General features: G+C 72.7%; 46 protein-coding genes. 28 read left to right on the plus strand and 18 right to left on the minus strand.

Features of this window, described 5'->3' with window-relative positions:
* The 3 genes from ACZ7GX_RS07145 to ACZ7GX_RS07155 form a co-directional block, all read right to left on the minus strand.
* The coding region (locus tag ACZ7GX_RS07145) for a hypothetical protein (RefSeq protein ID WP_498773790.1) at positions 1–1,126 on the minus strand (1,126 nt) is incomplete at its 3' end.
* Between the two features lie 4 nt (positions 1,127–1,130).
* Positions 1,131–2,576, minus strand: coding sequence for a GTPase HflX (gene hflX, locus ACZ7GX_RS07150; RefSeq protein ID WP_498773792.1), 1,446 nt, complete (start codon positions 2,574–2,576; stop codon positions 1,131–1,133).
* Between the two features lie 42 nt (positions 2,577–2,618).
* Positions 2,619–3,113, minus strand: a complete 495-nt coding sequence (locus ACZ7GX_RS07155; RefSeq protein WP_372470452.1) for an ArsR/SmtB family transcription factor — start codon at positions 3,111–3,113, stop codon at positions 2,619–2,621.
* A gap of 68 nt (positions 3,114–3,181) precedes the next feature.
* Here ACZ7GX_RS07155 and ACZ7GX_RS07160 point away from each other — a divergent pair, with 68 nt between their 5' ends.
* The 3 genes from ACZ7GX_RS07160 to ACZ7GX_RS07170 are packed head-to-tail and all read left to right on the plus strand — an operon-like array spanning position 3,182 to position 6,459.
* Positions 3,182–4,399 carry an MFS transporter gene (locus tag ACZ7GX_RS07160; protein ID WP_498773795.1) on the plus strand — a complete coding sequence of 406 codons (1,218 nt, stop codon included), beginning with the start codon at positions 3,182–3,184 and terminating at the stop codon, positions 4,397–4,399.
* Positions 4,383–5,609, plus strand: coding sequence for an MFS transporter (locus ACZ7GX_RS07165; RefSeq protein WP_498773797.1), 1,227 nt, complete (start codon positions 4,383–4,385; stop codon positions 5,607–5,609). The genes ACZ7GX_RS07160 and ACZ7GX_RS07165 overlap by 17 nt, the downstream gene beginning before the upstream one ends.
* A complete protein-coding gene (locus ACZ7GX_RS07170; protein WP_498773799.1) occupies positions 5,602–6,459 on the plus strand; it encodes an SMP-30/gluconolactonase/LRE family protein in 858 nt (285 codons plus the stop codon). The genes ACZ7GX_RS07165 and ACZ7GX_RS07170 overlap by 8 nt, the downstream gene beginning before the upstream one ends.
* Here the strand turns inward: ACZ7GX_RS07170 and ACZ7GX_RS07175 are convergent.
* On the minus strand, positions 6,456–7,811 hold the full coding sequence (locus ACZ7GX_RS07175; RefSeq protein ID WP_498773801.1) for an FAD-dependent monooxygenase: 1,356 nt from the start codon (positions 7,809–7,811) through the stop codon (positions 6,456–6,458). The two genes, ACZ7GX_RS07170 and ACZ7GX_RS07175, sit on opposite strands and share 4 nt — an antisense overlap.
* Positions 7,812–7,863: 52 nt before the next feature.
* Between ACZ7GX_RS07175 and ACZ7GX_RS07180 the strand changes: the two genes are divergently transcribed.
* Positions 7,864–8,466: a TetR/AcrR family transcriptional regulator C-terminal domain-containing protein gene (locus ACZ7GX_RS07180; protein WP_498773803.1), complete on the plus strand. Its 603-nt coding sequence runs from the start codon at positions 7,864–7,866 to the stop codon at positions 8,464–8,466.
* Positions 8,467–8,470: 4 nt separating this feature from the next.
* Here the strand turns inward: ACZ7GX_RS07180 and dapF are convergent, their stop codons facing one another.
* Genes dapF through ACZ7GX_RS07195 form a run of 3 tightly spaced genes read right to left on the minus strand, consistent with a single transcriptional unit; the run spans position 8,471 to position 10,872 of the window.
* A complete protein-coding gene (dapF, locus tag ACZ7GX_RS07185) occupies positions 8,471–9,271 on the minus strand; it encodes a diaminopimelate epimerase (RefSeq protein ID WP_498773805.1) in 801 nt (266 codons plus the stop codon).
* Positions 9,272–9,281: 10 nt separating this feature from the next.
* On the minus strand, positions 9,282–10,184 hold the full coding sequence (gene miaA / locus ACZ7GX_RS07190; RefSeq protein ID WP_498773807.1) for a tRNA (adenosine(37)-N6)-dimethylallyltransferase MiaA: 903 nt from the start codon (positions 10,182–10,184) through the stop codon (positions 9,282–9,284).
* Between the two features lie 4 nt (positions 10,185–10,188).
* Positions 10,189–10,872: a class III extradiol ring-cleavage dioxygenase family protein gene (locus ACZ7GX_RS07195; RefSeq protein ID WP_498773809.1), complete on the minus strand. Its 684-nt coding sequence runs from the start codon at positions 10,870–10,872 to the stop codon at positions 10,189–10,191.
* 185 nt (positions 10,873–11,057) lie between these two features.
* Here ACZ7GX_RS07195 and ACZ7GX_RS07200 point away from each other — a divergent pair, with 185 nt between their 5' ends.
* Both ACZ7GX_RS07200 and ACZ7GX_RS07205 read left to right on the plus strand, forming a co-directional pair.
* Positions 11,058–12,392, plus strand: coding sequence for a DUF349 domain-containing protein (locus ACZ7GX_RS07200; protein WP_498773811.1), 1,335 nt, complete (start codon positions 11,058–11,060; stop codon positions 12,390–12,392).
* A 210-nt stretch (positions 12,393–12,602) separates the two neighbouring features.
* The gene (locus ACZ7GX_RS07205; RefSeq protein ID WP_498773813.1) at positions 12,603–13,070 is read left to right on the plus strand and encodes a hypothetical protein; all 468 of its coding nucleotides are present in this window, start codon (positions 12,603–12,605) and stop codon (positions 13,068–13,070) included.
* Between the two features lie 28 nt (positions 13,071–13,098).
* Here ACZ7GX_RS07205 and ACZ7GX_RS07210 read toward each other — a convergent pair whose 3' ends face one another.
* From ACZ7GX_RS07210 to miaB, 3 genes are read right to left on the minus strand one after another with little or no spacing between them, the layout of a single operon-like run.
* Positions 13,099–13,722, minus strand: coding sequence for a GNAT family N-acetyltransferase (locus ACZ7GX_RS07210; RefSeq protein ID WP_498773815.1), 624 nt, complete (start codon positions 13,720–13,722; stop codon positions 13,099–13,101).
* Entirely contained in the window at positions 13,683–14,159 is a 477-nt protein-coding gene (locus tag ACZ7GX_RS07215; RefSeq protein ID WP_498773817.1) for an Rv2732c family membrane protein, read from the minus strand. The genes ACZ7GX_RS07210 and ACZ7GX_RS07215 overlap by 40 nt, the downstream gene beginning before the upstream one ends.
* 10 nt (positions 14,160–14,169) lie before the next feature.
* On the minus strand, positions 14,170–15,639 hold the full coding sequence (gene miaB, locus ACZ7GX_RS07220) for a tRNA (N6-isopentenyl adenosine(37)-C2)-methylthiotransferase MiaB (RefSeq protein ID WP_498773819.1): 1,470 nt from the start codon (positions 15,637–15,639) through the stop codon (positions 14,170–14,172).
* Positions 15,640–15,696: 57 nt separating this feature from the next.
* On the opposite strand from miaB, the gene ACZ7GX_RS07225 reads away from it, so the two are divergent.
* A complete protein-coding gene (locus ACZ7GX_RS07225; RefSeq protein ID WP_498773821.1) occupies positions 15,697–16,647 on the plus strand; it encodes a TAXI family TRAP transporter solute-binding subunit in 951 nt (316 codons plus the stop codon).
* Positions 16,648–16,897: 250 nt separating this feature from the next.
* Complete coding sequence (locus ACZ7GX_RS07230) at positions 16,898–17,833, plus strand: beta-propeller fold lactonase family protein (RefSeq protein ID WP_498774090.1); 936 nt, start codon at positions 16,898–16,900, stop codon at positions 17,831–17,833.
* 6 nt (positions 17,834–17,839) lie between these two features.
* On the opposite strand, the gene ACZ7GX_RS07235 is transcribed toward ACZ7GX_RS07230, so the two are convergent.
* On the minus strand, positions 17,840–19,219 hold the full coding sequence (locus ACZ7GX_RS07235) for a sensor histidine kinase (RefSeq protein ID WP_498773823.1): 1,380 nt from the start codon (positions 19,217–19,219) through the stop codon (positions 17,840–17,842).
* Positions 19,220–19,891 carry a response regulator transcription factor gene (locus ACZ7GX_RS07240; protein WP_073886595.1) on the minus strand — a complete coding sequence of 224 codons (672 nt, stop codon included), beginning with the start codon at positions 19,889–19,891 and terminating at the stop codon, positions 19,220–19,222. It abuts the gene before it with no gap.
* Positions 19,892–20,052: 161 nt separating this feature from the next.
* Between ACZ7GX_RS07240 and ACZ7GX_RS07245 the strand changes: the two genes are divergently transcribed.
* The 5 genes from ACZ7GX_RS07245 (at position 20,053) to ACZ7GX_RS07265 (ending at position 23,756) form a co-directional block, all read left to right on the plus strand.
* The gene (locus tag ACZ7GX_RS07245) at positions 20,053–20,781 is read left to right on the plus strand and encodes an amino acid ABC transporter ATP-binding protein (RefSeq protein ID WP_498774092.1); all 729 of its coding nucleotides are present in this window, start codon (positions 20,053–20,055) and stop codon (positions 20,779–20,781) included.
* Positions 20,782–20,843: 62 nt separating this feature from the next.
* On the plus strand, positions 20,844–21,731 hold the full coding sequence (locus tag ACZ7GX_RS07250) for a glutamate ABC transporter substrate-binding protein (RefSeq protein WP_498773825.1): 888 nt from the start codon (positions 20,844–20,846) through the stop codon (positions 21,729–21,731).
* Between the two features lie 71 nt (positions 21,732–21,802).
* On the plus strand, positions 21,803–22,477 hold the full coding sequence (locus ACZ7GX_RS07255) for an amino acid ABC transporter permease (RefSeq protein WP_498773827.1): 675 nt from the start codon (positions 21,803–21,805) through the stop codon (positions 22,475–22,477).
* On the plus strand, positions 22,474–23,322 hold the full coding sequence (locus tag ACZ7GX_RS07260) for an amino acid ABC transporter permease (protein ID WP_498773829.1): 849 nt from the start codon (positions 22,474–22,476) through the stop codon (positions 23,320–23,322). The genes ACZ7GX_RS07255 and ACZ7GX_RS07260 overlap by 4 nt, the downstream gene beginning before the upstream one ends.
* A gap of 2 nt (positions 23,323–23,324) precedes the next feature.
* On the plus strand, positions 23,325–23,756 hold the full coding sequence (locus ACZ7GX_RS07265; RefSeq protein ID WP_498773831.1) for an NUDIX domain-containing protein: 432 nt from the start codon (positions 23,325–23,327) through the stop codon (positions 23,754–23,756).
* Here the strand turns inward: ACZ7GX_RS07265 and ACZ7GX_RS07270 are convergent.
* Positions 23,742–24,833, minus strand: a complete 1,092-nt coding sequence (locus tag ACZ7GX_RS07270; protein WP_498773833.1) for an Rv2629 family ribosome hibernation factor — start codon at positions 24,831–24,833, stop codon at positions 23,742–23,744. The genes ACZ7GX_RS07265 and ACZ7GX_RS07270 overlap by 15 nt on opposite strands.
* A gap of 48 nt (positions 24,834–24,881) precedes the next feature.
* On the opposite strand from ACZ7GX_RS07270, the gene ACZ7GX_RS07275 reads away from it, so the two are divergent.
* The 8 genes from ACZ7GX_RS07275 to ACZ7GX_RS07310 all read left to right on the plus strand — a co-directional run bounded on the left by ACZ7GX_RS07275 (position 24,882) and on the right by ACZ7GX_RS07310 (position 32,403).
* Positions 24,882–25,589 (plus strand): EcsC family protein, encoded by a 708-nt coding sequence (locus tag ACZ7GX_RS07275; RefSeq protein WP_498773835.1) that lies wholly within the window; start codon positions 24,882–24,884, stop codon positions 25,587–25,589.
* Between the two features lie 92 nt (positions 25,590–25,681).
* On the plus strand, positions 25,682–26,869 hold the full coding sequence (locus tag ACZ7GX_RS07280) for an MFS transporter (RefSeq protein ID WP_498773837.1): 1,188 nt from the start codon (positions 25,682–25,684) through the stop codon (positions 26,867–26,869).
* A gap of 183 nt (positions 26,870–27,052) precedes the next feature.
* Entirely contained in the window at positions 27,053–27,205 is a 153-nt protein-coding gene (locus ACZ7GX_RS07285) for a hypothetical protein (RefSeq protein ID WP_498773839.1), read from the plus strand.
* A 31-nt stretch (positions 27,206–27,236) separates the two neighbouring features.
* Positions 27,237–27,428: a hypothetical protein gene (locus tag ACZ7GX_RS07290; protein ID WP_498773841.1), complete on the plus strand. Its 192-nt coding sequence runs from the start codon at positions 27,237–27,239 to the stop codon at positions 27,426–27,428.
* Positions 27,429–27,477: 49 nt separating this feature from the next.
* Entirely contained in the window at positions 27,478–30,117 is a 2,640-nt protein-coding gene (locus ACZ7GX_RS07295) for an ATP-binding protein (RefSeq protein ID WP_498773843.1), read from the plus strand.
* 49 nt (positions 30,118–30,166) lie between these two features.
* Complete coding sequence (locus ACZ7GX_RS07300; protein WP_498773845.1) at positions 30,167–30,706, plus strand: NADPH-dependent FMN reductase; 540 nt, start codon at positions 30,167–30,169, stop codon at positions 30,704–30,706.
* Complete coding sequence (locus ACZ7GX_RS07305; RefSeq protein ID WP_498773847.1) at positions 30,703–31,872, plus strand: MFS transporter; 1,170 nt, start codon at positions 30,703–30,705, stop codon at positions 31,870–31,872. Before ACZ7GX_RS07300 ends, ACZ7GX_RS07305 begins: the two co-directional genes overlap by 4 nt.
* Before the next feature lie 102 nt (positions 31,873–31,974).
* Positions 31,975–32,403, plus strand: coding sequence for a CBS domain-containing protein (locus ACZ7GX_RS07310; RefSeq protein WP_498773849.1), 429 nt, complete (start codon positions 31,975–31,977; stop codon positions 32,401–32,403).
* Positions 32,404–32,448: 45 nt separating this feature from the next.
* Here ACZ7GX_RS07310 and ACZ7GX_RS07315 read toward each other — a convergent pair whose 3' ends face one another.
* Positions 32,449–32,979, minus strand: a complete 531-nt coding sequence (locus ACZ7GX_RS07315) for a CGNR zinc finger domain-containing protein (protein ID WP_498773851.1) — start codon at positions 32,977–32,979, stop codon at positions 32,449–32,451.
* Between the two features lie 63 nt (positions 32,980–33,042).
* Between ACZ7GX_RS07315 and ACZ7GX_RS07320 the strand changes: the two genes are divergently transcribed.
* Complete coding sequence (locus ACZ7GX_RS07320) at positions 33,043–33,693, plus strand: maleylpyruvate isomerase family mycothiol-dependent enzyme (RefSeq protein WP_498773853.1); 651 nt, start codon at positions 33,043–33,045, stop codon at positions 33,691–33,693.
* Here the strand turns inward: ACZ7GX_RS07320 and ACZ7GX_RS07325 are convergent.
* Positions 33,677–34,462 carry an arylamine N-acetyltransferase family protein gene (locus ACZ7GX_RS07325; protein WP_498773855.1) on the minus strand — a complete coding sequence of 262 codons (786 nt, stop codon included), beginning with the start codon at positions 34,460–34,462 and terminating at the stop codon, positions 33,677–33,679. The genes ACZ7GX_RS07320 and ACZ7GX_RS07325 overlap by 17 nt on opposite strands.
* A gap of 66 nt (positions 34,463–34,528) precedes the next feature.
* Between ACZ7GX_RS07325 and ACZ7GX_RS07330 the strand changes: the two genes are divergently transcribed.
* The 3 genes from ACZ7GX_RS07330 to ACZ7GX_RS07340 are packed head-to-tail and all read left to right on the plus strand — an operon-like array spanning position 34,529 to position 36,540.
* Positions 34,529–34,951, plus strand: a complete 423-nt coding sequence (locus ACZ7GX_RS07330; protein ID WP_498773857.1) for a hypothetical protein — start codon at positions 34,529–34,531, stop codon at positions 34,949–34,951.
* Between the two features lie 9 nt (positions 34,952–34,960).
* Positions 34,961–35,896 carry a DUF3500 domain-containing protein gene (locus tag ACZ7GX_RS07335; RefSeq protein ID WP_498773859.1) on the plus strand — a complete coding sequence of 312 codons (936 nt, stop codon included), beginning with the start codon at positions 34,961–34,963 and terminating at the stop codon, positions 35,894–35,896.
* A gap of 11 nt (positions 35,897–35,907) precedes the next feature.
* Complete coding sequence (locus tag ACZ7GX_RS07340) at positions 35,908–36,540, plus strand: endonuclease V (protein ID WP_498773861.1); 633 nt, start codon at positions 35,908–35,910, stop codon at positions 36,538–36,540.
* On the opposite strand, the gene ACZ7GX_RS07345 is transcribed toward ACZ7GX_RS07340, so the two are convergent.
* The gene (locus ACZ7GX_RS07345) at positions 36,528–37,748 is read right to left on the minus strand and encodes a family 4 glycosyl hydrolase (protein ID WP_498773863.1); all 1,221 of its coding nucleotides are present in this window, start codon (positions 37,746–37,748) and stop codon (positions 36,528–36,530) included. The genes ACZ7GX_RS07340 and ACZ7GX_RS07345 overlap by 13 nt on opposite strands.
* On the minus strand, positions 37,745–38,611 hold the full coding sequence (locus ACZ7GX_RS07350) for a LysR family transcriptional regulator (RefSeq protein WP_498773865.1): 867 nt from the start codon (positions 38,609–38,611) through the stop codon (positions 37,745–37,747). The genes ACZ7GX_RS07345 and ACZ7GX_RS07350 overlap by 4 nt, the downstream gene beginning before the upstream one ends.
* 71 nt (positions 38,612–38,682) lie before the next feature.
* On the opposite strand from ACZ7GX_RS07350, the gene ACZ7GX_RS07355 reads away from it, so the two are divergent.
* Together ACZ7GX_RS07355 and ACZ7GX_RS07360 are read left to right on the plus strand one after the other, a co-directional pair.
* Entirely contained in the window at positions 38,683–39,585 is a 903-nt protein-coding gene (locus ACZ7GX_RS07355) for an alpha/beta hydrolase (RefSeq protein WP_498773867.1), read from the plus strand.
* Complete coding sequence (locus ACZ7GX_RS07360; protein ID WP_498773869.1) at positions 39,585–40,748, plus strand: MFS transporter; 1,164 nt, start codon at positions 39,585–39,587, stop codon at positions 40,746–40,748. Before ACZ7GX_RS07355 ends, ACZ7GX_RS07360 begins: the two co-directional genes overlap by 1 nt.
* Here the strand turns inward: ACZ7GX_RS07360 and add are convergent.
* Positions 40,705–41,706 (minus strand): adenosine deaminase, encoded by a 1,002-nt coding sequence (gene add, locus ACZ7GX_RS07365; RefSeq protein ID WP_498773871.1) that lies wholly within the window; start codon positions 41,704–41,706, stop codon positions 40,705–40,707. The two genes, ACZ7GX_RS07360 and add, sit on opposite strands and share 44 nt — an antisense overlap.
* Before the next feature lie 159 nt (positions 41,707–41,865).
* Here add and ACZ7GX_RS07370 point away from each other — a divergent pair, with 159 nt between their 5' ends.
* Positions 41,866–43,713, plus strand: a complete 1,848-nt coding sequence (locus ACZ7GX_RS07370) for a Xaa-Pro dipeptidyl-peptidase (protein WP_498773873.1) — start codon at positions 41,866–41,868, stop codon at positions 43,711–43,713.
* Positions 43,714–43,944: the final 231 nt, after the last annotated feature.

Raw genomic sequence — 43,944 nt, forward strand, 5'->3', positions numbered from 1 at the left:
CCACAACATGGCCCCTCCCCCCCCCCTTTGGTGGGGGCTTTGTGTGTTTGGGAGGGGTTCTTCCTCTTGTCGCCACTTCTAGGGGGGTTCTCCCCCCCCCCCCCCCCGGGGGGGGGGGGGGGGGCCCCCCCACCAGCGCGCCCACCAGCACCAACGCCACCGCGCCGCCGCCCACCACCGGCCACGGCGAACGCGGTCCGGTGGCCGGGGGAGTGGTGGTCCCCTCGCCCGTCGACGGCGTGGTTTCCGTCGTGGTCGTCGGCGCGGGCGGCACGGCCAGCGCCGCCGCACCCGCCACCGCGCGCACGGTCGACGAAGCGCCCGCGTTGCCGAACTCCGACGCCGACAGCAGCGTGCCGTCCGGGTCGAACGCGAGGGCCTCGCCCTGCGGCTCACCGGCCAGCGGCACCCGCACGGGGTCCGACTCCAGCGCCTTGGCCAGGTCGCCGTCCGGCACCGGGAACAGGTACGCGTCGGTGTAGGTCCGCAACGCCGCCACCCGGCCGTCCCGGGACATCGCGCCGCCCGTGACCAGGCGCGTCACCACGGAGTTCTGCAACGGCCCGCCCGCGGTGTCCGTGGTGCCGATCGACACCCGCGCCACCTGCTCCAGCGGCGTCGGCGCGCCCTCGCTCAGCCCGGACGCCGGCCGGTACACCAACGCCGACCCGATCGTTTCCTTCGTGATGATGTGCGGAATGCCGGAACCGTCGAGCAACAATGCCTCGGCGTCGTGCTTTCCGTCAGGATACGTAAGTCGGTACAAACGTGCGCTGCCGTCCGGTGAAACGGCGTGCAATGCCACGGTTTCACGCGACTTGCCGTTGTCGCCGGTATCCGCCGCCCACAGGGTTCCGTCAGGAGCCAAAGCGAGATCTTCGACGTCGAACGGGTTCGTCGGCGCGGAGATGGTGCGCGTGATCACGCAGGTGCGGTCGAGCACCTGGACCCGCAACCGGCCGTCGTCGCTGTCGTTCACCGCGAACCACTGCCCGCCGTCGGACGCCAGCCCGGACAGCTCCTCCAGCCGCTGGTCGGTCACCGCGCACACGTCGGCGACGGCCGGCTCCGCCGAAGCGGAACCGGCCGTCATCACCACTCCCAGGACTACCAGCAGCGCGCGCAAGGGCTCAGGCGCGGCTTCCGTTCACGGCGAACTTCTCCAGCACGCCGGCCAGGTCCGGTCGAACCCGGGCGGACAGCTCGGTGCCCTCCTCGGTGTGCCGCTCCTTGAGCACTTCACCCTCGCGGTGCACGCGTGCGACCAGCTCGCCCCGCGCGTACGGCACGAGCGCCTCGACCACGACCTCCGGCCGCGGCGTCATGGCCGCGATGCGCTCGCGCAGCTCGGCGATGCCCTCGCCGGTGTGCGCGGACACGAACACCGCCGTGGGGAACAGGTGCCGCAGCCGGGCCATGCCCAGCTCGCCCACCGCGTCGACCTTGTTCACCACGAGCAGCTCGGTCGGCATCGGGTCGTCCCGCCGCGACGAGATCTCGGTGATCACCTCGCGCACGGCCTTGACCTGCATCTCCGGCATCGCGTCGGAGCCGTCGACCACGTGGACCAGCAGGTCCGCGTCGGCGACCTCCTCCAACGTCGACCGGAACGCCTCGACCAGCTGGTGCGGCAGGTGCCGCACGAAGCCGACCGTGTCGGTCAACGTGTAGGGCAGGCCCTCGGGCGTCTCGGTGCGCCGCGTGGTCGGGTCGAGGGTCGCGAACAGGGCGTCCTGCACCAGCACCCCCGCGCCGGTCAGCGCGTTGAGCAGGCTGGACTTGCCCGCGTTCGTGTACCCCGCGATGGCGACGTTCGGCACCGAGTTGGCCACGCGGCGGTGCCGCTTGGTCTCCCGGATGACGCTCATCGCGGCGATCTCGCGGCGCAGCTTGGAGATGCGCGCGCGGATGCGCCTGCGGTCGGTCTCGAGCTTGGTCTCACCGGGACCGCGCAGGCCCACGCCGCCGTTGCCGCCGCCGGCACGACCACCGGCCTGCCGGGACAGCGACTCGCCCCAACCGCGCAGGCGCGGCAGCAGGTACTGGAGCTGGGCCATCTCGACCTGGGCCTTGCCCTCGCGCGTGGACGCGTGCTGGGCGAAGATGTCGAGGATCAGCGCCGTGCGGTCGACGACCTTGACCTTGAGCTTCTCCTCCAGCTGCCGGAGCTGGCCGGGTGAGAGCTCGCCGTCGCAGATCACCGTGTCCGCGCCGGTGGCGATCACGATGTCGCGCAGCTCGTGGACCTTGCCGGAACCGATGTAGGTGGCCGGGTCGGGCCGGTCGCGCCGCTGCACGAGGCCTTCCAGCACCTCGGAGCCCGCGGTCTCGGCGAGCAGGGCCAGTTCCGCCAGGGACGCGTCCGAATCGGCCGCCGTGCCCTCGGTCCACACGCCGACCAGCACGACCCGCTCCAGCCGGAGCTGGCGGTACTCGACCTCGGTGACGTCCTCGAGCTCGGTGGACAACCCGGCTACGCGGCGTAGCGCGGCACGCTCCTCGAGCGCCATGTCGCCGGTGGACAGCTCGTCCTCGTGGTCGAGCCAGTCGTTGCTGCTGTACGTGTTTTCCGTCATTTGCCCTTCATCGTCCCACGGCACCCCTGCCGGGACGAGTGGTTAATCGCCTGGGTAGAGCGCCAGGTAGATCGCCACGCGTTCCCCGTCGGGGTGGGCCGGCTCGGCTGCCAGCTCATCCAACAACGTCTGGAGGCGCCGTTTTAGTTCCGCGCGGTCGACCCGGGCGACCAGTCGGAACTGGTTCATCGCGGCCGGGCCCACCTCGGCGACCTCGCTCAGGAACGCCTGGAACACCGCCTCGCTGGTCTCCTCGGGGTACGGGCTGCTGCCCTTGTGGAGCTGCCAGGACAGCCCCGTCGACCGGTACGGGATCTCCCGCGCGCCCCGGTTGCCCGTCCGCTCCTCCTGCGCTTCCAGGAAGCCCGCGGCGACGAGTTTGCGCACGTGGTGGAGGGTGGTGGCGGGGTCCTTGCCGAGCCGTTCGGCGATCTCCTTGTTGGTCATCGCGCGGTCGTAGGTGAGGCGGATGATGCGCAGCCGCACGGCCGAGGCCAGGGCGGCGGCCTCGGCGTCGGTCGCCGGACGTCGTTGCACCCGCACAGCCTAGACCGCCGCCGCCCAAGTGATTGACAGTTTCCAATCACTCCCGCGACACTTCCGCCGTGTCCCTCTGGTCTCATCGCGACTTCCGCCTGCTGTGGGCAGGCGACACCGTCAGCCAGTTCGGCTCCACGATCGGCCGCACGGTGTTGCCGCTGCTCGCGGTGGGCGCGCTGGCCGCCACGCCGTTCGAGATGGGCGTGCTCTCGGCGGCGGGCACGGCCGCGTTCCTGCTGATCGGGCTGCCCGCCGGGGTCTGGGTGGACCGGTTGAGCCGCCGGCCGGTGATGCTCGTGGCCGACTTCACCCGCGCGTTGTTGCTGCTCTCGGTGCCGGTGGCGTGGTGGCTCGGCGCGCTCACGCTGGCCCACCTCGTCGTGGTCGCCCTGCTGGTCGGTGCGGCCACGGTCATGTTCGACATCGCCTACCAGTCCTACCTGCCCGCGCTGGTCGGCCGGGAGCAGCTGGTGGAGGGCAACTCGAAGCTGGAGGCCAGCCGGGCCGTGGCGGAGGTGTCGGGCCCGGCCGCCGCCGGCGGGGTGGCGCAGGCGGTCGGCGCGGCCGTCGGCGTGCTGGCCACCGCGGTCGGCTACCTGGTCTCGGCGTCGTTCCTGCTGCGCATCCGCACGGTGGAACCGCCGCCCCGGCGGGCGGACCGGCCCGGCCTGGTCCACGAGGTCGCCGAAGGGCTGCGGTTCGTCTTCGGGCACCGGTCGCTGCGCGCGATCGTGGGCTGCACGGGCACCGCCAACTTCTTCGGCGGCATGGCGGCGGCGGTGCTGGTGCTGTTCCTGGTGCGCGAGCTGGGCCTGTCCGAGGGCGTGGTCGGCCTGGTGCTCAGCGCGGCGGGCATCGGCGGCGTGCTGGGCGCGCTGACCGTGAACCGGTGGCACGCCCGCTTCGGCCAGACCAAGGTCATCTGGCTGTCCGGCCTGGTCACGTGGCCGTTCGGGGCACTCGTCCCGCTCGGCGCGGCGGACTGGCGCATCGTGTTCGTGGTCCTCGGCGAGGCGGCGGTGGCCTACGGGGCGACGGTCTACAACATCGCCCAGGTCAGCTACCGGCAGTCGATCTGCCCCGACCACCTGCTGGGCCGGATGAACGCCAGCATCCGGTTCGTGGTGTGGGGCTCGATGCCCTTGGGCGGCCTGGTGGGCGGCGCGCTCGGCGGCGGCATCGGGGTGACGGCGACGTTGGCGGTGGGCATGGGGTGCCAGGCCCTGTCGGTGCTGTGGGTGGTGCTGTCGCCGCTGCGGAGCCGTGATGCCGTTACCGCGTGATTTCCGGCTGTTCTGGGGCAGCGACGCGGTCAACCAGTTCGGCACGGCCATGTACACGTTCCTGCTGCCGGTCGTGGCGATCGAGGTCCTGGACGCCTCGGGGTTCCTGATCGGTGCGCTGACCGCCGCCGGCACGGCCGCGTTCCTGCTCATCGGGCTGCCCGTGGGCGTCTACGTGGACCGGGTGCGCAAACGGCCCGTGCTGGCCTGGAGCACGGCCGGGCGCGCGCTGGTGCTCGCGACGGTGCCGGTGGCGGCGTGGCTGGACCGCCTCACGTTCACCCACCTGCTGCTCGCGGCGCTGGCCGCGGGCGTGCTGACGGTGTTCTTCGAGGTGGCGTCCCAGGCGTACCTGCCGACGCTGGTGCCGCGCGACGAGTTGGCGGTCGCGAACGGCAGGCTGGTGTCGACGCAGCAGGTCGCCCGCCTGTCCGGCCGGCCGCTGAGCGGGCTGCTGGTGCTGCTGGGCAGCGCGAACGCCGTGCTCGCCATCACGTGCTCGTTCCTGACCTCGGCGGCGCTGCTGGGCGGCATCCGCACGGCCGAGCCGTCGGTGCAGCGGCGCAAGCGCGCCCTTCGAGCGGACATGGCCGAAGGGCTGCGGTTCGTGTTCGGGCACCCGTTGCTGAGGCCGATCGCGCTGTGCACGACGTGGTTCAACCTGACCAACGGCATGTGGGGCGCGGTCAACGTGCTCTTCCTGGTGCGCGACCTCGGGCTGTCCGCCTCGGCCGCCGCGGTGCTGCTGGGGGTGGGCAGCGCGGGCGGAGCGCTCGCGGGCCTGGTCACGGGGCGGTTGACGCGGTTGGGGCGGGTGCGGCTGGTGTGGTTGTCGATGGTGGTCACGCAGCCCGCGTGGTTGCTGGTCCCGCTGGCGGAGCCGGGGTGGCGGCTGGCGTTGTTCGGGGTCGGCACCCTGGTCACGTCCGCCGGCGTGATCGTCTACAACGTCTCGCAGGTCAGCCTGCGGCAGGCGTTGTGCCCGGACCGGCTGCTCGGCCGGATGAACGCCAGCGTGCGGTTCCTGAGCTGGGGCGTGATGCCGGTGGGTGCGCTGGCGGGCGGCGCGCTGGCCGAGTGGGTCGGCACGCGGAGCACGCTGTGGGCCGCGTCGGCCGGGATGATCCTGTCCGTCCTTTGGGTGCTCCTGTCACCGCTGCGGTCGATGCGCGACCTCCCGGTGATCACTAGCGTCGAACGGCATGGCTGACACCACCGTGCTGCGCGAAGGTCTCAGGTTCGGCGAAGGTCCGCGGCAAGGGCCGGACGGCCGGCTCTTCTACTCGGACTTCTACGACCACCAGGTCCGCGCCCTCGACCTGGCCTCGGGCGAGGAGGAGGTCGTCTGCGAGGTGCCGGAGCAGCCGTCGGGGCTCGGCTGGCTGCCGGACGGGCGGCTGCTCGTGGTGTCGATGCGGGACCGCAAGGTGCTGCGGCTGGATCCCGACGGCCTGGTGGAGCACGCGGACCTGGGCGGGATCGCCACCTTCCACGCCAACGACATGCTGGTCGACGCGAAGGGTCGCGCGTACGTCGGCAACTTCGGCTTCGACCTGCACGCCGTCCTCGCGTGGGGCGGTGACGCGCCGCTGCTCGAGCCGGACTGGGTCGCGCCCGGCACGCCGCTGGCGCTCGTCGAGCCCGACGGCAAGGTCAGCGTGGCCGTCGAGGACCTGAAGTTCCCCAACGGCACCGGGTTGCTGCCCGACGGCAGGCTCGTCGTCGCCGAGACGCTGGCGTTCGGCCTGACCGCGTTCACCGTGGCCGACGACGGCTCGCTGTCCGACCGGCACGTCTTCGCGTCGCTGCGCGAGCACTACATCGCGCCGGACGGCATCGCGGTGGACGCCGACGGCGGCGTGTGGGTCGCGCCCGCGATCCAGCCGTTCGTGTTCCGGGTCGAGGAGGGCGGCGAGATCACCCGGAAGCTGGAGACCAGCCAGCTCTGCTTCGCCGTGGCGATCGTCGAGGACAAGCTGGTCTGCTGCACCGCGCCCAGCTCGCAGCCCGAGGTGGTCTCCGAGGCGCGGCTGGGCAAGCTCGAGGTGTTCGACCTCTAGGCGGCCCACGCCACGTGGCCGTCCGGCCGGATCAGGGCGGTCCGCACCGCCGCCCACGCGGGTCGGTCGCCGGTCAGCGCCACCGGGCGCCCGGCGAGGTCGCCGCCGGTGAAGTCGAGAAGCACCGGCCGGCCGGGGTGCAGCAGGGTGAACAGGTCGCCGTCGGCGAACTCCAGGTTCGGCGCGCGGGTACCGGTCAACGGGTGCTCGTCGGGGCCCGCCGGGTAGGCCACGGCCAGCGCGGACAGCGACTCGGCCAACGCGCGCCCGAACTCGGGCACGTCGGCGATCCGGGCGCTGATCACCTCCCGCAGCGCCTGTCCCTCGACCGTGTGCGCGGTCATCAGGGCGGTCTGCGCCCGCGTGCTGCGCAGCAGTTCGACGCCGACGGGGTGGCGCTCGGCGTGGTAGGTGTCCAGCAGCCCGTCGGGCGCGGTGCCGTGGACGGTCGCGGCGAGCTTCCAGCCCAGGTTGGCCGCGTCCTGGACGCCGACGTTCAGCCCGACGCCGCCGGTGGGGAAGTGCTGGTGGGCCGCGTCGCCCGCGAGCAGCACGCGGCCGCGGCGGTAGGCGGTGGCCTGCCGGGTGGCGTTGCCGAACCGCGACAGCCACCGCGCCTCCCGCACGCCGAGGTCGGAGCCGGTGATGCGGATGACCGCGCTCACCACCTCCGCGAGGGTCGGGGTCCCGGGCCGGTTCGCCGGGTCGACGCCGACGAGCCGGCAGGCGCCGCCGGGCAGCGGCACGGCCATCAGCAGCCCGTCCGGCCCGCTCGCGGTCAACGGCGCGGTGAGCGGCTCGTCCAGCACCACGTCGGCCAGCCACCCCCAGGTCGTGCTGTCCGTGCCGGGGAACCCGATGCCGGCCGCCTCGCGCACGGTGCTGCGCGTGCCGTCGCACCCGACCACGTACGCCGCCCGCAGCGGCTCGGCGAGACCGGTCGCCGTCACCGTCACGCCGTCCGCGTCCTGCGCCACGCCGGTCACCCGGTGCCCGCGCAGCACCCGCGCGCCGACCGCGAGCGCGTGCTCCTCCAGCAGCTCCTCCGTGCGGGCCTGCGGCAGGAACAGCGTGTACGGGAACGGCGTGTCCAGCCCGCGGAAGTCCAGCCGCTCGTCCAGCGCGCCGAAGTGGCCGCTCGGGATCGGCACGCCCGACCGCACGAACCGCTCGGCCACGCCGCGGCAGGCGAACACCTCCAGCGTGCGCGGGTGCACCGTCAACGCCTTGGAGTTCGGGTCGCGCCCGGTCCGCGCCTCCAGCACCACCACCTCGACACCCGCCAGCCGGAGCTCGCTCGCCAGCCACAACCCCGTCGGTCCCGCGCCGACCACGACAACCCGACCCTCCACGGACCCTCCCTTGGTCACTGACCAATTTTGCCGGGTCCAGTAAAATAGGTCAGTGACCAAGACGCAAGGGGGTCGGCCGAGTCCGGCCAGGCTGGACCGCGACGCCGTCGTGCGCGCCGCCCTCGACCTGCTCGACGAGGAAGGGCTGGACGCGGTGTCCACCCGCGCCATCGCCACCCGGCTGGGCGTGCGGATGAACACCGTGCTCTGGCACGTCAAGAGCAAGGCCCGGCTGCGGGAGCTGATGGCCGACGCGATCGTCGGCGAGGTCGACCTGGCCGGGCTGCCCGAGGACTGGCGGTCACGCGCCGCCGAGCTGGCCAGGAGGCTGCGGCGGGCGATGCTGGCGCACCGGGACGGCGCGAACGTCGTCGTGGGCGTCTACGCGGCCGAGCCCGGCACGCTGCGGTTCGCCGAAGCGCTGGCGGCGGCGCTGGTCGCGGGCGGCGACCCCAGGGCGGGCTGGACGCTGTGGACGCTCGTCCACCTCACCGTCGGCCTGGTCCAGGAGGAGCAGGCCGCGCCGGGTGACGGCACGTTGGCCGGCGCGCTGGGCGACTACCCGGCGTTGCGGGCGGTCGCGGCCGACCTGGCGCCGACCGCGTTCGCCGAGCGGCTGGACCACGGCGTGGCCCTCGTGCTGCGGTCGGTCTGACCGGCTAGAGCGCGTCCCACCAGGCCTGGTCCAGCTCGCCGCGCGCCAGCAGCACGGCCGGGCCGGTGAGCGTGGAGGACTCCTCCTCGATCACCACGGACACCTGTCCACCCGGGATGTCCACAGTGGCCTTGCCGGTGCGCCGACCGGCGCCGTACAGCCAGGACGCCACCGAGGCCACCGTGCCCGTGCCGCACGAGCGGGTCTCGCCGACGCCGCGCTCGTGCACGCGCATCCGGAGGACGCCCTCGTCGAGCACGTTGACGAACTCGACGTTCACCCCGTGCGGGAACTGGACCGGGTCGTGGCCGGGCGGCACCTCGAGGTCGAGCTCCGCCACCGGCATCTCGGTCACGCACGCCAGGTGCGGGTTGCCGACGTCCACCGCGACACCGCCGAACGCGCTGCCGCCCACGGTGGCCGTGCCCGTGCCGGTGACCAGCACGCGGCCCATGTCCACGGTCACCGCGCCGTCGTCGTGCACGACGACGTGCCGCTCGCCGGCCCGCGTGCCGATGGTGAACTCGCCCGCGGGCACCAGCTCGGCCTCGACCAGGTACCGCGAGAACACGCGCACCCCGTTGCCGCACATCTCGGCGATCGAGCCGTCGGCGTTGCGGTAGTCCATGAACCACGGGCCGAAGTCGGGCCGCACGACCCGCAGCACGCCGTCCGCGCCCAGGCCCCGCCGCCGGTCGCACAGCGCGCGCACGCGTGACTCGGTCAGGTCCAGCACGCCGTCCGGATCGGGCAGCACCACGAAGTCGTTCTCGGTGCCGTGGCCCTTCAGAAACTCGACTCCCACGCCCACCAGGCTACGGTGCGACCAGCTTGAGCACGTCCTCGGCCAGCCCCGGCCCGCCCGCGTCGAACCACGTCACCCGCCGGTCGCGGCGGAACCAGGACCGCTGCTTGCGGACGAACCGCCGGGTGGCCTGCGCGGTGGCGGCCGCGGCCTCCTCGACCGAGCACTCGCCGTCGAACGCGGCCAGCACCTGCTGGTAGCCCAGCGCGCGCGACGCCGTGCGGCCCTCGCGCAGACCGCGGGCCTCCAGCGCGCGCACCTCGTCCACCAGGCCCGACTCGAACATCCGCGCCACCCGCGCGTCGACCCGCTGGTCCAGTTCGGACACCTCGCGGTCCAGCCCCACGACCACCGTGCCGTAGCGGGCCGGTCCGGGCTTGGGCAGGGTGGCGGAGAACGGCTGCCCGGTCAGCTCGATGACCTCCAGCGCGCGCACCACCCGGCGGCCGTTGCTCGGCAGGATGGCCAGCGCGGCGGCCGGGTCCAGCTGCGCCAGCCGGCCGTGCAGCGTCTCCGGCCCGAACACGGCCAGCTCCTGCTCCAGCTGGGTGCGGATCTTCTCGTCCGTGCCGGGGAACACCAGGTCGTCCAGCACCGCCTGCACGTACAGGCCCGAGCCGCCGACCAGCACCGGCGTGCGGCCGTCGGCGAGCAGCCGTTCCACCACGGCCCGCGCCTCGCGCTGGTAGGCGGCGACGGAGGCGGTCTCGGTCACGTCGAGCACGTCGAGCAGGTGGTGCGGCACGCCCTGCCGCTCGGCGTCGGTGATCTTGGCCGTGCCGATGTCCATGCCCCGGTAGAGCTGCATCGCGTCGGCGTTGACCACCTCGCCGCCCAGCTCGACGGCCAGCCGCACGGCCAGGTCCGACTTACCGGTGGCGGTGGGCCCGACGACGGCGATGGGGGTGTTCACGCGCTCAAGCCTCCCAGACCGCCACGTGGTAGCCGACGCCGAAGGGCGCCAGGAACTCCGACCGGGCGCACCGCCAGGCGCCCGGCACGCCCGCGGCCACCTGCCACGCGGCCCGGCCGAACGCGCCCAACTCGGCCGCCAGCGCCGGGTCGAGCGCGCGCAACGCCGCGGTGTCCGCCGTGGCCAGCGCCTTGCGCACCTCCTCGTCGAACGGCTCGGCCCGCTCGTCCGGCCGCCCGACGGCCAGCTCGCCGTGCCGGTGCGACCCGTCGCCGAGCACCAGCAGCGCGCGCGAGCCCGCCAGCCGCTCGCCCACGGCGACGCACTCGGCGGTGGACAGGTCCGGCGGCACGAGGTGCACGCGCACGGACCGGGCGCCGACGCGTTCCCGCAGCCAGGCCGCGACCAGCGCGGGCAGGGGCAGCTCCTCATCCACAGAGGACGCGTCGTCGGACAGCGACACCGGCACGTCCACCCCGAAGCCGCGGAACGTCCCCGTCACGCCCTCGACCACCCGCGGCCCGGACGGGTCGACGCCGACGGCCACCCAGTCGGGCGCGTGCGCGGCCAGGTCCCGTGCGGCGGCCAGGCACGCCGAGCGCACCGGTTCGGTGTCCCGCGCGGCGTCGGAGACCAGTTCGGGCACCAGCAGCGGGGGGTGCGGCACGACCACGAGGCGCGAGATCATGGCAGTCCACGCTACTCATCGGCCACCACCGGTACCGATGCGAGCCTTGACCTGTTTGAATGCGCGCGAGGTACCGGGCACTCTTGAGGGGCGTCGCGGTACTCGGGTGCTGGGCCCCGTCGTAGGCGGGGCGCCCGTGGTCGGCACGGGCACCACGAAGTGGGCAGGCGAGGAGGAAGCCGGCGATGACGGAGCACGAGACGACACCGGGAACCACTGGCGACAGTGGTGCGGGGGCGGTGGTCGAGGAGACCAGGGTGGAAGCGACGCCGGTCGCGGCGGCACCGCCGGTCCCCGTGGCGTCGGACCACCCTGACCGCTGGGGGCGCGTGGACGCGGACGGCACCGTCTACGTCAAGACGGCCGACGGCGAGCGGGTCGTCGGTTCCTGGCAGGCGGGCGAGCCCGCCGAGGGCCTGGCGCACTTCGCGCGCCGGTTCGACGACATCCGCACCGAGGTCGAGCTGCTGGTGACGCGGCTGTCCTCCGGCGCGGGCGACCCCAAGCACGCGCTGACCAGCGCGAAGCACGTCCAGGAGAGCCTGGCCGACGCGGCGGTGGTCGGTGACCTCGCCGCCCTGGCCGCACGGGTCGAGCACGTGCTGGTCCTGGCCGAGAAGGGCCTGGAGGCCGCGAAGGCGGCCAAGGACGAGGCACGGGCCGCTGCGGGCGCGCGCAAGCAGGAGCTGGTCGAGGAGGCCGAGGCGCTGGCCAACGAGTCCACGCAGTGGAAGGCGGCGGGCGACCGGCTGCGGCAGATCCTGGACGAGTGGAAGACGATCCGGGGCGTCGACCGCAAGACCGACGAGCAGCTGTGGCGGCGCTTCTCCAAGGCGCGTGACGCGTTCAACCGCCGGCGCGGGTCGCACTTCGCCGACCTCGACCGGCAGCGCGGCGTGGCCAAGAACCGCAAGCAGGAGCTGGTCGAGGAGGCCGAGAAGCTCGTCGAGTCCGACGACTGGGGCCCCACGGCCGGTCGCTACAAGGACCTGATGGTCGAGTGGAAGGCCGCCGGGCGTGCGCCCAAGGAGGCCGACGACGCGTTGTGGCAGCGGTTCCGGGCCGCGCAGGACGCGTTCTTCGCCCGGCGCTCCGAGGCGTTCAGCGAGCGTGACGCCGAGTTCGCGGCCAACGCGAAGCTGAAGGAGGAGCTGCTCGCCGAGGCCGAGCGGATCGACCCGTCGCTCGACCTGGAGGCAGCGCGGCAGCAGCTGTACAAGATCCAGGAGCGGTGGGACGCGATCGGCAAGGTGCCGCGCGAGCGGGTCCGCGAGCTGGAGGGCAAGCTCCGCACGATCGAGGAGCGGGTCCGCGGTGCGGTCGACGCGCAGTGGCGCAAGTCCGACCCGGAGGCCGAGGCCCGCGTCGCGCAGTTCCGCGAGCGCGTGGAGCAGTTCGAGGCGCAGGCCGCCAAGGCCCGCACGGCAGGCGACAAGCGCCGTGCCGAGCAGGCCGAGGCGCAGGCCAAGCAGTGGCGCGAGTGGCTGGCCGCCGCCGAGCAGGCGGTCGCGAGCCGCTAGTCGGCCGGGCACGGGCCCCGTGCCGCTCCCCGGTGGGAGCGGTGCGGGGCCCGTTCGCGTATTGCCTGTGCCATTCCGCAAAAAACGGGAGGGGCGCCGCCGTCGTGCCGTTAGCTTGTGCGGGTGATCCTTTCGGCGGACGCGGTGAATCGGACGGGCTGAGTGGCGGCGAAATCGACCGGGGACGCGTCCCCGGGCGTGCACAACGACATGAGCGGCGACTTCCACGGCACGGTGATCGGGGCCCGGGACATCGGTCGGGTCACGGTCGCCTCGTCGCCCAACCGGTTCACGACAGCCGTCGCGATGGTGCTCGCGGGCGCGGCGGGTGCGGTGGTGGCAGCGTTGGTGATGTCGGTCGCCCTGGGAGACGTGGGGAGCGGGCCCCAGGTCACCGTGGTCACCGTCGTCCCTGCTCCCGATGGGTCCACCACGTCGTCCTCGGCTGAGACCTCGGCTCCGACGACCCAGCCCGCGGCGCCGACCGCACCGGCCACGTCAGGGGTCCGCGAGGTGGTGGCGCCACCTGTCGTGACGACCGTCCGCACGACCGCGAACCCGGATGTCCCGACCGCCACCTCGACGACGACCGCGGTCCCGACCACCACCACCGCGCACCAGTGCACCTCCGAGCAAGGCGGGAACGGCGTGGTCTGGCCGCGGCGCATGCCGTGCTGACGGAATTCGCCCAACCGTCACGACGAGATCAGCGGTCCGCGGATTCGCCCGGTCGTCGCGCGGTGAATGCGGAAAAGTGCTCGGATTCCCAGCCCGCGGCGAACAACAGGTCGGGTCCGTCCTCGCCGGGGCGGTCCAGGTGCTCGGCGCGGGTCAGCCCGGCTTTGAGCGCCACCCGCTGCGACGCGGTGTTGGCGGGCCGGACCCGGGCCACGACCGGGAACGCGGGCAGGGCCGCGCGCGCCCACCGCACGACCTCGCGGGCCGCCTCGGAGGCGATGCCCCGACCCCAGGCGGCCGGGTCGAACCGGTAGAACAGGTTGAGCGCGCGCCGGTCGTCGACGTCGGTGAGCTTCACGCCGCAGAACCCGAGCGGCCGCCCGGCGTCGAGCGGGCGGACCACCCAGTAGCCGAAGCCGAAGCCGCGCCAGTGCTCCAGCCACCGCTCCAGCAGGCCGGCGGCCTCCTCGGCGGTGCGCAGGGCGTCGGACGGGTTGTGCGCGCAGGCCAGCGGGTCGCGGTGGATCTCGTGCACCGCGACCACGTCGTCCGCCACCGGCCGCCGCAACGTGAGCCGCTCGGTGCGCAGCTCCGCGTTGTCGAACCCGGCCGTCACTGCATCGGCGGCCGGGACGCGGCCAGCTTCAGCCACTTCACCAGCAGCACGACCACCGCCACCACGGCCAGGATCAGGCCGAAGCCCGGCCCCGGACCGGGGTGGTGGCCGGTCGTCGTCTGCGTGGTCCAGATCGACAGCACGCCCGCCACCGACGCGGCGAACGACGCCAGCGCGCACACCCAGGCCAACGCCCACCGCCGCAACGCCAGCGCCAGCGCGGGCAGCAGCACGCCGACGACCACCGCCAGGTAGGCGAACACCTCCGGCAGCCCGTCGGCCGAGCCGAACAGGACGCTCAGACCCTGCACGCCGTCCACCCACGGCAGCGCGAGCGACACCAGGATCGCCAGCGCCGCGACGGCGATCGTCAACGCGCCGGCGCCGGGGTCGAAGCGCCTGGCCGCCGAACGGCCGACGCTGTCGATCTCCTCGCGCAGACCTGCCAGGTCGTCCCGGTCGTTCTCGCTCATCGGCAGTTCCTCACGGGGTCGCGCACCCGCCGACCGCTGCGGGCAGCGGGGCGGGCTTGCCGAACGACGGCAGACCGAGCGTCACGCCCGGCGTCTTCGGCTTCACCCCCGCCTCGGAGCGGTCACCCGCCTTGGTCCGGCGGTGCGACAGCAGGGGGCCGTCCGCGATCAGGTTGTGCGGCGCGCCGTAGGTCACCACGGTCTCCACCACGTCGCCGGGCCGCACGTGCGCGTCGCCGGGCGTGAAGTGCACCAGGCGGCCGTCGCGGGCCCGACCGGTCATCCGGTGCGTCTCGGCGTCCTTGCGGCCCTCGCCGGACGCGACCAGCAGCTCGACCCTGCGGCCGACCTGCTCGCGGTTCAGCTCGTGCGCGACGTCGTTGACCAGCGTGACCAGCCGGTCGTACCGCTCCTGCACGACCTGCTTGGGCAGCTGGTCGGGCAGGTCGGCGGCGGGCGTGCCGGGCCGCTTGGAGTACTGGAACGTGAAGGCCGACGAGAACCGGGCCTCGCGGACGACGTCCAGGGTGGCCTGGAAGTCCTCCTCGGTCTCACCGGGGAAGCCGACGATGATGTCGGTGGTGATGGCCGCGTCCGGCATGGCCGCGCGCACGTCGTCCAGGATGGACAGGTACTTCGCGGTCCGGTACGAGCGGCGCATCTCCTTGAGCACGCGGTCCGAGCCCGACTGCAGCGGCATGTGCAGCGAGTGGCACACCGCGGGCGTCTCGGCCATCGCGGCGATGACGTCCTGGGTGAAGTCCTTCGGGTGCGGCGAGGTGAAGCGGACGCGCTCCAGGCCCTCGATGCCGCCGGTGGCGCGCAGGAGCTTGCCGAACGCGTACCGGTCGCCGAACTCGACGCCGTAGGAGTTGACGTTCTGCCCGAGCAGCGTCACCTCCAGCACGCCCTCGTCGACCAGCGCCTGGACCTCGGCCAGCACCTCGCCGGGACGGCGGTCCTTCTCCTTGCCGCGCAGCGACGGGACGATGCAGAACGTGCACGTGTTGTTGCAGCCGACGGACACCGACACCCAGCCGGAGTAGGCCGAGTCGCGGCGGGCGGGCAGCGTCGAGGGGAAGGTCTCCAGCGAGTCCAGGATCTCGACCTGGGCCTCGCGGTTGTGCCGGGCGCGTTCGAGCAGCACGGGCAGCGAGCCGATGTTGTGCGTGCCGAAGACCACGTCGACCCACGGCGCGCGCTTGACGATCTCGCCCTGGTCCTTCTGCGCGAGGCAGCCACCGACGGCGATCTGCATGTCGGGGTTCGCGGACTTGGCGGGCGCGAGGTGGCCGAGCGTGCCGTAGAGCTTGTTGTCGGCGTTCTCCCGCACGGCGCAGGTGTTGAACACCACGACGTCGGGCGCGACGTCGCCTTCGGCGGGCGTGTAGCCCGCGTCCTCCAACATGCCGGCCAGGCGCTCGGAGTCGTGCACGTTCATCTGGCAGCCGAACGTGCGGATCTGGTAACTGCGAGTCACTGCACCTAGTCCTTCCGTCGGGTCCAGCGTAGAGCGTGGACGTGCGACGATGCGCGGGTGTCGGGAACGCTCCTGCGGTTGCACGCGGTCGGGGCCGCATTGGCCCTGGCCACCCTGTCGTTGACGGCGTGCGGCGACGACCTGGACCAGGTCAAGCTCACCATGGCGGCCGGCAGCCCCGGCGGGGTCTACCACGCGCTGGGCACGGCGCTGGCCGACGCGTGGACCCGCGACCCCGGCATCCCCCGCCCGCAGGTGGCGACCACGGCCGGCTCGGTGGACAACCTCGACCGGCTGCGGGCCAACCAGGCGCAGGTCGGGTTCTCGGCGGCCGACGCGGCGGAGCAGAAGCAGCAGGCCGACGCGGGGCACAAGCTGTACGCGCTGGCCCGGATGCACGACGACTACCTCCAGCTGATCGTGCGCGACGACCTGCCGGCGACCAAGCTCGCCGACCTGAAGGGCCTGCGGGTCAGCGTGGGCGCCCGCGACTCGGGCGTGTGGCTCATCGCGCAGCGGCTGCTGGAGTCGGCGGGCATCTCGCCGGAGGTCGACCTCAAGGTCCAGTACATGGACCTGCCGACCAGCGCGGACGCCATGCGGGACAACGCGCTGGACGCGTTCTTCTGGTCCGGCGGCGTCCCCACCGAGCGCGTCACCACGCTGTCGTCGGCGGTGAAGCTGCGGATGCTCGACCTGGGCGACGTGCTGCCGAAGCTGCGCCAGGCCTACCCGGTGTACGGCTCGGCGACGCTGCCCGCGTCGGCGTACGAGCAGATCGGGGGCGGCCCGGTCGTCACCCTGGTGGTCCGCAACTTCCTCCTGGTCAACGACACGATGTCCGACGACGTGGCGGAAGCGCTGGTCAGAGGCCTGTTCCAGGCCCAGCCGGCCCTGGTCGCGGCCAGTCCGGTGGCGAGGTCCATAGAGGTCCGCTCCGCGATCGAGACGACGCCGATCGAATTGCACCCCGGCGCGATGAGGTACTACCGCGACGTAAAAGTTTAGTTCTCATTTCATCATTCCTACGGTGTAAAGCCATGCGTGGGGACTCGCCCAAGTCGGGGTCAAGAAGGCGTTGGAGCGGCACCGGCCACCGCTAGGCCGTTAGCGTGATGGCAAGCCCGGGACCTGCGATGGTCCGGGTTCTTCCAGGAACCGATGCGGAAAGCTCATGTCCGTTTATTCGGTACGCGCGCGCATTCGCGCGGCGTCTTCTCAGCCTATTACCCGAAAGAGTCGGCTGCCCCGGTTGGGGGTGTCCTTCGCGGTGCTCGCCGTGCTGGCCGGCACCGGTTTCGACGCCCCACCGCGGTGGCCGACCCGAATTCAGGTGTTCGTGGCCAACAGCGGCTCCGACAACGTCACCGTGTACGACACCCGGCTGGGCAAGGTCACGGCCACCGTGGGTGTCGGCGACTACCCCGCGGGTGTCGGCGCACACCCGGCCGGTCACCGCGTCTACGTCACGAACGAGTCCTCGAACACCGTCTCGGTGATCGACACCCGGACCCTCGCGGTCGTCGCGACCGTGCCCGTGGGGCCCAACCCGTTCGGCGTCGCCGCCACACCCACCCACGCCTACGTCACCAACTTCGGCCGCGACGACGTCACGGTCATCGACACCGCGACGAACGCGCCGGTGAAGACCATCCCGGTCGGCCGGTTCCCGCACAGCGCGGTGGCCAGCCCCGACGGCTCGCGGGTGTACGTGACCAACAACGGCGGCGACAGCGTCACGGTCATCGACACCGCCTCGCAGACGGCCGTCGGCACCATCCCGGTCGGGGTCTTCCCGTCGGGCATCGCCATCAGCCGGGACGGCGAGCGCCTGTACGTGGCCAACACCGGCAGCGACACGGTCACCGTCATCGAGACCGACGACAACCGACCGACCGAGACCACCAAGGTCGGCGACGCGCCCCTCGGCGTCTCGGTCACGCCGGGCGGCCGGGTGCACGTCGCGAACACCGGCTCGGACACGGTCAGCGTCCTGGGGCCCACCGGCAAGCCCATCGAGGTCGTCAAGGTCCAGCGGATGCCCGAGGGCTCCGCGGCAGCGCCCGACGACAGCTTCGTGTACACCACCAACACGGGGTCCGACACCGTGTCGGTGATCAACGCCGAGACCGGCGAGCCCGCCGCCCGGTTCGCCGTCGGCGACGCGCCCGAAGGCGTCGCGGTCACGTCCTGACCGGGGTCAGGCCGCGGGGAACTCCACGGTCACCCGCAGGCCTCCGCCCTCCGGCGACTCCAACCGCACCGAGCCGTCCACCCGTTCCACGATCTGCCGCACCAGCGCCAGGCCCAGGCCGGAGCCCTGCACGTTCTGGTGCGCCGGGCTGCGCCAGAACCGGTCCGTGGCGCGGTCCAGCTCCTCCGGCGCGAGGCCGGGGCCCTCGTCCTGCACCGACAACCGCACCACGCCGTCGCGCCGCCGGACGTCGACGCGCACCAAGGTGCCATCGGAGGTGAACTTCAGCGCGTTGTCCAGCAGCGCGTCCAGCACGGTCTCCACGCCGCGCGGCGGCACCAGGGCCCGGCCGCCCGGCTCGCCGTCCAGCACCAGGTGCACCTCGCGCGCCGCCGCGGCGGGCTGCCACGCCGACAGCCGGCCGGCCACCGCCCGGTCCACGTCCACCGGCACGGGGTCGACCGACTGCGCGCCCGCGCGCGCCATGGACAGCAGCTCGTCCAGGATCCGGTTGAGCCGGTTCGCCTCGTCCAACGCCGCCGCCTGGTGCGCGGCCCCTTCGCCGGCCACGTGGTCCTCCAAATTGGACAGACGCAGCTTCAACGCGGTCAACGGGTTGCGCAGCTGGTGCGAGGCGTCCGCGACGAACGCGCGCTGCGCGGCCAGCACGTCGCTCACGTTCGCCGCCATCTGGTCGAACGACCGCGACAGCTGCCGCAGCTCCGGCGGGCCGTCCGACGAGCCGACCGGCTGCACGGGCTGCCCGGACACCACCGCCGCGAGCAGCCGCCCGGTCGCGTCGTCCAACCGCCGCACGGGCCGCAACGTCCACCGGACCAGCGGCAACGCCACGAACACGCCGAGCACGAGGACCAGGGTGCTCCCGCCGAGCAGCACCGACCACCACAGCAGGACCTCGGCCCGCGTCTTCGACGTCGGCGAGAACGTCACCACCGCGCCGCGGACCTCGCCCGCCTCCAGCACCGGCTCGGCCAGCACCAATTCGGTCGACTCCCACGGCATGACCAGCTCCGGCGCGCCCGGCTGGCGGCCGGCCAGCGCGGCGTGCACCAGGTCCGCCACCTCGGGCGCGGACACGTCCACGTCGTCCGAGGACGCCGCCACCACCTGCCCGTCCCGCCCGAGCAGGGCCACCCGGATGCCGTACAGCTCGTAGTAGCGGCGCAGCTCCGGCTTGAGCACCTCGGGCTGGTCGTCGATGAACGGCCGCTGCGCCACGGACGCGAACCGGGTGGTGTCGGTGAGCCGGTCCAGGAACATCTCCTGCTGCTCGGCCTGCGCCATGCCGCGGCCGAGGGGGACGCCCAGGCCGAGGAGCACCAGCACGACCAGCGTCAACACGATGCCCAGCAGCCGCGACCGCACTCAGCCCCCGCTCAACCGGTACCCGACACCGCGCACCGTCTCCAACAACGAAGGACGCCCGAGCTTGGTCCGCAGCGTCGCCACGTGCACGTCCAGGGTCCGGTTGGCCCCCGCCCAGGTGCGTCCCCACACCTCGGCCAGGATGCGCTCCCGGGTGCACACCGCGCCACCCGCCGCCACCACCAGCGCCAACACCTGGAACTCCTTGCGCGAGAGCGCCACGGGTTCACCCGCCACGGTGACCTCGTGCCGACCGAGGTCGACCCGCACGTCGGCGACCTCGAACACCTCGGTGCCGGTGCCGCCGACGCCGACCGGGTCGCCGCGCCGCCGCCGCACCGCGTGCACGCGGGCCACCAGCTCGCCCACGTCGTAGGGCTTGACCAGGTAGTCGTCCGCCCCGGCGTGCAGGCCGAGGATCCGGTCGTCGATCTCGCCGCGGGCCGACACGACGATGATCGCGACGTCACTCGCCGCACGGATGTGCCGGCAGAGCGTGACACCGTCCACATCGGGCAGGCCCAGGTCGAGCAGCACCACGTCGACCCCGGTCAGCCGATCGAGCGTCCCCCGACCGGTGGCCTGCCGGTCCACCGTGAAACCACGTCGGGTCAGCGCCGGTACCAGCGCTTCCGCCACGCGGTCGTCGTCCTCGACCAACAGCACCCGCACCGTGGAGCCTCCCCGATAAGTGTCGCCACCCTGTGACAGAGTTGAGACCCTAAGTCTTGCTCAACCGCCTGGACTGGTGTGGTGATTCACACCTAGGTTTCCGCCATCGCTCAGGAACCCCTACTGGAGGACTGATGACCGCCGCCACTCCTGCACCGCCGATGATCCGGATGGCGGGCGTGGACAAGTTCTTCGGACCTCTGCACGTCCTCAAGGACGTCACGCTGGAGGTGCCGAAGGGGCAGGTCGTCGTCGTGCTCGGGCCGTCCGGTTCGGGCAAGTCCACGCTGTGCCGCACGATCAACCGGCTCGAGCCGATCGAGTCCGGCGTCATCGAGGTGGACGGCCAGGCGCTGCCCGCCGAGGGCAAGGAACTCGCCCGGTTGCGCGCCGACGTCGGCATGGTGTTCCAGTCGTTCAACCTGTTCGCCCACAAGAGCATCGTCGACAACGTGATGCTGGCCCCGCTGAAGGTCCGCAAGACCCCGGCGGCCGAGGCCCGCAAGACGGCCATGGAGCTGTTGGAGCGGGTCGGCATCGCGAACCAGGCGGAGAAGTACCCCGCCCAGCTCTCGGGCGGGCAGCAGCAGCGCGCGGCGATCGCCCGCGCCCTGGCGATGCGGCCCAAGGTGATGCTGTTCGACGAGCCGACCTCCGCGCTGGACCCCGAGATGGTCCAGGAGGTGCTGGACGTGATGACGACGCTGGCCAAGGAGGGCATGACCATGCTCGTGGTGACCCACGAGATGGGCTTCGCCCGCAAGGCCGCGGACCGCGTCATCTTCATGTCCGACGGCGAGGTCGTCGAGGACTCGACGCCGGAGGCGTTCTTCTCCGCGCCGAAGTCCAACCGCGCGAAGGACTTCCTTGGCAAGATCCTGACCCACTGAAGTCCCACGAACGCGGCGCTGAGCCTGGCGCCGCACTACCGAAGAAGAGCAGGAGAAGGACGATGAGGGTTCGCACCCTTGCGGTGGCGCTGCTGGCCGGCGGCCTCGCCCTGACCGCATGCGGCAAGGAGGGTGGCCCTGGCGACACGGGCACTGCCCCCTCCCAGCAGGTCGCCGCCGACGTGAAGGTCGACGGCTCGCCGACCTTCGACAAGATCAAGGCCCGTGGCCGCGTCATCGTCGGTGTCAAGGAGGACCAGCCCGGTCTGGGTTACAAGGACCCGACCAGCGGCAAGTTCACCGGCTTCGACATCGAGATCGCGAAGCTGGTCGCCGCCAAGCTCGGCTACGGCGACGACAAGATCGACTACAAGGCCATCCCCTCGGCCGGTCGCGAGCAGGCGCTGATCAACGGCGACGTGGACTACTACGTCGGCACCTACACGATCAACGCCAAGCGCAAGGAGCAGGTCGGGTTCGCCGGCCCGTACTTCACCGCCGGGCAGGACCTGCTGGTGAAGAAGGACGACAACACGATCACCGGCCCCGAGACCCTCAAGGGCAAGAAGGTCTGCTCGGTGACCGGCTCCACGCCGATCCAGAAGGTCAAGTCCGAGGGCCTGACCGAGCCGGAGAACATCGTCGAGCTCCAGACCTACTCGCTGTGCGTCGAGCAGCTGGAGCAGGGCGCGGTCGACGCCGTCACCACCGACGACGCGATCCTCAAGGGCTACGCCTCGCAGTCGCCGACCACGCTGAAGGTCGTCGGCAAGACGTTCTCGAACGAGCCGTACGGCATCGGCCTCCCTAAGGACGACAAGGCCCTGCGCACCAAGGTCAACGACATCCTGGATGAGGCCATCAACGGCGGCGCGTGGCAGGCGGCCTACGACGCCACCCTGGGCCAGTCGGGCTCGTCGGCCGACAAGCCCGTGATCGAACGCTACTGATCTCGTTCCCGCGGCCGGTCGTCGGTGTTCCGGCGGCCGGCCGCACCACACCCACCTAGCCGAGGAAGCCGATGGACGTCCTGCTCGACAACCTCGACCTGTACGGGCCCGGGTTCCTCAACACCGTTGAGCTGTTCCTGATCTCCGCGGTCGGGTCGCTGGTGTTGGGGACGATCCTGGCGATGCTGCGGGTCGCGCCGGTCCCCGTGCTGCGAGCCATGGGCACCGCCTACGTGACGATCGTCCGCAACACCCCGCTCACGCTCGTGTTCTTCTTCTTCGCCTTCGCGTTCCCGCTGCTCAAGATCGTGACCGCGGACACGTTCGGCGGTTCGGCGGCCAGCTTCTACTTCAGCGCCGCCCTCACCGCGCTGATCCTCTACACGGCGGCGTTCGTGTGCGAGGTCGTGCGGGCCGGCATCAACACCGTCCCGGTCGGCCAGGCGGAGGCCTCGCGCGCGCTCGGCCTGACGTTCGGCCAGATGCTCGGGTCCGTGGTGCTGCCGCAGGCCACCCGCGCGGTCGTGCCGCCGATGATGAGCACGATGATCGCCCTGCTGAAGAACACCACCATCGCGGCGGGCTTCTCGGTGTTCCAGGCGGGCTCCATCAGCGCCAACCTGTCCGAGCGCGGCGAGAACCAGCTGTTCGGCCTGCTCTGGGTCGCCGGCTTCTTCGTGGTGCTCGTGATCCCCATGACCCTGCTGCAACGCAGCCTTGAGAAGCGGTGGAGCATCGCCCGATGAGCTCGGTCCTGTTCGACGTCCCCGGGCCGCGGGCCCGGCTGCGCCACCGCCTCTACGCGGTGATCGGCACCCTCGTGCTGGTCGCGGGCATCGGCTTCGTGATCTACCGGTTCGCCGAGAGCGGCCAGTTCGAAGGCCGGAAGTGGTCCTGGCTCGAGTACAAGAACATCCAGCTGACCCTGGTCGACGCGCTGCTGAACACGCTCAAGGCGTTCGGCCTCGGCGCGGTGTTCGCCCTGCTCTTCGGCGCGATCTTCGCCGCCGGGCAGCTCTCCGACCACAAGGTCATCCGCGTGCCGTCGATGCTGGTCGTCGAGCTGTTCCGCGCGGTGCCGCTGGTCGTGCTGATCTTCGTCTTCCACTACGGCGTGTCGCTCGGCCCGCCGCTCTACTCGGTGGTGCTCGGCCTGACGCTCTACAACGGCTCGGTGCTCGCCGAGGTGTTCCGCGCAGGTGTGCTGTCGCTGCCGCGCGGGCAGAGCGAGGCGGCCTACGCGGTGGGCATGCGCAAGACCCAGGTGATGAGGCACGTGCTGCTGCCGCAGGCCGTGCGGGCGATGCTGCCGGCGATCATCAGCCAGCTGGTCGTGCTGCTGAAGGACACCGCGCTCGGCTTCCTCATCACCTACGACGAGCTGCTGGACTTCGCCCGCGACATCGGCAGCCAGTTCCAGTTCGGCCGGCCGCTGGTGCCCGTCACGATCATCGTGGCCGCGATCTACATCTCCATGTGCCTGCTGCTGACGTGGCTGGCGACGTACCTGGAGAAGCGCAGCCGGCGGGACAAGAAGGTCATCGAGCTGGAGAAGAAGCCGGCCGAGGACGTCGTCGCGGCGGCGGTCTGAGGGTGGCCGCGCTCGCGGCGTCCGGCGCGTTGTTCCTCGACGCGCTGGGCCGCGTGCTCGTGGTCGAACCGACCTACAAGGACCACTGGGAGATCCCCGGCGGTGCGGTCGAGCCGGGCGAGACGCCGCGCGAGGCGTGCGCCCGGGAGGTGCTGGAGGAGCTGGGCCTGGCCGTCGAGCCGGGCCCGCTGCTCGTCGTGGACTGGGCGCCGTCGGGGGAGCAGGAGCGGATCCTGTTCATCTTCGACGGCGGTTCGCTCGGCTCGGCCACCATCCGGCTGCAAGCCTCCGAGCTGCGCAGTTACCGCTACATCGAGCCCGCCGAGGTGCCGGACGCGCTGATACCCCGGCTGGCCAGGCGGGTGTCCGCCGCGCTCGACGCACGTGAGCGCGGCGTGACCCTCTACCTCGAACACGGGCTAGTAGCGCAGTAGCGCGCCCACGCCCTCCCGCAGCCCGGCGGCGTCGGTGACGACCACCTGCGCGCCGGTGGCGGCCGCGGCGGTGCCCAGCGCCTCGTCGGCCCGCTGCTCGCCGACGTGCTCGACGCCGAGGCCGCGCAGGTCCTTCTCCCGCAGCGCGAGCTGCGCCGGGTCGTCGCCGGAGAACACGGTGCGGTCGCCGAGCGCGGGGTCGGACACCAGCAGCGCGGCGACCTTCGCCTCGCGCAACGCCTCCACCACGGGCGCCAGGCCCTGCACCGCGCGTCCGTGCGGGCGGCCAGCCTCGGCGGTGAACTCCTCCACCACGTCGTTGTCCAGGTCGAACTGGTACTGGGCGACGAGCGACTGCACGGCGTGGTCGAACGCGGCGTCGTCCGCGCCCTCGGCCAGGGACGCGCCCTCCACCTCGATCAGCACGTCGCGGCACCGGGGGCTCAGCTCCTCGCGCACGTCGGCACGCGCCTGCACCTCGCCGCCCAGGACCAGCAGCCGGGCGTCCAGGTCCGTCACCAGCCGGTCGGCCTCGGCGGCCACCAGCGCGGCGTTGCGCTTGGTCGTCTCCTCGACGGCCTTCTGCAACCGCCGGTGCGACCAGCCGCCGCCGGGGACCTTGTGCAACGGGTGCTGCTCACCGCGCACCTGGTCGTGCACCTCGCCCGCGCGCTCACCGTGCCCGTCGTACCCGTGCAGGTCCGCGCCCGCCCGGTCGACCAGGACCACGACGTGCGGCACGGCGGGTTCCATCCAGGTGGCCAGCGGCAGCAGGTGCGGCCGGTCCGACCAGCGCGCCGTCTCCACGGCGGGCGGGCGCGGCAGCACCCGGTCCAGCAGCAGGGTGCCCCGTGCGGCGACGAGCGCCCGGCCGGACTTGCCCGGCACCGGCGTCAGCACCGCTTCCTGCAGCGCGTCCAGCGTCGCGTCGTCCGCGCCCTGCCGGGCCAGTTCCTCGCGCACCCCGCGCCAGCGCAGCTCCATGGCCTTGGCCGCGTCCTCGGTGTCGTGCGAGGCGTCCAGGTAGACCGACGCGAACGGGCCGCGTTGCCTGACCAGCTCTCCCAACGAAGACATGTCCATTGGCCTCGGCTACCCGATCGTGCGCCGCGTAACCTCAGGGGCATGGTGGACGAACCGGGTGCGATCACCAGGGTGCAGCAGAACGCCGTCGACCACCTGCTCAAGGTGGGCATCAGCGGGTTCGGGCCGTTCAAGGGCGCCCGGCAGATGGCAGTGGAGGCGCTGGACAAGGGGTTGACGCCGGAGGAGGCGATCAAGCACCTGATCCGGACGCACGTGGCGGCGGCCGGGGTGCAGGGCTTCGCCACGAACGTCGGCGGCCTGATCACGTTGCCGATCACCCTGCCCGCGAACCTGACCGCGTCCTACCTCGTGCAGACGCACCTGATCGCGTCGATCGCCGCCGTGCACGGGCACGACCTGGAGAGCGACGAGGTGCAGACGGCGATCCTCGTGTGCCTGCTGGGCAACGCGGGGACGGAGCTGCTGAAGAAGGCGGGCATCAAGGTGGGCTCCCGGCTCACCATGAACCTGATCGAGCGGATCCCCGCCCAGCTCATCCGCGAGGTCAACAAGCGCGTCGGCTTCACCCTCCTGGCCAAGTACGGCACCACCAAGGCGACCGTGACCCTGGCCAAGGGCGTGCCGCTGGTGGGCGGTGTCATCGGGGGCACGTTCGACGCCGTCACGACCCGCGCCGTGGGCGCCTTCGCCTCCCGCTTCTTCACCGAACGCGAGGAACCGCCCGCGGTCGTGGACGGCACCGTGATCGACGGCGAGATCGTCTCGATCGTCGACGGCCACGAGTAGCCGACCGCCGTACGATCTTCGGTGATTGGCCCAATGAACTGGCCTGGAGTTGGCCCTTAGTCTGGGCCAATCGGGCACCTAGCGTGACGTCCATGGGGACGACGAAGGTGCTCGCGATCGCTCAAGCAGCCAACTCGGTGGGTGACGGGGCGTTCTACGTCTGCTCCGCCCTCTACTTCACCCGGATCGTGGGCCTGTCGGCGACGCAGGTCGGCGTGGCGCTGACGGTGGCCTGGGCGGTCGGGGCGGTGGTCGGGGTGGGGTTGGGGCACTTCGCCGACCGGGTCGGGCCGAGGCGGGTGGCGGTCGGGTTGGCGGTCGTCACGGCGGGGGCGTTGGCGTCGTTCCTGGTGGTCCGCTCGTTCTGGGCGTTCGTGGTGGCCGCGTGCGTCTACGCGTGCGGGCAGTGCGGGTTGGCCGCCGCACGGCAGGCGTTGCTGGCGGGGTTGGTCGGGCCCGGGGAGCGGACGCGAGTGCGGGCCCTGCTGCAGTCCGTGGTCAACGGTGGGCTGGCGGTCGGCGCGGGGCTCGGCGGGGTGGCGTTGCACGTGGACACGGCGGCGGCGTACCTGGTGGTGTTCGCGGTGGACGCGGTCGGGTTCCTGGTCGCGGCGGTAGTGCTGCGCCGGGTGCCGGAGGTGGAGGCGGTCGCCACCACGGGACGGCTCGGTGTACTTCGGGACAGGCCGTACGCCCTGGTGACGTTGCTGAACTCGGTGTCGCTGCTCTACATGCCGATGCTGAGCCTGGTCGTGCCGCTGTGGGTCGCCGAACGCACCTCCGCCCCGAAGTGGGTCGTCAGCCTGCTCTTCGTGCTCAACACGGCTGCGGTGGTGGTGGGGCAGGTGCGGCTGGCGCGCGGTGTCACGGACCTGCGCACGGCGACGCGGTCGGTGCGGCGGGGTGGCGTGCTGTTGCTGGCGTCCTGCGTGGTGTTCGCCCTGTCCGCAGGTGTACCCGATTGGGTGGCCGTGGCGCTGCTCGTGGGTGCGGCGGGCATCCAGGTCGTCGGCGAGATGCGGCACGGCGCGGGCTCGTGGGAGATCGGGTTCGGCCTCGCGCCGGCCGACAAGCAGGGCCAGTACCAGGGGTTCTACGGCACGGGCACGGCCGTGGCGCGCACCGTCGGCCCGCTGCTCCTCACCACCCTCGTGCTGGGCGGGGGAGCGGTGGGCTGGCTCGTGCTCGGCGCGCTGTTCCTGGCCGCCGCGCTGGCCATGACGCCCGCCGTGGCGTGGTCCGAGCGGTCGCGGCGGAAAATGATTGGCGTCGCGGCGTGAACCAGGCTACGGTCATGACCATGTTCTTCCAGATCTACCTCTGAGGACTTCTTCCTCCAGCGCCGCACCGGCCTCGGGCCGTGCCGCGCCCTTCTCCTGGTGGCCTTAGCGGCTCTTCTCACGACCGTGTCGAACCACGGGTCGTAGCCCTTTGCACGCCTCGAACACCGAGGAGGCGAACGCATGCCCACCATGCGCAACGAACCGCCACACGACGACCAGCCGACCAACCGCGCCGCACGCCGCGGCGCCCGCGGCAACGGCGCGGTGCACCCGCGCTTCGGCGGTGGCCGAGCCGTCGTCAACCCGCGCCAGTACGCCATGCGGCGTCGCTGACCAGCGACATCGCCACACCCAGGAGGCAAACATGACCGATCAGGACGTTCCGCAGGCCGACGGCGGCGAGCAGGACCAGCCGGAGCAGCCCGCCGTTCCGCTCAACCGCGCGGCCCGCCGCGGTCACGCCCAGAAGAACGACGGCGTGAACAAGAACCCGGGCCGCCCGCACCAGAACACGTTCGTCGGACGGCGCGTGTTCCGGCGCACGAGCGGCGGCTGAGCGACGACGACCACCGGCACGCGACCGCTCGACTAGTCTCCGGTGCGCGATGAGCGCACACCTGGTGAGCCCGGAGCTGGTCGGGCGGTCGGCCGAACTCGGGCACCTCGCGGGCGCGTTCGACCACGCGCCCGCGACGGTGCTCGTCGGCGGTGAGGCGGGCGTCGGCAAGTCCCGGCTGCTCGACGACTTCACGTCGCGCCTGGACGCCACCGTGCTGCTCGGCGGATGCGTCGAGCTGGACGGGCTGCCGTTCGCGCCGTTCGTCGCGGCCCTGCGCGGTGTCGGGGTGACCGACTCCGAACGCGCCGACCTCGCGCCGCTGCTGCCGTCCTTCCACGGCGAGGCGACGGGCGACGAGGCGCGACCGAGGCTGTTCGAGGGCGTCGTGTCGTTGCTGGCCAGGCTTTCCGCGCCACGACCGGTGGTGCTCGTGGTCGAGGACGCGCACTGGCTCGACCGCTCCAGCCGCGACCTGCTCGACTTCCTGGTGCGCAACCAGCGCGCGGTGCCGCGGTCGTTGGTCGTGGTGACCTACCGCTCCGACGAACTCGGCGGACCGGTGCGGCCGTTGCTGGCCGAGCTGAGCCGGGTGCCGTGGGTGCGCCGGATCGAGCTGCCCCGGCTGTCCGCCCGCGACGTGCGGGCCCAGCTGCGCGGGATCCTCGGCGCGGAACCGGATCCGGTGGCCGCGAGCGCCGTGTTCCGGCGCAGCGAGGGCAACCCGCTGTTCGTCGAGGCGCTGGTGGACGGCGCGGCGGAGCTGTCGCTGGAGGAGTTGCTGCTCAGCCGGGTCGAACGGCTGGAGCCGGACGCCGTCGCCCTGGTGCGCGCCGCCGCCGTCGGTGGCCGACGTGTGTCCCACGAGATCCTGAGCGAAGTGCACGACGTCACGCCGATGCGGTCCATCGTGGACGGTGGCGTGATGGTGGTGGACGGTGACGGCTACGCGTTCCGGCACGCGTTGATCCGCGACGCGGTCTACCGGCGGCTGCTCCCCGGCGAACGGGTCGAGCTGCACGCGCGGTACGCCGCCGTGCTGCCGGGGTCCGCAGCCGCCGAGCTGGCGCACCACCGGTACGCGGCCGGTGACGTCGCGGGCGCGGTGTCCGCCGCGTGGGAGGCCGCCGGCCACGCCCGTCGCGCGTTGGCCTACGCCGAGCAGCTGGCCATGCTCGACCGCGTGTTGTCCTTGTGGGACAACGCGTCGCACCTCGGCGTCGACCGCCTCACCGTGCTGGAGGCGGCCGGCGAGGCGGCGAGCCGCGCGGGGGAGCACGAGCGCGGCGAGGAGCTGACCAGCGAGCTGCTGGCCCACCTCGACCCGGGGGCCGAGCGGATCCGGTACGCGGCAGTGTTGGAGCAACGCGGTCGGCTGCGCGCCCAGCTCGGGCGGCGGGGCGCGCTCGAAGACCACCGCGAGGCCGTGCGGCTCGCGCCCGAGGGGCACCCGATCCGCGGTTACCTGCTCAACTCGCTGGCCGCCCGGCTGATGGCGATCCCGCTCCCGGACGAGGCGCGCGAGGTCGCGGAAGAGGCGCTGGACGCGGCCCACCACGCCGGCGACGACCCGTCCGAGGCCGCCGCCCTGATCACCCTGGCCGTGCTGGACGCGCGGCTCGGCGACCTGGACGCGCAGCTGCCCCGGCTGCGCCGCGCGCGGGCCATCGCGGAGAACGTCGCCGCGCACCGCGTGCGGCTGCGCGCGCTGCACTGCGAGTCGTCGTTGTCCGAGGCGTACGGGCGGGTCGCGGAGGCCGAGGAGCTGGCCCGGCTGGGCCTGCGGACGGCCCGCGAGCTGGGGTTGGCCCGGTCCGCGGGCGCGTCGCACGCCGTGGACCTGACCAGGGCGTTGATCGCGGCGGGCCGGTGGGACGAGGCGCTGGAGTGCGTCGACCACGCCCTCGACCACGCGCCGCCGGCGGTCTACCACGCGCACCTGCTGTGCCTGGCGGGGTTCGTGGACGTGCGGCGCGGCCAGGTCGACCGGGCCGAGTGGGCGTTGACCAGGGCGCGGGAGCTGGCCGACGCGCCGTTCGTCCAGGACCCGCTGCAACTGCACCGGCTGGAGGCCGAGGTGCGGTGGGCGCAGGGCCGGGTGGACGAGGCGGCGGCCGTGGTGCGGGCCGCGTTCGCCCTGCCGCACGCGCGGATCGCGTCCCGGTTCTCCTGGCCGCTGGCCGCGTTGGGCGTGCGGCTCGGAGTGGCCGTGCCGGACCTGCCGGTGGCCGGGCCGGTGCAGGCCGCGTGGGCGTCGACGTGCCGGGGCGAGTGGCGGGCCGCGGTCGAGGCGTGGGAGGCGTTGGGCCAGCCCTTGTGGCACGCCGAGGCGTTGTTCGGGCTGGCCTCGGAGACCCGGGACGCCGAGGCGTTGCGGCGGGCGGCGGAGCTGGCCGAGGGGCTGGGCGCGACGCCGTTGCGCGACCGGGTCGCGGAGCTGGCGCGGCGGGCGCGGGTGACGTTGACGGGCGAGGGCGACTCGCACCGGGCCAGGTTCGGGTTGACCGCGCGCGAGGTGGAGATCCTGCGGCTGGTCACGGACGGCCTGGCCAACCGGGAGATCGCCGAACGGCTCTTCATCTCGGTGAAGACGGCGAGCGTGCACGTGTCGAACATCCTCGGCAAGCTCGGCGTGGCCAACCGGGTCGAGGCGGCGGCGACGGCGCACCGGCTGAGGCTGTTCGAATAGGGCTCGTGCCCGATGCCGCGCGGGGCGCCTTAGACCGACCGTTGACGGCATGGAGATCTTGGGGATCGCGGGGAGCCTCCGCGCGCAGTCGTTCAACCGGAGGCTGTTGGCCGCCGCACGGCACGAGCTGCCGGCCGGCGCGCGGTTGGCGTCGTGGGACGGGCTGGCGTCCGTGCCGCCGTTCGACGAGGACGCCGAGGACGGGCCGGTGCCGCCGCCGGTCGCGGCGTTGCGGGAGGCGGTCGCGTCGGCCACCGCGTTGCTGATCGCGACGCCGGAGTACAACGGGTCGGTCCCGGGGCAGTTGAAGAACGCGCTGGACTGGGCGTCCCGGCCGCGCGGCACGGGCGTGCTGACGGGCAAGCCGGTCGCCGTGGTCGGCGCGAGCCCCAGCCCGCACGGCGCGGCGTCGGCGCAGGAGGACCTGCGGAGGGTGCTGACCGCGGCCGGTGCGACGGTGATCGGCGCGCCGGTGGTGGTCGGGCACGCGTTCCGCCGGTTCGACGAGCACGACAGGTTGCTGGACCACGAGCTGCGCGCGGCGCTGGGCGGGGTGCTCGCCGAGCTGGTCGGCCGGGTGGCCGCGTGACCGCCGTCGTGGAGCGCACCCGCTGGAGCGCGGTGTGGGCGGTGTCGTCCGCGATCGTGCTGGGGGCGCTCGACCTCACCGCCGTGGCGGTGGCGTTGCCGGTGCTCGGGGCGGAGCTCGACGCCGGGCCCACGGTCACCCAGTGGGTCCTGCTGGCCTACAACATCCCGTTGATCGCGTTGAGCATCCCGGCCGGCAGGTGGCTGGACCGGGCCGGGCACCTGCCCGCGTTCCTGCTGGCGGTCGGCGGGTTCGGGGCGACCAGCCTGCTGATCGCGCTCGCGCCCAACGCCGCGGTGGTGTTGATCGGACGGGCCTTGCAGGGGGTGTTCAGCGCGTTGATCGGCGCACTGGCCATGCCGGTCATCGCGGCCAACGTGCGCCCGGAACACCGAGCGCGCGCGATGGGGATCGTGCTCACGCTGATCCCGTTGAGCGGCGTGGCCGGACCGGCGTTCGGCGGGGTGCTGACCGACCTGTTCGGCTGGCGGTCCGTCTTCCTGATCAACCTGCCGGTGGTGGCGCTCGCCGTGCTGGTCGGGCGGCGGGGGATCGCGACGGACGGGCGCGGGTTGCCGTGGCCGGGCGCGCGGCTGCTGGTCGAGTCGGCGGTGCTCGGTGCGCGGGTGGTGCGGCTGCCGTCGGTGGCGGCGCCCCTGGTGGCGATGGTGCTGATCGTGATCGGGGCCGGTGCGCTGCACTTCGCCGTGCCCTACGCGTTGGTGGACCTCCCGTCGCGCACGGTCGGGCTGGTGCTGCTGGCGTTCTCGGCGGGGATGGCGGTGCTGTCGCCGGTGGCGGGGGTCATCGCGGACCGGTACGGGTACCGGCTGGTCGCCGTGGTCGGCACGGCGGTGGCCTTGATCGGTACGGTCCTGCTGCTCCAGGCGGGTGACGACCCGTGGGACCTGGCGTGGCGGCTGGCGGTGGTCGGGATCGGGCACGGGCTGTTCGCCGGGCCGAACGCGGCGGCCGTCATGGCGCGGACGCCACCGGAGCTGATGGGCACCTCCGGAGGCGTGACGACGCTGGTCCGCACGGTCGGCTTCTCGGTCGGGCCGGCGTTGGGAGCGGCGCTCGGCGGGTTCCACCAGACCGTCGTGGTGCTGGTCGCGATCACCGCCGCGGGCGTCCTCGCGACGGTCGCGCGGGTCGGGACGACGTGACGGGGTCGTGCTCTCTTCGGGCGCGCGATCTGCCGATCACGTCCTCGGCGAACTAGCCTGAGCTGGGTAGCAACCGGGTCTGGCGGAGATCGGGAGGCGCCCATGAGGATCGCTGACGTGTTGCGCAACAAGGGTTCGGCCGTGGCCACGGTCGAGTCGAGAGCGTCGGTCGCGGAGCTCGTCGCCGCGCTGGCCGAGCACAACGTGGGCGCGATGGTCGTGCTCGGGCCCGGGGGCATCGCCGGGATCGTGTCCGAACGCGACGTCGTGCGGAAGCTGAACGACCGGGGCGGCGAGCTGCTGGCCGCGCCGGTGGCGGAGATCATGACCAGCGAGGTGCTCACCTGCACGCCGCGGGACTCGGTCGACAGCCTCACGGTGTTGATGACCGAGCGGCGCATCCGGCACGTGCCGGTGGTCGACGGCGGTGAGCTGGTCGGCATCGTGAGCATCGGCGACGTGGTGAAGAGCCGGATCAACCAGTTGCAGGAAGACCACGACCAGCTGACCGCGTACATCGTGCAGGGGTAGCCACCGGCCGCGCGGGCGTCCCCGGGTGTCCGCGCGGCCGCGTCGTCAGCTGTCGCGCCCGCGGTGGTAGTGCCGGCTGACCCTGGCCCGGTTGCCGCACGAGGGCTTGCACCACTCCTGCCGTGGGTGCGCCTTGACGAAGTACCGGATGCACCGGGGCGCGGGGCAGGCGCGCAGGTCGGCCCGCGTGCCGCCGGCCAGAAACTCGATCGCCGCGGTCGCCACCGCCGCCAGCAGGCGGTCGCCCTCGTCGGCCGAGTCCACGTAGCGCAGCCTCGGCTGATCGTCCCACTCCAACCGCGCCGCCCGCGGCGCCCGCGCGGCGGCGTCGTTGACGACCTCCAGCGCGCGTCCGACGTCCATCAGGTGCGGCGTGTCCAGGCGTTCGTCGGCCTGCGCGGCGTGCGCGAACAGCGACCGCACGGCCCAGCGCAGCTCGACCGCCCGCTGCCGCAGCGCCTCGTCCGCCCGCACCCCGGCCCACGCGGTGAAGCCCTCCGGCGTGGCCAGGTCGTCCACGAGCCCGCCGTGCCCGTCGTGCCGGACCGTGCCCGCGAACTCCAGAGCCAGTGCCACCTGGCCGAGTCTAGTGATAGGTTCCCTAACGGACTTGAGCGAATCAACCATTAGGGGGAACGTGTGACGATCCAGGCGAACGCGCTGGACGCCCACCGCAGGCTGGCCGCCGCGATCGAGGACCTGACCGACGAGCAGGTGGCGCAGCCGTCGGCGCTGCCCGGCTGGACCCGTGGCCACGTGCTGGTCCACCTGGCGAACGTCACGGTCGCGCTGGCGGGCCAAGCCGAGCACGAGGGCACGAAGGTCGAGCCCTACCCCGGTGGCCGACCCGCCCGGGACGCCGCGATCGAGGCGGGCGCCGGGCGTTCCGCGGCGGAGCACCGGGCCGCGATCGCCGACGCCGTCGCCCGGCTCACCAAGGCGTGGGACGACGTCCGGGACTGGGACACCCCGGTCTACTACCGCGACGGCACGCTGACCGGCACCGCCTACGGGGTCTGGCGCGAGGTCGAGATCCACCTGCGCGACCTCGACCTCGGCCCCGTCACCTGGTCGCCCGAGTTCTGCGAGCACGCCGTCGACTTCCTGTCCGCCCGCGTGCCCGACGGCGTCCGGCTCACCCTCCAGGCCCCGGAACGCCGGTGGAGGATCGGCGAGGGCGAGGACGTCACCCTGACCGGCTCGCTCACCGACCTGACCGCGTGGCTGGCGGGCCGCGAGCCGGCCGGGACGATCACCGGCGAGGCGCCCGAGCTCAAGCCCTGGCCGTAGCCCGGTCGGGCAGGTCCAGGCCGAACTCCTCGCGCAGCACCGTCTCCCGCTCCCCGGGCGTCAGGGTGCGCTTGACGACCGAGCCGTCCGGGCGCGTCTCGGTCAGCTCGAAGTCCTTGAGGTTGTGGCGGGCGTGGTCGTCGGTGCGCTGCGCCAGCAGTGGGCCGACGAACGAGGACGCCGGGTTCGTGGACATGTAGTAGTTCAGGATCCGGTAGTCGGCGGGCCCGCGCGGGTCCTCGGTGAAGTCGTACAGCGCGAACCAGTCGCCGGCCTGCAACGACCGGAGCGTCCACACGCCGTCGGCGTGGTCGAGCCGGAACGTCCAGTCGCCCTGCCGGGCGGACGCGCCGGCGGTCAGCGGCAGCGGCTCCAGCAGCCCGCCGCCGCCGAAGCCGACGTCGACCAGCCAGCGCCGGTCCACCCGCAGCACGGCGTGCGTGCGGGGGATGTCGCCCGTGCGGCCGAGCAGCACGCGGCCGGTCAGCCCGGTCACCTCGTAGCCGAGCCGGTCGAGCACGGCGGCGAACAGCAGGTTCTGCTCGAAGCAGTACCCGCCGCGCCGCCGTGCGACCAGCTTGCCCTGCAACGACGGCACGTCCAGCGCGATCGGCACGCCGTCGCGCACGTCGGCGTTCTCGAAGCTGATGGCCGCCAGGTGCGCGCGGTGCAGGCCGCGCAGCGTGCTCGCCCGGTCGGCGGCGGGGTCGGGGGTGAAGGCGACGCGGTCGAGGTACGCGTCGAGGTCGAGGAGTTCGCCATTCCACACCGGGCCAGGATGTCAGCCACGACACCGGTCCTGTCACGCTTCGGCCGCGCACGTCGTCCGAGGTGCATGAGCTTCCTCCGGATCGGACTGTGGTTCCTGGCCGCCGTGCAGGCGGGCGTCGGCGGCTGGGCGTTGCTCTCGCCGCAGGGCTTCTACGACGGCTTCCCGGCGCCCGGCCACCACTGGGTGGCGATGTTCCCGCCGTTCAACGAGCACCTGCTGCGCGACTTCGGCAGCCTCAACCTGGCGCTCGCGGTCGCGTTGGCGTTCGCCGCGGCCAACCTGCTCCTGGCCCGCGCCGTCCTGGTGTCCTACCTGGTGTTCGCCGTGCCGCACCTCGTCTTCCACCTGGGGCACCTCGACGACATGCCGGTGGTCGACCAGGTCGGCAACGTGGTGACGCTGGCGCTCGCGGTGGTCCTGCCCGTCGTCCTGCTCGTCGTCGACGCCCGACGCCCGGCCGCTGCTCCGCGACCGCAGGGCGGCTAAGTTCGAGTGATGCTGCACGAGATCGCCGAAGCCACCAGGGGCTTCCTCGACCTGCTCGACGACGGGCAGCGGGCGGTGGCGGTCCGGGACGTGGCCGACGACGACCTGCGCACGCGTTGGGCGTACACGCCGGGGCAGCGGCCGGGCCTCGGCTACGGCGACCTGGCCCGTGACCAGCGCAAAGCCGTGCACCGGCTGCTGTCGTGCGTGCTCAGCCCGCACGCCTACGCGCAGACCACGGCGATCATGGCGCTGGAGGACGTGCTCGACGACCGCGAAGGCGGCACCCGCGACCGGCACCAGGGCGACTACTGGACCGTGCTGCTCGGCGAGCCCGGCGACGAGCCGTGGGGCTGGCGGGTCGAGGGCCACCACCTGTCGGTGAGCGTGGTCGTGGCCGACGGGCGCGTGTCGGCGACGCCGTTCTTCCTCGGCGCGCACCCGGCCCGCACCACGTACCGGGGCCGCACGGTGCTCCAACCGCTGCGGCTGGAAGAGGAGCTGGCGCGCGAGCTGCTGGACCGGATGGGTCGCACGGCACGCGGGTTGGCCGTGGTCTCCGACACGCCGCCGCCGGACCTGAAGACCGGCAACGCGCGCCGGGTCGGCGACCTCGACCCCGTCGGCGTCACGCCCGCCCAGCTCGACCGCGCCTCACGCGGGCTCCTCGTCGGGCTGGTGCGGTACTACCTCGACCGGCTCACCGGTGACCTGGCCGACGAGGAGTTCGACGCGCTGGACCCCGACCGGCTGCACTTCTCGTGGGAGGGGTCGGACAAGCGCGGTGCGGGGCACTACTACCGGATCCAGGGGCCGGACCTGCTGATCGAGTACGACAACACGGACAACGACGCCAACCACGCGCACACGGTGTGGCGACGGCGGTCCGGCGACTTCGGCGAGGACCTGCTCGCGGCCCACCGCGCCTCGGTGAGGCACCCGTGACCCCAGAAGGAATGACTCCAGAAGAGGCGATCGCCGAGCAGGAGCGGCTGCGGCCCTCGGTGTCGACGGTGACCGATCCCGGGCTGGTGGTGCGGCACGTCGCCGGGCTCGACGTGTCCTACGCCGACGACGAACGGCTGGCGGCGGCGGTCGTGGTGCTGGACGCGGAGTCGTTGCGGACCGTGGACTCCGTCGTGGTGACGGGCAAGGCGGACTTCCCGTACGTGCCGGGGCTGTTCGCGTTCCGGGAGCTGCCGTCGTTGCTGGAGGCGGTGGGGAAGCTGACCGTGACGCCGGACCTGCTGGTGTGCGACGGGCAGGGGTTGGCGCACCCGCGGCGGTTCGGGCTGGCCTGCCACCTCGGGGTGGTGACCGGCCTGCCGAGTGTCGGCGTGGCCAAGACGCCGATGGGCCGGTTCGAGATGCCGGACGACGCGCGCGGCGCGCACACCGACCTCGTGGACGACGGGGAGGTCGTGGGACGGGCGTTGCGGACGCGGGACGGGGTGAAGCCGGTGTTCGTGTCCGTGGGTCACCGCATCGACCTCGACCGGGCGTGCGCCGAGGTGCTGCGGCTGTGCGTGACGCGGCTGCCGGAGACGACCCGGCGCGCGGACGCGCTGGGCCGGGCTCAGCTCAGGTAGGCCAGCTCCGGGTGCCGGCGGACGTAGGTGTCCAGCAGGCTCCTGGCGGTGGCGACCGAGTCGACCAGCGGGTGCAGGGCGAACGCCTTGAGCGCGGCCGGGCGCGTGCCCTCCATGATCAGCCGGTCCACGGCCTTGACCGACGTGACGAGGCCCGCCGCGTGGTCGGGCAGCGGGCTCACCGGCAGTGGACGCGCGCCCGCGGCGTCCACTTCGCACGGCACCTCGACGATCGCGTCGTCGTCCACTGTGGACAAGGTGGAGTTGTTGGGCACGTTGAGGATCAGCGTGGCGGTCTCGTTGTCCGCGATGGCGCGCATGAGCGCCATGGCCACGTGTTCGTAGCCACCGCCTTCGAGGCTGTCGCGCTCCCGTTCCTGAGCCATGTACGTCGCTTCACGCTCCAGCCGCGTGGTCTCCCAGTCCACGTCGCCGTCGTAGAAGCGTTTTTGTTGGTCGAGCAGGAACGCGCCTCGGTTGTCGCCCAACGCCTCACGCGTCGAGTAGTAGTAGTGCAGGTACTCGTTGGGGATCACGCCCAACGCGCGCAGCCACTCCGCGCCGAAGAGCCGGCCTTCCTCGAACCCCGCCAACGCCTCGTCGTCGTCCAGCAGGGTGGGCAGCAGGTTCTCCGTGCCCAGGTAGACGCCCTGCAGCCAGCCGAGGTGGTTCAGGCCCGCGTAGTCGAACGTCGGGTTCTCCAGGTCGAGCGCCTTGGCGACGCGGCGGCACAGGCCCAGCGGCGAGTCGCAGATGCCGATCACCCGTTCGCCCAGGTGGCGGGCCATGGTCTCGGTGATCAGCCCGGCCGGGTTGGTGAAGTTGACGACCCACGCGTGCGGCGCGAGCTCGGCGATGCGCCGGGCGATCGCGTCCGCCGCCGGCACGGTGCGCAGGCCGTACGCGATGCCGCCCGCGCCGACGGTCTCCTGCCCGAGGACGCCGTGCGCGTGCGCCACCTCCTCGTCGATCGCGCGTCCGGCCAGGCCGCCGACCCGGATCGCGGAGAACACGAAGTCCGCGCCGCGCAGCGCCTCGTCCAGGTCCGTGGTGGCGGTGACCGGCGGGCCGTCGCGCAGCACGTGGCGGATCGCGTTCAACCGGTGCGCGTCCACGTCGTGCAGCACGAGTTCGGTGATGTGCTCGTCCAGTGCCTTGTGCACGAGCGGCACGCGGAAGCCGCCGCCGCCCAGGATGACCAGCCTCATGCGTCCCATCCTGCCCCGGCGAGCAGCGCCACGAAGGCCGAGGCGAGCGGATCGGGCGTTTTGTGCCCGTACGCGACCAGCGTCCGCCGCACCGGGGGATCGGTGCGCAGGACCGTGCCGTCGAACGTCTCCGGCACGATGTTGCGCGGCACGAGCGCGGGCCCGAGCCCGGACGCGGCCAGCACGGGCGCCGCGGCGGTCTGCTCGGTGCGCACGGCCGCGCCCGGCTGGAAGCCGCGGTCCGCGCACGCCGCGTCGACCAGGTCCGCCAGGCCGTTGCCCGGCGCGTAGTGCACCCACCCGACGTCGGCGAGCTCGCGCAGGTCGATCGGCTCGCGGTGGTGCGTGTCGGGCGGCAGGACGATCACGAACTCCTCCACGCCGAGCCGCTGCGTGAAGCCGACCCAGTTCACCGGCTCGGGGCCGAGGGCGATGTCGGCCTGCCCGTCGGCCATCGCCTCCCGCAGCTCGTCGGCGTGGCGGTGCTCGAACAGGCGGATCCGGACGTCCGGGTGCTCGGCGCGCCAACGCCGGAGCACGACCGGCAGCACGCCGAGGGTGAGCGAGTAGAGCGTGGCCACGCGCAGTTCACCGCACTCCACGCCCGCCGTGCGTCGTGCGGCGGTGAGCGCGCGCTCCGCCTCGTCCAAGGCGGCACGGGCGTGGGGCAGCCAGGCGCGACCGGCGGGCGTGAGGCGGACGGCGCGGGGCAGCCGGTCGAGCAGCCGGGCGCCCACGGCCCGTTCGAGGGCCAGGATCTGGTGGGAGAGGGCGGGCTGGGTGACGTGCAGCAACTCGGCGGCGCGGGTGAAGGAGCCCTCGTCCACGACCGTGATCAGGTACTCGAACTGCCGCAACGTCATGACTTCAGCTTATGCGTTCCAGAAAGAACATGCCTTGGACTTATGAGGCCCGGTCATCCCATGATTGGTCCATGGCATTGACCGAACAGGCCCGCGCGGTGCTGGACAAGATCGCGGGCGCGCCACCGCTGGAGGAGCTGACCGTCTCCGAGGCACGCCGGGCGCAGTGGGGGTTCGTCGCGTTCCAGGGCCCGCGGGAGCCGGTCGCGCGCGTCGCGCACCTCTTCGTGCCCGGACCGACGGCCGACCTGCCCGCGCGGATCTACTACCCCGAGGGCGACGGGCCGTTCCCGGCGATCGTGTTCCTGCACGGCAGCGGCTGGGTGACGTGCAACCTCGACCTCTACGACGTGGCGCTGCGCGCGCTGGCCAACGCCACCGGGCACGCGGTGTTCGCGGTGAACTACCAGAAGGCGCCGGAGCACCCGTTCCCCGTGCCGCTGGACGACTCGTACGCGGCCACGGCGTGGCTGTTCGAGCACGCGGCGTCGGTGGACGTCGACCCGGCGCGGATCGGGGTCATGGGCGACAGCGCGGGCGGCAACCTCGCCGCCGCCGTGGCCCTGAAGGCCCGCGGCGCGCTCGACCTCGCGTTCCAGGTGCTGGTGGTGCCGGCGCTGGACGTCGACTTCACCACCCGGTCCTACGCGGAGCACGCGACGGGCTATGGGCTGTCGACCGCGACGATGCGGTGGTTCTGGTCGCACTACCTCGGTTCGACCCCCGTCTCCGAGCTCGCCGCGCCGTTGCGCGCGTCGGTGGACGGGCTGCCGCCCGCGTTCGTGGCCATCGCCGGGCACGACCCCGTGCGCGACGACGGCGAGCGGTACGCCGCCCGGTTGGCGGCGGCCGGCGTGCCGGTGCGGTTGCGGGAGTTCGAGGGCACGATCCACCCGTTCGTGCTGATGGACGGCGAGCTCGACGAGTACCGCGTGCTGCTGGGCGAACTGCGGACCTGGCTCGGTGCCCGGTGATGCCGCCCGCATTGCTCGCGCTGGCCGTCGGCGCGTTCGGCATCGGGACCACGGAGTTCGTGATCGTCGGCCTGTTGCCGCAGGTGGCGGGCGACCTGGGGGTCTCGATCCCGTCCGCCGGGCTGCTCGTGTCCGGCTACGCGCTCAGCGTGGTGGTCGGCGCGCCGCTGATCACGGCGGGCGGGTCGCGGCTGCCGCGCAAGCAGCTGCTGGTCGGCCTGATGGCGTTGTTCGTCCTGGGCAACCTGGTGTGCGCGGTGGCCGACGACTACGCGGTGCTGATGGTGGGCCGGGTCGTCGCCGCGCTGTGCCACGGCGCGTTCTTCGGCGTCGGGTCGGTGGTCGCGGCCGGGTTGGTCGCGCCGCAGCGGCGGGCGCGGGCGATCGCGATGATGTTCACTGGGCTGACCGTGGCGAACGTGCTCGGCGTGCCGGCGGGCACGGCGCTGGGCCAGGAGTTCGGGTGGCGGTCGACGTTCTGGGCGGTGACCGCGCTGGGCGTGCTCGGGCTGGTGGGGATCGTGGCGCTGGTGCCGCCGCAGCCCGCGTCGACCGGGCTGCGCGGCGAGCTGGCGGTGTTCCGGCGGCCGGGCGTGTGGCTGGCCCTGGTCACGACGGCGCTCGGGTTCGGCGCGGTGTTCGCGTCGTTCACCTACGTCGCGCCGATGATGACGGAGGTGGCGGGGTTCTCGCCGGGCGCGGTGACGTGGCTGCTGGTGCTGTTCGGGGTGGGGCTGTTCGTGGGGAACGTGGTGGGCGGGCGTGCGGCGGACCGTCGTCTGATGCCGAGCCTGTACGCGTTCCTGGGCGCGTTGGCGGTGGTGTTGGCGGTGTTCGCGTTCACCGCGCAGTGGGCCGTGCCGGCGGCGATCACGATCGCGGTGTTCGGCGTGTTCGGGTTCGCGACCGTGGCGCCGTTGCAGGCCAGGGTGTTGGAGCAGGCGTCGGGCGCGCCCGCGCTGGCGTCGGCGGCGAACATCGCCGCGTTCAACCTCGGCAACGCGGCGGGCGCGTGGCTGGGCGGCGCGGCGATCGACGCCGGGTTCGGCTACACCGCGCCCAACTGGGTGGGCGCGGCGCTGGCGCTGGCCGGTCTCGGGGTCGCGGTGGCGAGCGGTGTCAGTGACCGAGCGCGTCGATCTCGGCCAGCAGTGACCGCTTGAGGTCCTCGGAGGCGAAACTGGCCCGCACCCCGGTGCGGGCCAGTTCGGCGAGCTCGCCGCGGCCCAGGCCGAACACCTCGTGGCACAGCAGGTACTCGCGGTCCAGGTCGGTGTGGAACATGCCGGGGTCGTCCGTGGCCAGGGTGACCGGCACGCCCGCGTCGAGCAGCCTCGGCAACGGGTGGTCCTCCAGGTCCTTGACGGCGCCCGTGCGGAGGTTCGAGGTCGGGCAGACCTCCAGGGTGATCCGCTCGTCGGCCAGCCGGCGCAGCAGCTCGGGGTCGCGCGCCGCGTTGACGCCGTGGCCGATCCGCTCGGCGTGCAGCTCGTCCAGCGCTTCCCGGACCTGGTCCGGGCCGGTGGTCTCGCCCGCGTGCGGCACGCAGTGCAGGCCCGCGTCCCGGGCGACGGTGAACGCCTCGCGGAACGCCCGCCGGGGCGCGTCCGCCTCGAACCCGCCGAGCCCGAAGCCGACGGTGCCCGGCGGCCGGTGCGTGACGGCGTACTTCGCGCTGGTCAGGCCGAAGTCCCGGTCCCACAGGCCGGGGATGTCGAACACCCACGCCAGCTCGACGCCGTGCTCGGCCAACGCCTGCTCGCGGCTGGTGGTCAGCGCCTCGTCCAGCTCCTCCGGCGCGATGCCCGCGCGCAGGTGGCTGGTCGCGCTCACGGTCACCTCGGCGTAGCGGACGTTGCGCTGCGCCTGCTCCTCGGCCAGGCCCAGCACCAGCGCGGCGACGTCGTCGCCCGTGGTGACCAGGTCGTTCACCGCGGCGTAGACGTCGATGAAGTGGCCGAAGCCGGTGAACTCGTAGAACCGGAGCAGCTCCGGCTCGTCGGTCGGGACGCCGTGCCCGGCGTGCCGGCGGGCGAGGGTGAGGACGGTGGCGGGGGAGGCTGACCCGACGAGGTGGACGTGCAACTCCACTTTGGGCAGCGCGGCGATGAAGTCAAGCATGGCCCGGGGGAGTCTGCACAGGTCTCCGGCGCTGGTCAAGGGGCCGTTCGTCGGGTCTTCGATTGATGTCCACTGTGGACTTCCGGAACCCTTGACAGGGGTTGGGGCGCGGGGGAGGGTCACCGGCAAACCTGTCCTACACATGATGGGGGTTCGGTCGTGAAGGGTGCACGGAGAGCCGCGGTGCTCGCCGCTCTGGTGACGTTGCCGCTGGGGCTGACGCCCGCGGTGGCCGGCGCCGTCGCGGAAGGCCCGGTGTTCGTCGGTGGCGAGGCGCAACCCGTCTTCGACCCGAAGGACGTGGTCCGCGAGAGCGTCTGGGTGCGCGCGCCGGTCGACAGCGACCGCGACGGCCAGGACGACGAGGTCTACACCGAGGTGGTGCGCCAGAAGGCCACCGACCGCGGGCTGAAGGTGCCGGTGGTGTTCTTCAACAGCCCGTACTTCTCCGGCGGCAACGACGTGGCCAACCACGACGTGGACGTGGAGCTGTACGTGCCGAACCGGCGCGGCGGGTACGACAAGCGGGACGGTTCGCTGCTCAAGGCCGAGGCGGACGAGCGGATCACCGCCGCCGTCGGGCCCAACCCGGCGCCGATCCGGTCCGGCCGCTACGAGGACTACTTCGTCTCGCGCGGCTTCGCCATGGTGTACGCCGAGTCGCTCGGCACCGGCAAGTCGACCGGCTGCCCCACCTCGGGCGGCCACAACGAGACCGTGGGCTCGAAGTCCGTGGTCGACTGGCTCAACGGCCGCACCACCGCGCGTGACGCGGCGGGGGCGCCGGTCATGGCGGGCTGGACCACCGGCAAGGTCGCGATGATGGGCGTGTCCTACAACGGCACCCTGCCCAACGCCGTGGCGGCCACCGGGGTCGAGGGCCTGGAGGCCATCGTGCCCATCGCGGCCATCTCGAGCTGGTACGACTACTACCGGGCCGACGGCGCGGTGGTCGCGCCCGGCACGTTCCAGGGCGAGGACCTGGACGTGCTCGCGGAGTACGTCTACACGCGCGAGGACCGGGAGGTCTGCAAGCCGGTCATCGCCGACGTGGCGGCCCGGCAGGACCGCGTGACCGGCGACTACAGCGAGTTCTGGGACGAGCGCAACTACGTCAAGGACGCGTCGAAGGTGCGGGCCGCGGTCCTGGCCGTGCACGGGCTGAGCGACTGGAACGTCAAGGTCAAGCACGTCGCGCAGTGGTACGACGCGCTGCGGCGGCACGGCGTGGAGCACAAGATCTGGCTGCACCAGTCCGGGCACACCGACCCGGACACGCTGCGGTCGGTCGAGTGGCGGCGCACGATCAACCGCTGGTTCAGCCACTACCTGTACGGCGTCGACAACGGCATCGAGCGCGAGCCCAAGGCGACGATCCAGCGCGAGGACAAGACCACGTGGGTGGACGAGGCCGACTGGCCCGCTCCCGGCACGTCGACCGCCCGGGTGTACCCGTGGGCGGGCGGCACGGCCAAGGGCGCGCTGCGGTTCGCGTCCGTGCCCGGCAACGCGGTGGTCGAGACGTTGCGCGACGACTCGTCCAAGCTCGCCGAGGACCTGATCGACCTGCCCACCTCCGGCAACCGACTGTCGTACACGACGGGGCCGACCTCCACGCCGCTCCGGTTCTCCGGCGTGGCCCGGGTCGACCTGGCGATCTCGTTCGACCGGCCGGCGGCCAACGTGACCGCGCTGCTGGTGGACCGGGCGCCGGACGGCACGTCGCACGTGATCACGCGCGGGTGGACCGACCCGCAGAACCGGGTGTCGCCGTCGCGGACCAAGCCGATCGAGCCGGGCAAGCAGTACCGGGTCGAGGTCGAGCTGGAGCCGAACGACTACGTGGTCCCGTCTGGTCACCGCGTCGAGTTCGTGCTGATCTCTTCTGACCACGACTACACGCTGCGGCCGGACCCGGGCGCGGGGCTGTCGATCGACCTGACGTCGACGGTCGTGGAACTCCCCGTGGTCGGGGGCCTCGCCGCGTTGCGCCGATCGGTTGGTTAGAAAGTAATTTACGTAGCGTCTACTTGGAAAGTCTTCCACTAACAGGTGCGGCTGTGGTCGGATCGGCGCGACAGTCGTCAAGGAGGTGGCAGATGAGCCGAACCCGACGCGCTTGGGCCACGGCACTGGTGGGGGGGGGGGGGGGGGGGGGGGGGGGAGAGGGGGGGGGGGGGGGGGGGGGGGGGGGGGGGGGGGGGGCTGTGGGGCAACAGGGGTGTTGGTGCAGACAAG

The sequence above is a fragment of the Actinosynnema sp. NPDC037264 genome (assembly GCF_055603705.1).

Bases quoted from the DNA above. Each gene is read 5' to 3' on its own strand.
- hflX (WP_498773792.1), bottom strand. From the start codon at position 2,576: ATGACGGAAAACACGTACAGCAGCAACGACTGGCTCGACCACGAGGAC.
- ACZ7GX_RS07165 (WP_498773797.1), top strand. From the start codon at position 4,383: ATGCCGTTACCGCGTGATTTCCGGCTGTTCTGGGGCAGCGACGCGGTC.
- ACZ7GX_RS07170 (WP_498773799.1), top strand. From the start codon at position 5,602: ATGGCTGACACCACCGTGCTGCGCGAAGGTCTCAGGTTCGGCGAAGGT.
- ACZ7GX_RS07195 (WP_498773809.1), bottom strand. From the start codon at position 10,872: ATGATCTCGCGCCTCGTGGTCGTGCCGCACCCCCCGCTGCTGGTGCCC.
- ACZ7GX_RS07200 (WP_498773811.1), top strand. From the start codon at position 11,058: ATGACGGAGCACGAGACGACACCGGGAACCACTGGCGACAGTGGTGCG.
- ACZ7GX_RS07205 (WP_498773813.1), top strand. From the start codon at position 12,603: ATGAGCGGCGACTTCCACGGCACGGTGATCGGGGCCCGGGACATCGGT.
- ACZ7GX_RS07215 (WP_498773817.1), bottom strand. From the start codon at position 14,159: ATGAGCGAGAACGACCGGGACGACCTGGCAGGTCTGCGCGAGGAGATC.
- ACZ7GX_RS07245 (WP_498774092.1), top strand. From the start codon at position 20,053: ATGATCCGGATGGCGGGCGTGGACAAGTTCTTCGGACCTCTGCACGTC.
- ACZ7GX_RS07250 (WP_498773825.1), top strand. From the start codon at position 20,844: ATGAGGGTTCGCACCCTTGCGGTGGCGCTGCTGGCCGGCGGCCTCGCC.
- ACZ7GX_RS07255 (WP_498773827.1), top strand. From the start codon at position 21,803: ATGGACGTCCTGCTCGACAACCTCGACCTGTACGGGCCCGGGTTCCTC.
- ACZ7GX_RS07260 (WP_498773829.1), top strand. From the start codon at position 22,474: ATGAGCTCGGTCCTGTTCGACGTCCCCGGGCCGCGGGCCCGGCTGCGC.
- ACZ7GX_RS07270 (WP_498773833.1), bottom strand. From the start codon at position 24,833: ATGTCTTCGTTGGGAGAGCTGGTCAGGCAACGCGGCCCGTTCGCGTCG.
- ACZ7GX_RS07275 (WP_498773835.1), top strand. From the start codon at position 24,882: ATGGTGGACGAACCGGGTGCGATCACCAGGGTGCAGCAGAACGCCGTC.
- ACZ7GX_RS07280 (WP_498773837.1), top strand. From the start codon at position 25,682: ATGGGGACGACGAAGGTGCTCGCGATCGCTCAAGCAGCCAACTCGGTG.
- ACZ7GX_RS07285 (WP_498773839.1), top strand. From the start codon at position 27,053: ATGCCCACCATGCGCAACGAACCGCCACACGACGACCAGCCGACCAAC.
- ACZ7GX_RS07290 (WP_498773841.1), top strand. From the start codon at position 27,237: ATGACCGATCAGGACGTTCCGCAGGCCGACGGCGGCGAGCAGGACCAG.
- ACZ7GX_RS07295 (WP_498773843.1), top strand. From the start codon at position 27,478: ATGAGCGCACACCTGGTGAGCCCGGAGCTGGTCGGGCGGTCGGCCGAA.
- ACZ7GX_RS07300 (WP_498773845.1), top strand. From the start codon at position 30,167: ATGGAGATCTTGGGGATCGCGGGGAGCCTCCGCGCGCAGTCGTTCAAC.
- ACZ7GX_RS07310 (WP_498773849.1), top strand. From the start codon at position 31,975: ATGAGGATCGCTGACGTGTTGCGCAACAAGGGTTCGGCCGTGGCCACG.
- ACZ7GX_RS07330 (WP_498773857.1), top strand. From the start codon at position 34,529: ATGAGCTTCCTCCGGATCGGACTGTGGTTCCTGGCCGCCGTGCAGGCG.
- ACZ7GX_RS07335 (WP_498773859.1), top strand. From the start codon at position 34,961: ATGCTGCACGAGATCGCCGAAGCCACCAGGGGCTTCCTCGACCTGCTC.
- ACZ7GX_RS07340 (WP_498773861.1), top strand. From the start codon at position 35,908: ATGACTCCAGAAGAGGCGATCGCCGAGCAGGAGCGGCTGCGGCCCTCG.
- ACZ7GX_RS07345 (WP_498773863.1), bottom strand. From the start codon at position 37,748: ATGAGGCTGGTCATCCTGGGCGGCGGCGGCTTCCGCGTGCCGCTCGTG.
- ACZ7GX_RS07350 (WP_498773865.1), bottom strand. From the start codon at position 38,611: ATGACGTTGCGGCAGTTCGAGTACCTGATCACGGTCGTGGACGAGGGC.
- ACZ7GX_RS07355 (WP_498773867.1), top strand. From the start codon at position 38,683: ATGGCATTGACCGAACAGGCCCGCGCGGTGCTGGACAAGATCGCGGGC.
- ACZ7GX_RS07360 (WP_498773869.1), top strand. From the start codon at position 39,585: ATGCCGCCCGCATTGCTCGCGCTGGCCGTCGGCGCGTTCGGCATCGGG.
- add (WP_498773871.1), bottom strand. From the start codon at position 41,706: ATGCTTGACTTCATCGCCGCGCTGCCCAAAGTGGAGTTGCACGTCCAC.